The sequence below is a fragment of the Steroidobacteraceae bacterium genome (assembly GCA_041395505.1).
Lineage (GTDB): Bacteria > Pseudomonadota > Gammaproteobacteria > Steroidobacterales > Steroidobacteraceae > JAWLAG01.
Map to the genome: position 1 here is coordinate 2,589,880 of JAWLAG010000001.1, position 57,671 is coordinate 2,647,550.

At 62.1% G+C, this 57,671-nt stretch carries 45 protein-coding genes (2 of these 45 only partly in view); 22 read left to right on the top strand and 23 right to left on the bottom strand.

Annotated elements, in window-relative coordinates; translation table 11 throughout:
• On the top strand, positions 1-724 hold the 3' portion of the coding sequence (locus tag R3E77_12080; protein MEZ5500151.1) for a lipid-binding SYLF domain-containing protein. 83 nt of this gene lie to the left of the window's left edge; only the last 724 of its 807 coding nucleotides appear in the window; its start codon lies off the left edge, out of view; its stop codon occupies positions 722-724.
• Positions 725-727: 3 nt separating this feature from the next.
• On the opposite strand, the gene msrA is transcribed toward R3E77_12080, so the two are convergent.
• Positions 728-1,381: a peptide-methionine (S)-S-oxide reductase MsrA gene (msrA, locus tag R3E77_12085; protein ID MEZ5500152.1), complete on the bottom strand. Its 654-nt coding sequence runs from the start codon at positions 1,379-1,381 to the stop codon at positions 728-730.
• A gap of 103 nt (positions 1,382-1,484) precedes the next feature.
• On the opposite strand from msrA, the gene R3E77_12090 reads away from it, so the two are divergent.
• The 9 genes from R3E77_12090 (at position 1,485) to R3E77_12130 (ending at position 11,354) form a co-directional block, all read left to right on the top strand.
• Entirely contained in the window at positions 1,485-2,087 is a 603-nt protein-coding gene (locus R3E77_12090) for an isoprenylcysteine carboxylmethyltransferase family protein (protein ID MEZ5500153.1), read from the top strand.
• A 2-nt stretch (positions 2,088-2,089) separates the two neighbouring features.
• Entirely contained in the window at positions 2,090-3,991 is a 1,902-nt protein-coding gene (locus R3E77_12095) for an MFS transporter (GenBank protein MEZ5500154.1), read from the top strand.
• Complete coding sequence (locus R3E77_12100) at positions 3,988-4,623, top strand: RIO1 family regulatory kinase/ATPase (GenBank protein MEZ5500155.1); 636 nt, start codon at positions 3,988-3,990, stop codon at positions 4,621-4,623. Before R3E77_12095 ends, R3E77_12100 begins: the two co-directional genes overlap by 4 nt.
• 42 nt (positions 4,624-4,665) lie before the next feature.
• Positions 4,666-4,932 (top strand): hypothetical protein, encoded by a 267-nt coding sequence (locus R3E77_12105; GenBank protein ID MEZ5500156.1) that lies wholly within the window; start codon positions 4,666-4,668, stop codon positions 4,930-4,932.
• 33 nt (positions 4,933-4,965) lie between these two features.
• A complete protein-coding gene (locus tag R3E77_12110; protein MEZ5500157.1) occupies positions 4,966-7,008 on the top strand; it encodes an amidohydrolase family protein in 2,043 nt (680 codons plus the stop codon).
• 12 nt (positions 7,009-7,020) lie between these two features.
• Positions 7,021-7,782, top strand: coding sequence for an SDR family oxidoreductase (locus tag R3E77_12115; protein ID MEZ5500158.1), 762 nt, complete (start codon positions 7,021-7,023; stop codon positions 7,780-7,782).
• Positions 7,783-9,420: a hypothetical protein gene (locus R3E77_12120; protein ID MEZ5500159.1), complete on the top strand. Its 1,638-nt coding sequence runs from the start codon at positions 7,783-7,785 to the stop codon at positions 9,418-9,420.
• A gap of 94 nt (positions 9,421-9,514) precedes the next feature.
• Complete coding sequence (locus tag R3E77_12125; GenBank protein ID MEZ5500160.1) at positions 9,515-10,822, top strand: sialidase family protein; 1,308 nt, start codon at positions 9,515-9,517, stop codon at positions 10,820-10,822.
• Positions 10,823-10,829: 7 nt separating this feature from the next.
• Complete coding sequence (locus R3E77_12130) at positions 10,830-11,354, top strand: redoxin domain-containing protein (protein ID MEZ5500161.1); 525 nt, start codon at positions 10,830-10,832, stop codon at positions 11,352-11,354.
• A gap of 385 nt (positions 11,355-11,739) precedes the next feature.
• Here R3E77_12130 and R3E77_12135 read toward each other — a convergent pair whose 3' ends face one another.
• Positions 11,740-12,444: a c-type cytochrome gene (locus R3E77_12135; protein MEZ5500162.1), complete on the bottom strand. Its 705-nt coding sequence runs from the start codon at positions 12,442-12,444 to the stop codon at positions 11,740-11,742.
• 138 nt (positions 12,445-12,582) lie between these two features.
• On the opposite strand from R3E77_12135, the gene R3E77_12140 reads away from it, so the two are divergent.
• Entirely contained in the window at positions 12,583-13,692 is a 1,110-nt protein-coding gene (locus R3E77_12140; protein ID MEZ5500163.1) for a histidinol-phosphate transaminase, read from the top strand.
• Between the two features lie 12 nt (positions 13,693-13,704).
• On the opposite strand, the gene R3E77_12145 is transcribed toward R3E77_12140, so the two are convergent.
• The 3 genes from R3E77_12145 to R3E77_12155 form a co-directional block, all read right to left on the bottom strand.
• Positions 13,705-14,730: a CpcT/CpeT family chromophore lyase gene (locus R3E77_12145; GenBank protein ID MEZ5500164.1), complete on the bottom strand. Its 1,026-nt coding sequence runs from the start codon at positions 14,728-14,730 to the stop codon at positions 13,705-13,707.
• Between the two features lie 89 nt (positions 14,731-14,819).
• Positions 14,820-16,640, bottom strand: a complete 1,821-nt coding sequence (locus R3E77_12150; GenBank protein MEZ5500165.1) for an ATP-binding protein — start codon at positions 16,638-16,640, stop codon at positions 14,820-14,822.
• Positions 16,641-16,834: 194 nt separating this feature from the next.
• Positions 16,835-19,129 (bottom strand): M20/M25/M40 family metallo-hydrolase, encoded by a 2,295-nt coding sequence (locus tag R3E77_12155; GenBank protein ID MEZ5500166.1) that lies wholly within the window; start codon positions 19,127-19,129, stop codon positions 16,835-16,837.
• A gap of 43 nt (positions 19,130-19,172) precedes the next feature.
• On the opposite strand from R3E77_12155, the gene R3E77_12160 reads away from it, so the two are divergent.
• The 3 genes from R3E77_12160 to R3E77_12170 are packed head-to-tail and all read left to right on the top strand — an operon-like array spanning position 19,173 to position 24,259.
• Entirely contained in the window at positions 19,173-19,304 is a 132-nt protein-coding gene (locus tag R3E77_12160; protein ID MEZ5500167.1) for a hypothetical protein, read from the top strand.
• Between the two features lie 51 nt (positions 19,305-19,355).
• The gene (locus tag R3E77_12165) at positions 19,356-22,619 is read left to right on the top strand and encodes a two-component regulator propeller domain-containing protein (GenBank protein ID MEZ5500168.1); all 3,264 of its coding nucleotides are present in this window, start codon (positions 19,356-19,358) and stop codon (positions 22,617-22,619) included.
• On the top strand, positions 22,616-24,259 hold the full coding sequence (locus R3E77_12170) for a GGDEF domain-containing phosphodiesterase (GenBank protein MEZ5500169.1): 1,644 nt from the start codon (positions 22,616-22,618) through the stop codon (positions 24,257-24,259). Before R3E77_12165 ends, R3E77_12170 begins: the two co-directional genes overlap by 4 nt.
• On the opposite strand, the gene R3E77_12175 is transcribed toward R3E77_12170, so the two are convergent.
• Positions 24,260-26,506 carry a patatin-like phospholipase family protein gene (locus R3E77_12175; GenBank protein MEZ5500170.1) on the bottom strand — a complete coding sequence of 749 codons (2,247 nt, stop codon included), beginning with the start codon at positions 26,504-26,506 and terminating at the stop codon, positions 24,260-24,262.
• Positions 26,507-26,555: 49 nt separating this feature from the next.
• On the opposite strand from R3E77_12175, the gene R3E77_12180 reads away from it, so the two are divergent.
• From R3E77_12180 to R3E77_12190, 3 genes are read left to right on the top strand one after another with little or no spacing between them, the layout of a single operon-like run.
• Positions 26,556-28,544 (top strand): pyrroloquinoline quinone-dependent dehydrogenase, encoded by a 1,989-nt coding sequence (locus tag R3E77_12180; GenBank protein ID MEZ5500171.1) that lies wholly within the window; start codon positions 26,556-26,558, stop codon positions 28,542-28,544.
• The gene (locus R3E77_12185) at positions 28,544-30,604 is read left to right on the top strand and encodes a TonB-dependent receptor (protein ID MEZ5500172.1); all 2,061 of its coding nucleotides are present in this window, start codon (positions 28,544-28,546) and stop codon (positions 30,602-30,604) included. Before R3E77_12180 ends, R3E77_12185 begins: the two co-directional genes overlap by 1 nt.
• A gap of 14 nt (positions 30,605-30,618) precedes the next feature.
• On the top strand, positions 30,619-31,356 hold the full coding sequence (locus R3E77_12190; GenBank protein MEZ5500173.1) for a tetratricopeptide repeat protein: 738 nt from the start codon (positions 30,619-30,621) through the stop codon (positions 31,354-31,356).
• 5 nt (positions 31,357-31,361) lie between these two features.
• Here the strand turns inward: R3E77_12190 and R3E77_12195 are convergent, their stop codons facing one another.
• Both R3E77_12195 and aguA read right to left on the bottom strand, forming a co-directional pair.
• On the bottom strand, positions 31,362-32,207 hold the full coding sequence (locus R3E77_12195; protein MEZ5500174.1) for a polyphosphate kinase 2 family protein: 846 nt from the start codon (positions 32,205-32,207) through the stop codon (positions 31,362-31,364).
• The gene (gene aguA, locus R3E77_12200) at positions 32,182-33,321 is read right to left on the bottom strand and encodes an agmatine deiminase (protein MEZ5500175.1); all 1,140 of its coding nucleotides are present in this window, start codon (positions 33,319-33,321) and stop codon (positions 32,182-32,184) included. Before aguA ends, R3E77_12195 begins: the two co-directional genes overlap by 26 nt.
• Before the next feature lie 92 nt (positions 33,322-33,413).
• On the opposite strand from aguA, the gene icd reads away from it, so the two are divergent.
• Both icd and aceK read left to right on the top strand, forming a co-directional pair.
• Entirely contained in the window at positions 33,414-34,721 is a 1,308-nt protein-coding gene (gene icd / locus R3E77_12205; protein MEZ5500176.1) for an NADP-dependent isocitrate dehydrogenase, read from the top strand.
• Between the two features lie 4 nt (positions 34,722-34,725).
• Positions 34,726-36,468 carry a bifunctional isocitrate dehydrogenase kinase/phosphatase gene (gene aceK, locus R3E77_12210; GenBank protein ID MEZ5500177.1) on the top strand — a complete coding sequence of 581 codons (1,743 nt, stop codon included), beginning with the start codon at positions 34,726-34,728 and terminating at the stop codon, positions 36,466-36,468.
• Here the strand turns inward: aceK and R3E77_12215 are convergent.
• From R3E77_12215 to R3E77_12270, 12 genes are all read right to left on the bottom strand, one after another.
• Complete coding sequence (locus R3E77_12215; protein ID MEZ5500178.1) at positions 36,465-38,366, bottom strand: S9 family peptidase; 1,902 nt, start codon at positions 38,364-38,366, stop codon at positions 36,465-36,467. The genes aceK and R3E77_12215 overlap by 4 nt on opposite strands.
• A gap of 20 nt (positions 38,367-38,386) precedes the next feature.
• On the bottom strand, positions 38,387-39,088 hold the full coding sequence (locus tag R3E77_12220; GenBank protein MEZ5500179.1) for an HDOD domain-containing protein: 702 nt from the start codon (positions 39,086-39,088) through the stop codon (positions 38,387-38,389).
• A gap of 84 nt (positions 39,089-39,172) precedes the next feature.
• Entirely contained in the window at positions 39,173-40,336 is a 1,164-nt protein-coding gene (locus tag R3E77_12225; protein ID MEZ5500180.1) for a PLP-dependent aspartate aminotransferase family protein, read from the bottom strand.
• Positions 40,333-41,106 (bottom strand): amidohydrolase, encoded by a 774-nt coding sequence (locus tag R3E77_12230; protein ID MEZ5500181.1) that lies wholly within the window; start codon positions 41,104-41,106, stop codon positions 40,333-40,335. The genes R3E77_12225 and R3E77_12230 overlap by 4 nt, the downstream gene beginning before the upstream one ends.
• Before the next feature lie 4 nt (positions 41,107-41,110).
• Positions 41,111-42,286, bottom strand: coding sequence for a methionine aminotransferase (locus R3E77_12235; protein ID MEZ5500182.1), 1,176 nt, complete (start codon positions 42,284-42,286; stop codon positions 41,111-41,113).
• Complete coding sequence (locus R3E77_12240; protein MEZ5500183.1) at positions 42,273-43,109, bottom strand: ABC transporter permease subunit; 837 nt, start codon at positions 43,107-43,109, stop codon at positions 42,273-42,275. Before R3E77_12240 ends, R3E77_12235 begins: the two co-directional genes overlap by 14 nt.
• Positions 43,109-44,110 carry an ABC transporter permease subunit gene (locus R3E77_12245; protein MEZ5500184.1) on the bottom strand — a complete coding sequence of 334 codons (1,002 nt, stop codon included), beginning with the start codon at positions 44,108-44,110 and terminating at the stop codon, positions 43,109-43,111. Before R3E77_12245 ends, R3E77_12240 begins: the two co-directional genes overlap by 1 nt.
• 10 nt (positions 44,111-44,120) lie before the next feature.
• Entirely contained in the window at positions 44,121-45,275 is a 1,155-nt protein-coding gene (gene potA, locus R3E77_12250) for a polyamine ABC transporter ATP-binding protein (GenBank protein MEZ5500185.1), read from the bottom strand.
• Positions 45,276-45,318: 43 nt separating this feature from the next.
• Positions 45,319-46,473, bottom strand: a complete 1,155-nt coding sequence (locus R3E77_12255; GenBank protein ID MEZ5500186.1) for a polyamine ABC transporter substrate-binding protein — start codon at positions 46,471-46,473, stop codon at positions 45,319-45,321.
• Positions 46,474-46,558: 85 nt separating this feature from the next.
• Positions 46,559-47,923 carry an aspartate aminotransferase family protein gene (locus R3E77_12260; GenBank protein ID MEZ5500187.1) on the bottom strand — a complete coding sequence of 455 codons (1,365 nt, stop codon included), beginning with the start codon at positions 47,921-47,923 and terminating at the stop codon, positions 46,559-46,561.
• Positions 47,924-47,934: 11 nt separating this feature from the next.
• Positions 47,935-49,275: a glutamine synthetase family protein gene (locus tag R3E77_12265; GenBank protein ID MEZ5500188.1), complete on the bottom strand. Its 1,341-nt coding sequence runs from the start codon at positions 49,273-49,275 to the stop codon at positions 47,935-47,937.
• 3 nt (positions 49,276-49,278) lie between these two features.
• Positions 49,279-50,034, bottom strand: a complete 756-nt coding sequence (locus tag R3E77_12270; GenBank protein MEZ5500189.1) for a gamma-glutamyl-gamma-aminobutyrate hydrolase family protein — start codon at positions 50,032-50,034, stop codon at positions 49,279-49,281.
• A 309-nt stretch (positions 50,035-50,343) separates the two neighbouring features.
• Here R3E77_12270 and R3E77_12275 point away from each other — a divergent pair, with 309 nt between their 5' ends.
• Positions 50,344-51,708, top strand: a complete 1,365-nt coding sequence (locus R3E77_12275) for a glutamine synthetase family protein (GenBank protein ID MEZ5500190.1) — start codon at positions 50,344-50,346, stop codon at positions 51,706-51,708.
• On the top strand, positions 51,708-52,994 hold the full coding sequence (locus tag R3E77_12280) for an FAD-binding oxidoreductase (protein ID MEZ5500191.1): 1,287 nt from the start codon (positions 51,708-51,710) through the stop codon (positions 52,992-52,994). Before R3E77_12275 ends, R3E77_12280 begins: the two co-directional genes overlap by 1 nt.
• A 28-nt stretch (positions 52,995-53,022) precedes the next feature.
• Here R3E77_12280 and R3E77_12285 read toward each other — a convergent pair whose 3' ends face one another.
• A complete protein-coding gene (locus R3E77_12285) occupies positions 53,023-53,595 on the bottom strand; it encodes an NnrU family protein (GenBank protein MEZ5500192.1) in 573 nt (190 codons plus the stop codon).
• Between the two features lie 33 nt (positions 53,596-53,628).
• Positions 53,629-55,872, bottom strand: coding sequence for a bifunctional 23S rRNA (guanine(2069)-N(7))-methyltransferase RlmK/23S rRNA (guanine(2445)-N(2))-methyltransferase RlmL (rlmKL, locus tag R3E77_12290; GenBank protein MEZ5500193.1), 2,244 nt, complete (start codon positions 55,870-55,872; stop codon positions 53,629-53,631).
• Positions 55,873-55,876: 4 nt separating this feature from the next.
• Between rlmKL and R3E77_12295 the strand changes: the two genes are divergently transcribed.
• Complete coding sequence (locus R3E77_12295) at positions 55,877-56,293, top strand: DUF6491 family protein (GenBank protein MEZ5500194.1); 417 nt, start codon at positions 55,877-55,879, stop codon at positions 56,291-56,293.
• Here the strand turns inward: R3E77_12295 and R3E77_12300 are convergent.
• Positions 56,290-57,671, bottom strand: partial view of an exonuclease domain-containing protein gene (locus tag R3E77_12300; protein MEZ5500195.1) — the 3' portion only. The gene runs 97 nt beyond the window's last position; only the last 1,382 of its 1,479 coding nucleotides appear in the window; the start codon falls outside the window, past its right edge — the gene reads right to left on this strand; it ends in the stop codon at positions 56,290-56,292. The genes R3E77_12295 and R3E77_12300 overlap by 4 nt on opposite strands.

Below are 57,671 nucleotides of genomic sequence, written 5' to 3' on the forward strand. Positions count from 1 at the left end.
GGATGCGCGTTTGATCACGGCCACCAAGGTACTCGAGGAACTGCGCGGCTTGCGCGACCAGCAGATTCCCGACCGGCTGCTCGAACGCGCCTATGCGGTCGCAGTCATCCCGGATGTCATCAAGGTTGGGTTCGGCATCGGCGGGCGTCGCGGCAAGGGCGTACTCGTGGTGCGCGACGGCAACGGTCACTTCGGACAGCCCATCTTTGTCGCACTGACGGGCGGCAGCATCGGCTGGCAAATCGGCGCACAGGCGACCGATGTCGTATTGGTCTTCACGACACGGCGTGGGGTTGAAGGTATCACGGGGGGCAAGCTGACACTCGGCGCCGACGCCTCGGTCGCCGCAGGTCCGGTCGGCCGGCAGGCCGAGGCCGCCACCGACGTGAACCTGGCGGAGGTGTATTCCTACTCGCGCTCACGCGGCTTGTTCGCCGGCGTTGCGCTCGACGGCACGGCGATCACCATCGACCGGCGCGCCAATGGAAAATTCTATGGGCAACGCAAGGTCGAAGCTGCCGATATATTGAATGGCAGCGTGCACAAGAACAGCGAGACGGCTCAGCGGTTTCTGCACGCCGTTTCGTCGAGCACGGGCGCAGCGGCACGACCTGTGGCGCGCGACTCGTCCTCCAGCCAGAAGAGCAACGACGATGCGGGCGAGTCGGGCGCCAAGTCCTATCCCATGGAGGACAAGTCGCCCGGCAGCGATCCGCCGCAGTAGCCGTCAGGTCGCAATGGCCTTGGGCGCCGGACAGCTGACGCCGGTACCGGCGAGGCCACAGTAGCCGTCCGGGTTCTTGGCGAGGTACTGCTGGTGGTAGTCCTCGGCATAGTAGAACGGCGGTGCTTCGCGAATTTCCGTGGTGATGCGTCCAAGTCCCGCTGCGGACAGGCCCTGCTGGTAGTCGCTCGCGCTGTCGCGGGCTTGCGCGAGCTGCACTGCGCTCGTCGTATAGATCGCCGAGCGGTACTGCGTACCGACGTCGTTGCCCTGGCGCATGCCCTGGGTCGGGTCGTGGTTCTCCCAGAACACGGCTAGGAGCTGCGCATAGCTAATCCGCCGCGGATCGAATATCACGCGCACGACTTCGCTATGACCCGTGCGCCCCGAACACACCTCGCGGTAGGTGGGATTAGCCGTCTCGCCACCTGCATAGCCGACCGCCGTCGTGAACACGCCTGGCAGTTTCCAGAACAGGCGTTCCGCGCCCCAGAAACAGCCCATCGCAAATACCGCCTCCTCCAGGTGATCGGGGAATGGCGGCAGGAGCGGATTGCCATTGACGAAATGCCGCTCCGGGACCGCCATGGCCTCGCTGCGCCCGGGCAATGCTGCCCCCGGACCAGGCAATACGGACGGCTTGGAAAAAAGACCCATGCTCCACCTCGTTTGAGCGCGCGCGTGCTCGCCCCGTACGCAGTGTGGTGCCAGGGACCGGCAAACTCAAGATCAGGGCGAGCGCTGCTAAGATGGTGTGGCGATGAGTGTCAAAGCGACGACGGTACGACTGCGCGCCACCTATGTCCTGTACCTGCTGGCCATCGCGCTCACCGCGTTGAACAGCCGGCCAGCCGGTAACGCCGTGGGCGATTGGTCACTCGCTGGGCTGGCCATCCTGCTGGTTGCAGCGGCAAGCCTCGGCCGTATCTGGTGTTCGGTATTCATCGCCGGGCGAAAAGACGATGAGCTCGTCTCGATGGGCCCCTACGCATGCTGCCGGCATCCCCTGTATGCGTTGTCCATGGCTGCCGGCGCCGGATTTGCGATCGCGACACACTCCGTGGCGATTGGTATGGGGCTCTTTGTCGCACTGCTTGCGATGTACCGCCGCGCGGCGGTGCAAGAAGAGGCGTTCCTTGCCGAACGCCATGGCGCGCAATACCTGCGCTATTGTGCGCACACGCCGCGCTGGTGGCCCAGGTGGCGGAACTATCAACTTCCCTCGCGCCTCGAGGTGACACCGCCATTGCTATGGAAGTCTTTTCTCGACGCCGGCGCGAATCTGTTGCTGGTTTTAGCGCTGATCAGCGCGCACCGGATTGCGGGCGCGACATCAATTCCTGGCTTGTTCAGACTGCCGTGACGATGACTCAGGATCGACCCCCCGCAACCCGATCGCAGTGGCAATTACTGGCAAGCCGGCGATTCGCGCCGCTGTTCCTGACCCAGGTCGCGGGTGCCTTCAACGACAACATTTTCCGCAATGCCCTGATCATTCTCGTGAGCTTCCAGTTTGCGAACACCGATCCGGCCCGGGCATCGCTGCTGGCCAATCTGGCCCAGGGACTTTTCATCCTGCCTTTCTTCTTGTTCTCGGCACTTGCCGGGCAGCTGGCCGACAAGTACGACAAAGCCATGCTCATTCGACGCATCAAGCTCATCGAGATCGTCATCATGACCCTGGCGGGCTGGTTTTTCGTTCGCGGCAACTACGTCGGTCTGCTCGTACTCATCTTCTGCAACGGCCTGCAGTCGACGCTGTTCGGACCGCTGAAATATGCGATTCTGCCGACGCAGCTGGCCGAGACCGAATTGGTCGGCGCCAACGCCTTGATCGACGCAGGCACTTTCCTCGCCATTCTTCTGGGCACACTGGCGGGAGGCATCCTGGTCGGTACGCTGGCAGGATCGGCATACTGGATGATGGCAACCCTGGTCGTACTTGCCCTCCTCGGCTACCTCGCAAGTCGCGCGATCCTGCCCGGCGTCGCGGCCGACCCGTCCCTCGAATTGCGTTTCAACCCGTTCACGGAAACCTGGCGCGTCATCGGCTACGCGCGCGGCAACCGCAGCGTGTTCCTGTCGATCCTGGGCATCTCCTGGTTCTGGTTCTTCGGATCATTGCTCCTTGCGCAGTTGCCCGCCTATACCGGCGGCACGTTGCGTGGCAGTGAATCGGTCGCGACCTTGTTGCTCGCATCGTTTGCGATTGGCACGGGCCTCGGGTCGCTCCTGTGCGAGCGTATGTCCGGGCACAAGATCGAGATCGGCCTGGTGCCGCTTGGATCGATCGGACTGACGGCATTCGGAATGGATCTGTATTTCGCGCAGCCGTTTGCCGCCGGCGGCGAAGTACTCAGCTGGCGGGAATTCCTGGGCGCGAGCCGGGGACAGAGGGTTATCGCCGATTGCGCACTGATTGGACTGTTCGGCGGGCTTTTCATCGTGCCGCTCTACGCCCTGATCCTGCAACGCAGTGCAGAACGGCTGCGGGCACGAATAATTGCCGCCAACAACGTACTCAACGCTGCCTTCATGGTGGCCGCCGCCGTACTGGCCGTCATCTGGCTCGGTCTCGGCCTGTCGATTCCGCAGTTGTTCCTGTACGCCGCAATCCTGAATGCCGGCGTCGCGATTTACATCTACACCCTGGTGCCGGAATTCCTCATGCGATTCCTCACCTGGATTCTGGTCAACACGCTTTATCGCATCAGGCTGCGCGGACTCGAATCCATTCCGGACAACGGCCCGGCGCTGCTGGTGTGCAATCACGTGAGCTTCATGGATGCATTGATCATCGCCGGCAGCGTTCGCCGGCCCGTTCGTTTCGTAATGGACCACAGCATTTTCAGCATTCCCGTCCTGAGTTTCATATTTCGCACAGCGAAGGCAATACCCATTGCCTCCGCTCGTGAGAACGCCGATCTCCTGCGCGATGCCTACGACCGAATCGACGCCGAGCTGGCCGACGGCGAACTGGTGTGCATCTTCCCCGAGGGAAAACTCACGCGCGATGGCAGCATCGACGAATTCCGGGGCGGCGTGGAACGAATCCTCGAGCGCCGGCCGGTCCCGGTCGTGCCCCTGGCGCTGCGCGGGCTGTGGGGAAGTTTCTTCAGCCGTCGCGGCGGGCGCGCCATGGCCCGTTGGCCACGTCGCTTCTGGTCGCGCATCGAGCTGGTCGCGGGCGAGGTGGTTGCGGCCGCGGACGTGAGCGCCGCGCACCTGCAGCAGATCGTGACGCAACTGCGCGGCGACTGGGCGTGATCCTTCTCAAGGAGGACCTTTTCGGGCGTGTAACCCGTGACGGCGATGTCGTAATCCGCGACGCCGGCGCCGCGCGCTGGTGGCTGCGACCCCTTGCGAGGCAACTGGCGCACCGCGAGTCACGGGCGCTCGCAAGATTGCAGGCGCAAGCCGGGATACCCAGGCTTCGCGCGGCGGCGGACAACGGTGTCTTGCGGCGCAGCTGGATCGACGGCAGCCCGATGCAGCAAGCCCGCCCCCAGAGCGCGCTTTACTTCCGGCACGCCATGCAGCTTACCCGCGCACTGCACCGGGTCGGTGTCGTGCACAACGATCTCGCCAAGGAACCCAACTGGCTGGTCACCGACGCGGGTGAGCCGGCGCTGGTCGACTTCCAGCTGAGCTTGATCCGCGACAGACCCCGCGGGAGGATCTGGCGAGCGCTTGCCTACGATGACATTCGTCACCTGCTAAAGCACAAGCGCAGCTATTGCCCGTCCAGTCTCAGCGCGCGCGAGCACCGCATCCTGGCCAGACCCTCCTGGCCGGCAAGACTGTGGAAATCCACGGGCAAACCTCTATACCGTTTCGTGACGCGAAGACTCCTCGGTTGGTCCGACAGGGAGGGCGCAGGCGATCGCAACCACAGCTGAGCAGGTGCGCCCCTGCGCGCGGTTACCCGCTAGAATAGTGGCATGAGCATTTGTCATACCCACAACCTGAGAGCGCCAGCCGTCGAGCGGCCGCGCCCCTATGGCGTACGCGTCAAGCTGCGACCAGGCGACCCATTCGCGAAACTCCTCGGCGCCGAATGGAGCCGCACGCACTGGTTCGAATCGGCGGCCGAGCGTGACGCCGCAATGCGAGAAATGAGTCGGAAACACGAATACTCGCGCCTCGGCGACAATCCGGCGCTGCTGTTCGAGAAAGTCGAGAACCTGGCGAGCAGCCGCGGACTCTAAACATCGCGATTTCATCAACTGAGGCAGATCAATATGAGACAGATCTTCGGTGGCTGCGTATTGATGGCACTCGCGGTATGCGCGGACGCCGCCCAGTCCTACCGTTATGACGTCTATTTCAGCGGCCAGCTGTCGGGCTCCGAAGTTGCACGACTGCGCACCGCCGGGGATATCGAAGTCAAGCTGAGCTATCGGGACAACGGGCGTGGTCCGGATCTGCGCGAGCGCCTCATGCTTGGCAGCGAGAGCCTGCCGGTCGGTTACAGCGCGTCGGGCACGTCAACCTACGGTGCGCCGATCAAGGAGACGTTCACCCTGGTTGGCGGTAAGGCGAGCTGGAAATCCCTTGCGGATGCGGGCGGCAAACAGGTGACGGCGGCAGCAGTTTACGCCCCGGTCGAGTATTCATTCACCATGGGGGGGCTGATCGCGCGAGCCGCGGTACGCGCCGGCACTGATGGAATCGATATCCTCCCGGCCGGTCATGTGACGGCGGCAACGTTGAGCGAAACCACGTTGACCCAGGATGGTCACTCGATTGTTGTCAGGCTGCATGCACTGGTTGGCCTCGACAGCCGCCCGCAATTGATCTGGTTGACTGCCGATCAGGATCAGCGCTTCTTCGCCTACGTCTATCCCGGCTACATGCAGGTGATCGACTCGCAGTGGAACGGGCAGGCTGGCCAGCTGGAGACCTTGCAGGTGCAGCAGGAGGCCACCTGGCTCCAGGATCGTTCGCGCCGGCAGATCCACACGCTCGACCGACCCCTGGTGCTGCGCAATACCCGGATTTTCGATTCTGAAACTGCGCAGCTTCGAGCGCCGGCCGATGTCTATGTGAGCGGCAACAAGATCGCCGCCATCTATCCTGTCGGATCGGTTCCTGCCGAGGATGTTTACGAAATCGACGCGACCGGAAAAGTTCTCGCGCCGGGCCTGTTCGACATGCACGCCCATCAGGACGCATTCGGCGCCCCGCTGCAGATCGCCGGAGGCGTCACGACCATTCGCGACATGGGCAATGACAACGCGGCACTTGCAAGAATCGCCCAGGACATCAAACGCGGCGTTCTCGCAGGCCCGGACATCGTCGCCTGCGGCTTCCTGGAAGGCAGCAGTCCGTTCGCCTCGTCCGGCGGCCTGCAGGCGAGCACCCTGGAACAGGCGCTCGAGGCGGTCGACTGGTACGCACAGCACGGCTTTCGTCAGATAAAGATCTACAACTCCTTTCGCCCGGAGTGGGTGAAACCCGTTGCCGCCCATGCGCATTCGCTTGGCATGCGCGTGAGCGGACACATTCCCGCCTTCATGCACGCGGCTGAAGCCGTGCGCGATGGATACGACGAGATCCAGCACATCAACCAGGTGCTGTTGAATTTCCTTGCCGGACCGAAGGACGACACCCGCACCCTGGCGCGTTTCTATCTCATCGGTGAGAAGATGCACACCCTCGATCTCGACTCGAAGGAAGTCGCACAATTCATCGACCTGTTGCGAGATCATCAGATCGTCATCGATCCAACGCTGGCGACCTTCGAGGCGAGCTTCCGCCAGTTGCAGGGCGAACCCGATCCGATGTTGGCGCGCGTGCTCGATCACCTGCCGGCAGCAACCCAAAGGGCAAGGCATACCAATTCGACGAACGTGACACCCGGAAACATCGGGAAATACCGGGCGGCGTACGCGGCCATGCTGAAATTCACTGCCCAGATGTGGCGCGCCGGCATCGAATTGGTTGCCGGTACCGATGAAATCGAGGGATTCACGTTGCATCGTGAACTCGAACTGTACGTGGAGGCCGGCATTGCGCCCGCACAGGCATTGCGCATCGCGACCTGGAATGGCGCCAAGGTCACGGGCCTGCTGGCGGATCGAGGCAGCATCGCGGCTGGCAAACGCGCCGATTTGATCCTGATCGACGGCGATCCGACGACAGACATCAGCGCAATTCGCAAGATCAGCGCCGTGCTGAAGGACGGTGCCTTGTACTATCCATCGGAGATCTACGAATCCATGGGAATCCGCCCGTTCACGGCTCCGCCGGCACTCGTGCCGATCGACAAACAGGTGCACTAGGCCGACCACGCCATGAATCTCGGGGGCAAGACCGTGGTTGTGACCGGCGCGGCGCAGGGAATCGGTCGCGCGATCGCGATTGCCTTCGCCGAGCGCGGCGCGAATATCGCCATGCTGGACATGCATGCGGAGACGTTGGCTGCCGGACTGGCCCAGGTTGCGGCCCTTGGCGTGACGGCGCGCAGCTACGTTGCCAATGTTGCGCACGAAGCGGAGGTCGTCGAGGCGATGCGCAAGGTGCGCGCGGACTTTGGCAGCTTCGACGTCCTCGTCAACAATGCCGGTATCGTGCGCGATGCATTGTTGGTACGTCACAAGGAAGGCGAACCGTTGCGCAAGATGACCCTCGCGCAATGGCAGGCTGTTGTTGATGTCAACCTGACTGGCACTTTCCTTTGCGGCCGCGAGGCGGCGACGCACATGGTCGAACTCGGCCAAGGTGGCGTGATCGTCAACATCTCGAGCGTCTCCCGTCATGGGAATGCCGGCCAGAGCAATTATTCCGCGACCAAAGCAGGCGTTGCGGCACTCGCTGTCGTCTGGGCGCGCGAGCTCGGCCGCTACGGCATTCGTGCGGCTGCCATTGCGCCAGGTTACACACGCACCGAAATTCTCGCTGCCATGCGCCCGGAGATTCTCGCCAAAGTTATTGCGCCGGTGCCTGTCGGTCGGCTGGGCGAACCGGAGGAAATCGCCGCCGCGGCCGTCTTCATTGCCGAAAACGATTTCGTGAGTGGTCGATGCATTGATATCGATGGCGGACTGCCGGCCTGAATGATGACTACCCGATTCCAGCTGCTGATCGGGCGCTGCGGAAGCATCTTTCTTCTGGGGCTGTGCGCACCGGCCTGCAATCATGTACCAACCGTCGCGACGGGGTTGTCGGACATCGCGACAATAGAGCAGCAGTACGCCGACTGGCTCGACGCCACGAGCGCCATCTCGACCATCGACTCCGGACTGCAGGCTCAATTCGACGGGCTCGACCGCAATGCCTGGCTCGCGCGTCAGCGACAGGCCGCTGCGGCATTCTCGTCGCAGAGCAAAAGCGTTGCGGAGCGTGCATCGCGCCTGTCCGGCGAGGATGGGCGAGCACTAGAACGCATGACCAACACGTTTGCCGACTATGGCTCGACGGCGCCAGTCGGCGACTGCACTCGCGCCGGCACGGATGAAGACGCCGCGACGCTTCGCGCCGATCTGTACGCATGCTTCGACAGCCTGGCGAGGGAAATTCCCTTCGAAGGAAAGTCCTACACACGGGTCGCGGTGCTGCAGATGCTGGGAGAAATCGCCGAACCCGCAAGACGTGAGGCACTTTTTCGCGCGATGCTGCCGTTGTGGCGGGCAATCAATGGCGACGACGAAGCCAACAGTCCCTATCGCAGGATGCTGCGCGCCACGGTTGCGGACGCAGGCTTTCATTCGCCGATTGCACAGGCAGCCGCGAGTATCGGCGTCGGGATCGATCAGGTCGAGGCCTGGCTCATCGCAATACTCGAAGCGTGGCGCGACGCGACCGCAGGTGCCTACGTCGAACCCTGGGATTACCGTTACGTGCATGCCGGCTCGACTCGTGAGCTCTCACGCTGCCTGACACGGGAGCAGTTACTGCCAGTTGTGCAACAGTGGTTCGCCGATCTCGGTGCCGATCCGCGACAACTGGGCATTCTCTACGACCTGGAGCCGCGCGCCGGCAAGGCACCGCTTGCCTATAGCGACATTGCGCGGCTCGGACGAGAGGTCGATGGCGCCTGGCGCAGTGCAATCTCGAGAATCTCGGGAAATTACCAACAAGGCGGATTTGGCGAAGCCGACGAACTCGCACACGAACACGGTCATGCGATCACCTATGTCGCGGTGCGCACGAGGCCCGCGTTCTTCTTTGCGGACATTCTGTTCGACGAAGCATTTGCAGACGTCGCGGCCTGGAGCCTGAGTACTGCGGCCTGGCAGCAACGCTATCTCGGCTGCTCTGCCAATGAGCGTGACTCCTGGCGCGCGCGGATGTCGATCGTCATGCTGGACGTCGCCTGGGGACTTTTCGAACTGCGCATGTTGCGCGATCCGGACCGCGATCCAAATGCCTTGTGGAGCGACATCGCCGCGCAGTACCTGCATGTGGTGCCGCATCCGGAGCTATCCTGGTGGGCAGTGAGGGCACAGCTCGTGGACGAGCCGGGCTATATGATCAACTACGGACTCGGCGCCGTGATCACTGCCGAAGTACGCGAACGGGCCCGCGCCGCGCTCGGCGCCTGGGATGCCGGCAATCCGGGCTGGTACCGATGGGCGGGTGAGCAATACCTGCGGCATGGTTCGTCCACACCGCTGCCCAGTCGCTTGCGCGACAGCCTGGGGCATGCCCTGTCCCCACAGCCCTTGCTGCGCCAGATCGCGGCTGTACGCTGAGATACCACTGGTCGGGTGCCGCTCGCGCAATTTGTCGACCTGGGCGACCGCGAATGCTAGGTTACAACGATCAATCTCGAGGAGTACCGGCTCCATGAAACGACAGCGACTTGTGATTCTGGCGGCACTGTTTTTGCCCCTGGCTTCGATCGGCGGCGAGTCCGTGCTGGTCAGCGATTCCGCGCACAAGGCACAAAGCCCGGAAATCGCGGTGGGTGCGGATGGCTCCATAAATATCGTGTGGATCGACCAGGATCCGGCACCGCAGCGTCATGACACCGGCGGCCACGAGCATTCGCACATGTCCACGACCAACCTGTATTTTGCGCGCTCGACCGATGGCGGCGGCAGTTTCAGTGCCCCGACGCGTGTCAATGCCAACGAAGGTGATGTCTGGGGATTCAGCGTCAGCAAACCGCGGGTTGTCGTCGGCAACAATGGCACGATACATGTGTTCTACCCTGCCAATGACGTCAACCCCGTCAACGGCAAACCGGAGGCCGTAGCGCTTTACACCCGCTCGATCGACAAGGGCAAGAGCTTTGCCGCACCGCAACGCCTCAACACCATGGCAAGAACCGATGCCTCGCACCTCGTACACGGCGGCCTGACGCATGCGCACGTTTTCGGGACGCTCGCCGTGGGAGCCGACGAGTCTGTCTACGCGCTGTGGATCGATACACGCGACATGAGCCAGGAGGGCGACTCGGGCAAGGCTTTCATGGCCATTTCGCGGGATGACGGCAAGACCTGGGACAAGGACTTCGAATTGTTTCCGGCCGACGTCTGCCCTTGCTGCCAGATTACGGCGTATGTTGCCGACGATGGCGCGCTTTACGTCGGTTCGCGCCAGGTCGATGGCAAATTCCGCGACAGCACCGTCGCAATTTCCCGTGATGGCGGCAGGTCGTTCGCGCCACGCAAGCGCATTGTCGGCAGCCGCTGGGAAATTGCCGGTTGCCCGTTGAAGCCGACCTCCGTGGTAGCCCATGGAAAACACGTCTATGCCGCCTACTACACAGGCGGCGAAAATCCGCAAGGTGCATATTTTGTTTCATCAACGGATGGCGGCGATCACTGGTCGCAACCGAAACTACTGCACGAGGGCGCAATGCTCTCCGACGCGCCGGTGCTCAGCCTCTCGGATGGCAAACTGTTCGCGTTCTGGCACGCCAAGGTGACGGACGGCCCGCGTCGGGTGTTCGCGAGCATGTCCGACGACGAGGGCCTGAGTTTCTCAGCTCCCGTTGAGTTGCCATTGCCCGATGGCGCAGCGCAATTGCCGGTTGTCGCAGCGCGCGGCGATGGCGGCGTGCAGCTCGCCTGGCAGCAGGATGCGACAGTCCGGACAATGCGTTGGCCCGCGACGCCGGCTGCGCCTCAAGTCGCTGATGCGAAGTAACCGGATTTTGTCAGGGCTGGCCGCGGCGCTGATCGTCGCAGCGATCGCCACGAGCGTCGCAGCCGGGAAAAATCAAGGCGGTGCCGCCACCGGCGCTGCAGTGCCTGCACGCCCTGCGACAGCTGCGCAGTTGCGCGAAATCCTGCAGGCCGAGCGCGGCAACGTCGTCGTACTCAACCTGTGGGGAACCTGGTGCGCGCCCTGCCTGCGCGAGATTCCGGAGTTGATTCGGCTGCAGCGGGAACTCGCCAGCAACAAGGTCGTATTGATCGGCATCGCCATGGATGACGCGTCGGCCATAACGTCGAGCGTCGAACCGTTTCGCCGCAAGTTCTTCCCCGCATTCCTGACCTATGTACGGGACAGTCCGGACATGGACAGCCTGGTAAGCGTGATCGACCCGGCGTGGAACGAAATCCTGCCGACAACCTACGTCCTTGGCCGGGACGGACTGGTCGCGCGGAAGATCCAGGGAGTCAAGACCTACGAGGAGTTTCGCGATATCGTCACCCAAGTGAGTACCGCGCGCTAGCGCTGCATTGATCCGGCAGGCGCCGCGACCAATCGCGGCGCCGTAACCTACTCAGCTTCGACAGGCTTGGACGGTCCCTCAGGAAATAAGGGCCAGAAAGCCGATCGATACGATTGCCACCGCTGCGAACATCAGGATGTGGGCAATTCGGGCGACCAGAACGTTCACTGTTTTCTCCTCAAATCAGACAATGCGACCTACGACATTCAGACGCTGCATTGCCAGCCTCTGAATGGTGGCGCACTGTACGGATTCAAGATGACCAGGAGAAGTCAGGACACCTAAATTTTCGTTGTATTTTCATGAAGTTGGAATTGCATCACACTCGGTGGCTGAGGCGGCGCCCGGGTTTACCTGATCAGCGGCCGAATGAGTCAAATCAGCGCTACCGACCCTGCTGGCTGAGCTCTGGACTGACCGCCGCCAGGTAGGCAGCGACGCCGTCGATTTGCGCCTCGCTCAGCGTTTGCAACAATCGCTGATGTTGCGGACCCATCCCGGGCCGCAGGCCCTGCGCCGATTCACGCATTTGCTTGGCGAGATAGGCCGGATGTTGCCCAGCCAGGCGCGGTCGCAGCAGATGAACGTCGCCCTGGCCCAGCGGACCATGGCAGCGCTCGCACTGACGGAAGTAGCTGCGCGCACCTTCCTGCAACACGCCGACTTTCGGCGGCTGCATGGGCGGCGGCCGGTAGCGAGGCAGACTGGCGACGTAGGCGGCAACGTCCGTCAACTCCTGAGGGCCTGCCAGATGATGGTCATCGGCAAAATGCTGCATGCGCAGATCGTTGCGCTGCCGATGGCGAAAATCGGTTAATTGCTTGAGGAGCACGGAACCATGCTGACCGGCAATCGCCGGCACGCTGCCGTCCCTGACGCCCTGGCCGTCACTGCCGTGACAAGCTGCGCACGTGGTATACAACGCCTGGCCGTTTGGCAGTGATGGCCTGCGGATGGCGGCCGCATTGAATTCGCTGTTCGCGCTCCGCTGCGGCGACTGCGCGGCCAGCGCGCCGCCAAGCCACAGTAATCCTGCCGCCGCACATAGACAGGGCCAGGTCGCACCAGCATGTGGAGTCTTGAAAGGCACCGTCAAATTGTGGCGTCTTTCTCGTGCTCTCGGCCATAGGGATTAGTACCTGCCTCGCAAGTCCCGAGCTGCCCGCCATTTACAGCGTCGCCGCGCGGGTGCACTCTCGGAATGACGTTACGAATTCCGGGAGCCAAGATGAACCCAAACTCACTCAGCCGGCGCGAATTGATTGGCGCGGGCGCAGGTCTCTTGTTGGCGAATCGGGCGACTGCCCAGCGCGCCACAGTCGCTCCCGACACGACGGGTACCGCCCCGATTCTGTTGGGCGCGAACGAAAATCCTTATGGCCCATCGTCCAAAGTCCGCCATGCCATTGCCGCAGCGATGGAGCGCTGCAACCGCTATCCCATGCGGGAGCTAGCGGAACTGACCTCGGCAATCGCGGCGGCGGAGTCCGTACCGGATGATCACGTACTGGTAGGGCTCGGATCCATGGAGCTGCTGAAGATATGCGGCGCAGTGTGCGCTCTCGAAAAGCAGACCGTCATGGCCGCCAGCCCGACCTATGAGGACCTGCCAAGAGCAACCCGGCGCTTCGGCGGCAACCTGGTCGAAGTTCCGCTCGACCCCGAGCAGCGACATGATCTCGATGCCATGCGCAACGCGCTCACCCAAGACACTGGACTCGTTTATGTGTGCAATCCCAACAACCCGACAGGAACCGTGGTTGGACGACCTGCCCTTGCGGCGTTCATCAAGTCGCTGCCGGCGGCAGTAACCACGCTGGTCGATGAAGCCTATATGGATTTTGTCACCGACGGAGCCACGTCGTCGGTCAAAGACCTGGCCATATCCGACGCCAATGTGATCGTGCTCAAGACTTTCTCGAAACTGCATGGACTTGCAGGCCAGCGCATTGGTTACGCCATTGCCAGACCTGCCCGACTTGCCTCCCTGCGCAGCGCACGCGTCTCGTTGCTGCCGCAACTCTCGATCGCCGCTGCGAAGGCGAGCCTCGAGGATCAGAGCTATCTCGACACATGTCGCTCACGAATTCTTGCCGAGCGGCGCAGGCTCGAACGCTACTGTGACCAGGCTGGCCTGCCTTACACGGTGTCGCATGGTAATTTTCTGTTCGTGCAATTTGGCGCCCGCGAGACCGCGTTGCGCCAACACCTCAAGCGGCAGGGCATTATGGTCGGACGGCCTTTTGCCGCCCTACCCGGCTGGTGCCGAATAAGTATCGGGACCGCCGCTCAGATGGACAGGCTCTACAGCGCGCTCAATCGGGTTCCGGTCGCATAGGGCGCCCGGCTTTCATAGTTCCGGGACTGCCAGCGAACGGGGCGTCATCGCGCAGTTGGCCAGGAGCCATTTGAGATTGATGCCGATGCGCCCGGCCGTGGGTTCCGTAAACGCATAACCATGTTCTTTGGTCACGCCTTCGCCCAGCCGCTCGGAGACGTAGAGAACCAGCGAATTGCGGTTGAAATTGCCGTTGCGCTCATTCAGCACCTGCCAGGTGACGGCCTGCAGCGAGATTCCAAGCTCTCTCGGTTCAGGCTCATCGGTCTTGAACCAGTAACTGCCGCCTTTGTCGTGCAGTTGGATGTCGTCGTAGCGGCGAAACGGTATGTCACGACCACCACCGACGCCGGGAATGTCGACATAGCAGTGGAAGAGGCGCGCCCGTTCGAGCCAATAGGGCTCTGCAGACGTCACCCCAGTCAACCGTTTGTCGTCGCCGACCCGGAATTTGTGATCGACGAAAAGATAACTATTGGCGGAGAGCGTGATTTCATTGTCGGTGTAGACGGGCTTGCCCTGCCAGGTGAATCGACATGCGCGCTGCCGTTGTCGGCCGACAAACTGTTCGCCGCGGCGCCGAAAAACATATTCACAGCCAGGACTGCGCTGGGTTACACGCGGCGATAACGTGGCCAATTGCGCCGGGGTCAGCTCAGCGTTGACTCCGAACCATTGATACATGGTGACATCTTCGTCGTCTGGACCGGCACTCAGACTGATGAGCCTCGCCTCCCGGGGTCGGCTCCCGGTGGAACCCTGCTCAGTGCTCCAGAGAAAGGTGTAGGGACCGAATTGCGATGCTGCGACGCGCGTGATCACCACATGCAGGCGCTCGTGTCGATTGTCCTGCGAAAGTTTACGGCGGCCGTCGAAATACGCCTGGTTGGCATTGTCATACTCCCCGGGCAACAGCTGCGCCATGACCAGCAGATTTCTCTCGCCGGGCGTCGAATCCTGGCCCTGCGCAAAGCAATTGGCGCAGCCCAGGAGAACCGCTATCGCCGAAGGTAGTAGCAAATGGACAGGCCGCAACATGAGGATCTCCGCAGGGTTCACCTGCGAACATCTTCAGGCGATATTGGCATCGCTTGCAACCGTCGCGCAGCGTCGATTCCGCCTGGCGCTCAGGCCACCGAGCCTGCGGCAGTCGTTTCGGAACTGGTCGCAGTGACACAAGCCTGCAGCGCCTGCGCGAGTTGCAGGGTCGTCATGGGTTTGCTCAGGAAACCCTGCATGCCGGCACTGGCCGCCGCCTCTTTGTCCGTCGCGAATGCGTTGGCTGTCACTGCGATGATGGGAACGGGCAGTCCGTCGCGAGCGCAGATCGCACGCCGTCGGATCTCTCGCGCCGCACTCAGTCCATCGACACGGGGCATTTGCAGGTCCATCAGGATTACGTCCCAGCATCTGTCAACCGCTGCTTCAATGGCCGCGGCGCCGTCGCAGACCACGGAAAACTGCGTGCCGAGCTGGCGTAGCATCGCCGAGATCACCGCAACATTGACCGGATTGTCCTCGACGAGCAGAACATGGCAGGGTTGCTGAATGACGATTGACCCCTGCGCCGACCGAGCGGCCGCCGACCCTCCCGGTGTCGCGCTTGCGGCCCGCGCCAACGGCAGATCGAGCCAGAAGCGGCTGCCGCGCCCTGGTGCAGTCTCGAATGCGATGCTGCCACCCATGAGCTGGGCAAGTCGTTGGCAGATCGCAAGACCAAGACCGGTGCCGCCGCGTTCGCGTGACATCGAATCGTCGCCCAGAGAAAACGCGCTGAACAGGCGCTGCTGCTGTGCGTCTGAAATGCCAGGCCCGCTGTCTGTTACGGTGAAACGATACACCTCGCCCGAGTCAGTCCCTTCGACGCCAACGGCATCCACGCTTAGCGTGATTGCGCCGTTTGTCGTGAATTTGACCGAATTCGACAGGAGATTACCCAGTATCTGTCGCAAACGCACCCGGTCTCCATTCACGCAATCCGGGAGCGACTGTGCCATCGTCAACTCGACCCTCACCGAGTTGCGTGCCGCCACCCGGCCCCACATGTCGACGAGTTCAGCGCACAGTGGCCGAAGTTCGAATGGCTCGCAGTGGATCTTGAGCTTGCCTGCCTCAATTGTCGAAAAATCCAGTACGTCGTTGACGATTTCCAGCAGGCTCTCACCGGAGCGGCGCAGCAGTTCGAGTTTTTCACTTTGCATCGCATCGAGCGGCGACATCTGCAGCAGCTCGCTCATTCCCATGATGCCATTCAATGGCGTTCTGATTTCATGACTCATCATTGCAAGGAACCGCGACTTGGCGACGCTGGCGGCCGCCGCGTCGTCGCGCGCAGCGGCAAGAGCATCCACGGCCCGTGCCAACTGGTACTCTGATCGAAATTGCTCGTTGATCACTGTATAGGACTGTCGCGCCGCGACCGCGAGCAATGCGATGCCGGAAACCAGTATCAGGGCGGTCAATTGCTCGATGCCGCCTTGCGATCGCAGCAATGCGACCACCATCGGCAGGATCGCAGCGCAGATAAATGCGAGAACCGACGGCAGATGCGCTGACATCGAGGTCACGGCGACCGACGATACAAGCAGGATCGTCGTCAACAACAGAATCGACTCGACACCGCCCGTCTCCGGCAGCAGGCATACCGCGCCGAGGGACCAGGACAGGCCGGCGAATAGCGCGCCAATGAAATGCAGGTGCTCCCAGTAGCGCGGACTTCGTCCACTATCGTCCGCTGACCTTCGCCAATACCACCACAGCCCCAGGCGCAGCCCGGCCACGACGATGAGCGCAAGAAACCAGGTCAGCATGATCTGACGGTCGAAATGCAGGCGCCAGATCCAGTAGAAGCAGGAGATGATCGCGAGAGTCATCACTATCGAAATGCGCATACGGCTATAGAGCGTCGCGACTCGCGCTGCGGCCAGATGTTCATCCTGAGACTGCATCCGCCCATTATCGCCAGCTGCGGCCGGATACCACGGAACCGGCCCACAGCCCGCGTCGGCGCGCAGGTGCCGGGCTGCGGTCACGGGCGGGCCTGTGACGCAGCTCGCATCGCCTCCATGTCCGTCGGCGTGTAAACACCCACCGCGGCCAAGTGAAAAAATCGGCAGCCGGCCAAGATCCGCCTCAGTTTGGTTTACTCGCAGACCGCATTCGATGCGCTCGAATTCGCTGGATCCAGGCGCAGATGGCACCAACTGATCGACCGATCGCCCTCGCCGTAGGCAACGGCCACACGATCGCGTGCCGATGACAACTCCAGGGACTTCGTCTGGAGTTCACCACTGGTGTCAAACAGATAGAGGTCGAGCGGTTCGGCGTTGCCGAGCGTCAATTCGAATTTCGCTGACTCGCCGACCGCGACATCGACCATGAAGCTGCGCCATCGTGAAACTTGCGCGCGGGGTCGCAACGGCGCGGCGGCCGCAGTTCCATTGACTGCAACGGCAAGCACCGCGGCCTGCGGGGGAACGGCGATACCGAGTGCGCGGGCGTCGCGCGCACTGGCAACGCGAATAGCTACCTGCCGCGAGCGACTTTCCGCAGGACTCTCGAGGTCTAGCACGCGCAACGGCGCCAGCGCATCGACCGGCCGCCCGGCCAACGCCGGTCGACGCTGCCAAGGCAAGACCGATTGCGGGCTCCATTGAGCAAGCCCCGGTGGAGCGCCCAGCACGGTGCGCATCCGCGGGTCGCCCTCGAGCACCGCTACCGCCCTGCCGCCACCGGAAGCTTCGACGACGTTGAGCTGCGCGGGAACATCGCGAGAGAACGCCGGCATGAGCATGCCAAGCGCAAGTGCCGCGAGGATCGCCAGGGCAATCGTTACCGACAACACGGCGCGGGATCGAATCGACCAGGTCGTGAGTATGGGCATCAGGAAGAAACCGGTCAGCAGGGCAGACAATGCCGCTGGGACCAACCCGCGCTCGCCGAGTACGTCGTAAGTTGACCACGCAAACGGCAGCCACAACATGACGCAGGCGGCGGACGCCAAAGCGGCAGACAAGATCGGTCGCGCCGGGAAGATGAATAGCGCCATCGCTGCAATCGCAGCGGGCAGCAAGGCCAGGTACGCGGCGCCAGGGAGCAGGACGACCAGCGCGACGGCCAGTATCGTCATGAGAACCAATGCCGAGAGCAATGCGGCATGCGGCTGCTGGCAGGGCCCACGTAGTCCGACAACCCCGATGAGGCACAACGGCAGCAGCAAGAACGCCGCGCGCAAGGCCGAACCCTGCGCGGTCCAATCGGCCGGCAAGGCACCGGCCCCACCGAGCGCAAGCTTGAACAGCCAACCAAACAATAACGTCGCCGCCATCACCAGCAACATCCGCGTGAGCTCCGTCACGACGGCCCCACCCCCGGCCTTTGCACCAGCCAACACCCGCTGGACCGCCAGCCCGACAAGGATCAGCGTCGCGGCCAGGATCGCAGGCAGCCAGCTAACGGGCCAATGGATGACGACGAAGCCCAGTAGCGAAAAGTACACTGCATCGGCACCTCCCGGCTGCGGCAGCGAGGGGCTCGAAGCGAGCGAGCGCGCGAGAGCCAGCACATTGTCGCCGTGATGCTGCAACGAACCCCGATCAAGCGAGTCGAGATCGTCGCGCGGCGTGTGGTATCGCGCCGCGCCGCCCAGAAAGGCAAATCCTGCGCCGGCGCGACCCTCGCGCCTGAACACGGACAGATCCGTATCGTTCGGCAGCAGCTTGTAGATTTCGTAGTAGACCGAAGAAGTGTTTGGCCGCCGCAGGGCCGCAGCCGCGACATCGACCAGGGTTGCATTACCTTCGTGGGTTTCGAAAAGATAACTCGCGCCGCTCGTACCACGTGCCTCGAGGTTGATCACCAGGCCGACCGATGGGAACTCCGGTTCGAGAACGAAGGCTTCGGCGCCCAACAGCCCCGCCTCTTCGCCATCGGTAAACAGCGCGATGACCGGTCCGGCGAGCGGTGGTCCGGCGCGCAAGGCGCGCATGACCTCGAGTATCGCGGCGACGCCGGCGAGATCGTCGCTAGCACCAGGGCCCGCCGCGACCGAATCGTAATGTGCTGCCAATACCACCGACCGGCGCGCCCGCGACACCGCGCTTCCGGCCTGGATCGCAACGACATTGTGTGTCATGGCGCAGCGGCCGTAGTCACTACAGACAAATCGACTGCGCTCCTCGTTCGGCAGACCGAGCGAATCGAGCGCCCGACGTAGCCGCTTGCGAATCCGCGCATTGGCCTCGCTGCCGAGCGGGTGCGGTTCGGGCTCCGCGAGCAGGTCCTGAAGTTGCTGCCGCGCGCGCTCGGCCGAAAAAACCCCCACCGGTGCATCTTCACCGAGCGGCGTGGGCGGCCCATGACGTGCAATCACGATCGCGGCGAGCAGGCCCAGTGCCCCCGGCACCGCCACGGTTTTCAGCCGATCAATGGTTGACATAACGCTGAAGTCCCACCGGTCCACGGCACATCAAGGCAAGCATATGACAGTCCTCAAAGTCGACATTCGCTACCCGCGGCGCGCCGCCCTTGGTAGCGGGATTTCACCCACGCTGTTCCGTGAACCAAGCGGCTTTTCCGGCGGCGTTTTCTGTCGGCGTCGCCTGCGTTGGTGACCCATGCACGGTCTCAATTTTTGCGTCCGCATATGCTGCGCAAATGTACCGGTGTCCAGAATAGCCATGCTGGCCGGATTGCGCGCGGATGCGGCCCGGAAGCGGCGGTTTGCCCTCGTGCTGCCGCTCTTGTGCCTGCTGGTCGTTCCCGCTGTGAGCCGCGCTGCGGCGCAGATGCTTTTCACCGCCGTTGGCTCCGACAACGGGCTTTCCCAGGGCAGTATCAAGGCGCTGCTGCAGGACAATCTCGGCTTCATGTGGATCGGTACCGAGGACGGGCTCAACCGCTATGACGGTAATGAATTCCTCCGCATTGTCCATGATCGAGCCGACCCTGCGAGCCTTCCGAACAACTGGATCGCCGCAATGTCGCTCGCCACCGACGGACGGCTGTTCATCGCAACCGACGGCAGCGGCGTGGTTTGGCGGGATCCAAATGATGGGCGATTCCACCCGCTGGAACTGCTCAAGGATGACCCAAGTGCCGAAAATCTGCACGTACGTACGCTGCTGATCCACGATGATCTCGCCTGGATAGGCACGCGCAAGGCGGGATTGTTTCGCGTCGATCTGACGACCCACAGTACCCTGCGATTTTCGACCGATACCTCCGGACTCACTAGACTGAGCAGCGATTCGATCTACCAGATCGTCGCCGACGCCCGCGGCACCATCTGGATCGCAACGGATCGGGGCGTCGACAGCATCGATCCGCAAACCGGCAAAGTCACACAATTTGGACCGATGCTCGCCGCATTGCGGGGCAGCGAGTCCGCGCCGCGCGTCATTGCCCTGTATGCCGATCGGAATTCGATCATCTGGGCAGGCAGCAAGGATGGTCTGTATCGGATCGGACCGGAAGCGGATCACGCCTCGCTCGCCGGTGGAGACCTTGCCGTCAATACGATCCTCGAGGATCGTGAGCAGCGCCTGTGGCTCGGCACCGCGACGGGATTGGTACTGCACGATCGACGGACCGGCGAATTCACCAGCTTCCGTCATGACCCCGCCGATCCAGCGAGCCTGCCGGACGACAACGTCGTTAGTCTGTTCGAGGATCGCAGTGGTCTGCTGTGGGTCGGTACCAAGTCCGGCCGGCTCGCGCACTGGAATCCGCGGTCATGGTCGTTCGGCCACACCCGCCTGGGCGCGCCGAATGGCAATGTGACGTCGTTTGTGGAAGATCGATCCGGACAGCTGTGGATCGGCAGCTACGGCAGCGGTCTGACGCGGGTCGACCGCAAAACCGGCGCCACCCGCAACTACCTGCGTGATGGCGCGGGCAAATTGCTTTTTGGTGACAGCAACGTGATGGCACTTGCTGTCGACCAGGACAACAATGTCTGGGTCGGCACCATGAATGCCGGTGTCAGCCGCATCGACACCGAGAGTGGGGTCATCTCCCATCTTGCCGCCAGTGACCGCGGTGGCGCTGGCGCTCTGCCCGCCAATGGCGTGATGTCGCTGTTCGCGGGATCACAGAACCGGATCTGGGTCGGCACCTACGGCGGCGGTCTTGCATGGATCAACAGCAGATCACTCGAAGTCACGCGGTTGCCAGTCGTTCCGGACTCAACCGAGGGCCTGTCGAGCGATCGCGCCACTGCGATTACCGAAGACCGCAGTGGTATCGTCTGGGTGGGAACCGATGGTGGCGGCATTACGGTCGTCGATCCGCAGGCTGATACCTATCGTCAATATCGCCACAATAGCGACGACCCGCGCAGTCTCAGTGCCGACACGGTGTATGCGCTGCTGGCTGACGAGCGCGGCAACGTCTGGATCGGCACCCGAGGTGGTGGACTCGATCGCGTCATCGGCGCGCCATTCGCCGCCCACCCGCCGACCTTCCAGAACTATTCAGAGGCGCAGGGGCTGGCCAACAATACGGTTTATGGCATCGAGCACGACGATCGCGGACGGATCTGGATCAGCACCAATGCGGGTCTCGCGGTCATCGATGCAAGCGATGGCAGCGTGCGCAATTTTCGTCGCAGCCACGGTCTGCAGGGCGATGAGTTCAACTTTGGCGCGCACTATCGAAGTCCGGCGGGCGAAATGTTCTTCGGCGGTGCCAACGGCTACAACGCATTCTTTCCGGAGCGTCTGCGCTTCAACGAAACGCCACCCAAAGTCGTACTCACGGAATTCCTGAAATTCAATTCACCGGCCCAGATCGGTGGCACCTATGAGGCACTGAAGGACGTCGCCCTTGATTACACGGATGATGTAATTACCCTGCGCTTTGCTGCTCTCGACTACACCGCGCCGGCACAGAACCAATTCCAATACATGCTCGATGGATTCGATACCGGCTGGATCAATCCCGGCGCTGCGCGTCAGGTGACCTACACCAATCTTGGCGGAGGCAACTACAATTTCCGCCTGCGTGCTGCCAATAGCGATGGTATCTGGTCGACCGATGAATTGACGCTGCCGATCGTGGTTCGCTCACCGCCGTGGGCGCGCTGGTGGGCATGGGTGCTGTATGCGCTGTTCGCGGTAGGCGTCATGTATGCCATCTGGGCCGCGCAGCAAAAGCGCGTATTGCGCGAAACGGCCTACGCAAAGGAGCTCGAGGACAAAGTCGCGCAACGAACCGCGGAGTTGGCGCTGCGAAATGCCCAGTTGGAAGCCGCCAACCAGCGCCTGGAAGGCGCCAGTTTGACCGACCCACTCACTGGACTTGGCAACCGGCGCTCACTAACCCAGACAATGCGCGATACCGGGACGGCGGGCGATACCTACACGATGATGGTGATCGATCTCGACCGGCTGAAACCAATCAACGATCTCAATGGCCATGAAGCGGGCGATCGCGTGCTGGTGCAGATTGCGGAAATCCTGCGTCGCACCTGCCGCGAAACAGACCAGATCGTGCGTTGGGGCGGCGATGAATTCGTAATCCTGTGCAAGGGGCTCGACCTGCACGCAGCCGCAGTGCTCGCGGAGCGGATCCGCTCGAGCGTCGCCAAGCAGATCTTCCGCATTGGCGACGGATCGGTCGCGCGCACCAGCTGCTCGATCGGCTTTGCCACGAGTCCATTCATTCCCGGCCAGAAAACTCAGCCGGGCTGGCAACAGGTCCTTACTTTGGCTGACGCCGCCCTGTATCTCGCCAAGCGCGCCCGCAATGACTGGGTCGGCTGGCGCGGCACCGTGGGTGCTTCGGTCTATGCAGACCTTGTCGAGCAGGTCGAGCAGAACGCCGTCGAGCTGGCGGCCAAAGGTGTACTCGAGACCGTACGCCGACCCGCTGTGGGCGATGATACCGTTGACAAGATCCTGGCCTTGAGCGGCCCTGGCGAGCGATGATCCAGGATTCGCTTATCCAGGCCCTGCCCGATCTGGTGGCCTTCGTTCGCCGCGACGGCTTGATACTGAAACATGTCGGCGGCAAGGCCAGTGGCCTCATCCAGTCCGACCAACCGATCGAAGGACGGCATCTTCAGGAGATCTGGCCCGACCCCGCGGGCAAACTATTGACCCGCATGGTGCGTCGCGCATTGACCGATCGCCAGTCCGTGACAGCGCGCTTCGAGATCGATTCGGCCGACTTCGAAGCGAAAGTGAGCGCGCACGGGCGCGAGCGCGCGCTATGCGTGATCCGCAAGAATGGCGACGGTGCGGCCCCGGGCCGGACCGATGATCAGGGCAGTAGCGGCCGCGTCGAGCGGCGCGGTTTCCTGGAGCGGCTGCGCCAGTCCGTAACCGACGCAACTTTGCGCGAGCGGCGACTTGCGATCTGCATGGTACACATCGAAGGAATCGATGATATCTCACGGATCATCGATTTCTCGATCGGCGATCAGGTCATGAGCGCAATCATGGCGCGGTTGCCGGAATCAGTCACCGCGAGCGCGCACTCGGCTTGCTATATCGGCCAGTTGTCAGATCAATTGCTGGTCGCCGTGTTCGAAGACTATGCGACACGCGAGTACCTGCGCGATAGCGCGCAGTCACTGTGCCGGGCCATCGCCGAACCGGTTGGTATCGGCGACGCGCGCTTCGAACTCTCGGCTGCGGCCGGGATCGCAGTGCTCGGTGAGGATACGACTCAGGCGCGGGCATTGCTCGACCATGCGCGTGCCGCAATGCTCGAGGCGCGTCGCGAAGGCGATCGGCAGGTCCGATTCTACTCCGACACGTTGCGGATGCTGCCGGTGGCGAGACTCGATTTCGAGCGTGAACTGCGCGAGGCCATTGCGGCGGAGCAGCTGGCACTTCGTTATTGCGGTCGCTATGACATGGCGAGCGGCGATCTCGTTGCCATCCAGGCCTACCTGCGCTGGCCGCATCCATTGCGTGGTGAAGTCAGGCCGGCACAATTCCTGCCGATCGCCGAGAATACAGGCCTCGCGACGCGCATGTCGCAGTGGGCCCTTGCGAGACTGCGCCTCGACCTGCCCGCCATTCGTGCTATTGCCGGCGATGATTTCTGCATATCCTTCGGCGCACTGCGCCAGCATCTGGCCGGCGACCAATTGGCGAGCGACGTCAAGGACTGGTTGCGCGAAACCAGGCTCGCTCCCGAACGATTGGAATTGCGCATTGCCGAACGCGCACTGGCGAGTCTTTCGGACCCGGCGCGAATCCTTGCGCGACTGTCCGGGGAAGGCAACCGACTCGTCGTCGACGAGCTGGGCTCCGCACACTCCTCGATTGCGCAACTCGCTGCACTGCCACTGCACGGCCTGCAGGTGGATCGGGCGATCTCCGTACGATGCGCAAGCGACCCGGTGGCACGCAGGGCCGCGACCGCGATCGCCGCCCTGGCGAAGTCCTTCGGCTGTGTTCCCATCTCGAACGGCATCGATCATGCAACGGCCGCAACCCTTGCCCGCGAGCTCGGATTCGAGCAGGGGATGGGCGATTACTACGAGGCCTTGCCAGACCTTCACGACCCGTCGGTGCAACGCTCGGTGCTTGGTGCGAACGCGCGTGCCAGCTGTTGATCAGAACGTCCGGCCCAGAAACAGGTAGAAAGCGTTCTCGCCCTTGTCGTCGAATCCCGTGCCCAGGTAGATCGGGCCGAGCAGCGTATCGAGTCCGAAGAAGAAGCTGCCGTTCTTGCGAGCCGACGCGAAACTGATGTCGCTGCGATTGTCCCACACGTTGCCGAGCTCCAGCGATATCCCCGCGTAGGCAGGAAGATCGAGGAAACCCGACCCGCCGCGGCCAATCTGTCGGTAATAGAGAGCCCGCGCGATCCCGAAATGCTTGCCAGTGATCGAGCCGGGCGCAAGGCCAGAGAGATTGAGAAATCCGCCTAGCGGAAATGCCGTACGTACATTGGCGTTCGCGTCGTCGATATTGGTGCCGCCGCTGACCCAGAGAATCGCCGTGTTGCGGCCGAATTCGTGCGCCAGGAGCCAGTTGAATTCCACCAGGCTCGCGGTCTCGTTCGAACCGAGGTCTGCCGTGTCGCCGCGCCACTCGAGCGAGAAGCTCTGGCCGCGGCGCGGGAAATTGACATCGTTCAATCGGTCGTAGCTGAAGCGGAAGAAATAAGACCCGGCATTGAACGATTCCTCCGGCAACAATGGATCGCCGAGCCGCACCCTGGAGCGAACATTTTCACGTCGCAGGCCTGCCCGCAATTCTCCCCAGTTACCCAGTTCGTAACCAATGTCGACGCCGTACTGCAACGTGCGTACCCGGAATTCCGCGAGTCGCTGCTGGTTCTGGATCAGGGCAGCATTACGTACATCGAAACTCACATGCGGTGACAGGAAGAACCCTGGGCCGTAGTCGAGGGGCAGGTACACTTCGGTCGCGATGCGCGGACGTTCGCCAAGCTGAAAGTCCCAGGTCCACTCGCCGCCCCGGTCCGTGATTTCCGACAACACGAAACGTGCGGCGGCATTGAAACTGGAATTCCCCTCGAAATCGTCCTCGAGATTGAGCCCGAAACGCACGTAATTGGGACCCCAGCTATTGCGCCGGGCAAGGAGTTGCAACCTGCGCTCCTCGCCCGCGCCCAGCAGACGCCAATCGAGTTGTTCGAGGTTACCCCGACCATAGATATCGCTGACGCGTCGCTCCAGCGCATCCGGGTCGATCGGATGCCCCACGAATTCACCGAACGCATGCTGCAGCAATGTGTCGTAACGACGCGCCGAGGCGTTCAACTGCAGGTCGCTGATCACCGGCGACCCAGCCGCCTGCCTTGCGAGCCGCGCCTCGAGATGCGCGGCGAATTGTGTCGCATTCATCCCGAGAGCGTCGAGGCGGGTCTGCGCGGCAGCGGCTTCCGCGCCGACCGCGACGTGCTGGGGCAATGTCGAGAAGTCGAACGAGGAGGCATTGCCCAGCTCCGGCTCGATCAGGATATCGCCATCACGCAACGTGCTGCGCTCGAGATCACTATTGCGGCGAATGAGGATTGCCAGCATCTGGTTGGATATGACTGGCGCGGAATCGAGCAGCTCCTCTGGCTGCAGCGGGAATCCGGCATCGACAACGATAAGCACGTCCGGCTTCATCCGTCTTGCGACCGAAACGGGCAAATTCGCCACCAAACCGCCGTCGACCAGCATGCGCCCATCGATCTCCACGGGCGCGAAAACGCCTGGCGCAGATAGACTCGCGCGCATGGCCGCCGCGAGATCGCCCGAATCGAGCACGACCTCCTCGCCGGTCACCAGATCGGTGGCAACGGCGCGGAACGGAATCGGCAGATGATCGAAGTCGGCGATGGCCACGACCGGCAGTGTCTGGCGGCGAAGAATCTGCGCCAGCTTTTGCCCCTGGATGAGGCCCTTCGGCAAACGAAAACGGCGGGCATTCAGTCCGAGCGGGAACTTGACCAGGAAATTGAAGTCTTCGGTCTTGCGACGAAAACTCCGTTGTTCGCGGGGTGGCTGGTCGCGAAAAGCATCCTGCCAGTCAACCGATGTCATCAACTGTTCGATTTGCGCCGCTGTCATGCCACTCGCGTACAAACCGCCAACAACCGCTCCCATGCTGGTGCCAGCAATGCAATCGATGGGAATATGGCGTTGTTCGAGTATCTTGAGGACACCGATATGGGCCGCGCCGCGCGCACCACCCCCCGAGAGCACCAGGCATACGCGCGGGCGCGAACCTGCCTGCGGCGCGGCATCCTCGGCAACCGCAACGATCGCGCAGAGCGGCGCAACAACCAGCAGCATATGCAGCGCTCGGACGGCGCAGCTCAGGATGAAATTTCTGCCGATCACCTTGCCTTTAGAATAGCAGCAAGCATGCCGCTTAGCCGATAATCCCGAGATGAATTTCGCCGCAAGACGCTGCAGCATTGCCCGTACAGCGATCGTCCTGCTCGCATTGCCGCTCTTCGCCAACGCGCAGAGCCCGGCGACCAGCGACTGGGGCTACTATGGCGGCGACATCTACGGACAGCGATACTCGAAGCACAGCGAGATCACGCCCGAGAACGTCGCAGACCTTGAAGTAGCCTGGGAGTATCGCAGCGGCGAACTTGGCAAGGGGCTGCGCGCCGCTGCCAAGATGACCTTCGAGGCCACACCCATCCTGGCGTTCGGCCGTTTGTATTTCTCGACAGCAACCGACATCGTCATCGCACTGGATCCGACCTCCGGTCGCGAGCTCTGGCGCTTCGATCCGCAGATCAAACGCGATGCATGGTACGCGGAAGTGACTTCACGTGGGGTCAGCGCCTGGGTTGACCGCAATGCCGCGCGCGAAAGCGCGTGTCAAAGACGCATATTCATCGCGACCCTCGATGCGCGATTGCTCGCGCTCGATGCGGAAACGGGCAAACCGTGCATGGATTTTGCCGATCATGGCGTACGCCGCCTGGATGCCGGAATCCGCATCCGCGACGCCTCTGACTACCTGGTCACCTCGCCACCCGCAGTCATCGACAACCTCGTCGTGGTTGGATCAGCGATTGGTGACAATCGCGCCGCATTCAGTGAGCGCGGGGTGATACGCGCATTCGATGCCGTCAGCGGCGAACTGCGCTGGAGTTTCGATCCATTGCCGGACAATCCGGAACATGCCGCAGCCGCGGAATGGGACATGGAACAGGCCTTGCGTACCGGCGGCGGCAATGCCTGGGGCGTCATGACCGTGGATCCGGTGCGCAAGACCGTATTCGTCCCCACCGGCGCTCCGAGCCCGGATTTTTTCGGAGGCGAACGCAAGGGCAGCAACCGCTTCGCGAATTCACTGCTGGCGCTCGATGGCGCAACCGGGAAATTGCGCTGGCACCGCCAGCTCGTACACCACGACTTGTGGGATTTCGATCTCGCGGCGCAGCCGACCCTGGCCGATCTGGATCGCGCCCGCAGCTCCGTGCCGACCGTCATCCAGGCAACCAAGCAGGGCCTGATTTTCGTATTCGACCGCGACTCGGGCGAACCGGTATTCAATGTCGCCGAGCGTGCCGTGCCGCAATCGACGGTTGCCGGCGAATCGAGCTGGCCGACTCAGCCCTTCCCTGCGACGCCCGCGCTGGTCTCGCCCCGACCGGTCCGGCCGGAAGATGCATGGGGCCTGACATTCTACGATCGAGGCCGCTGTCGCAAACGCATCGAGGCACTGCGCAACGACGGCATTTTCACGCCGCCCGATACGCGCGGAACCTTGCTGCGGCCGAGCTATGTCGGCGGAGTCAACTGGGGTGGCGTCGCATTCGACGTCGGGCGGCAGCGCCTGGTCACGGCGGTGAACCACATGCCCATGGTGGTGACACTGATTCCACCCGAGGAGGTCGAGCAACAGCGCCGGTCAGGAGACTATCCGCATGCCGAATTCGCCTTGCAACTCGGCACTCGATGGGCGATGCGACGTGAACCGCTGCTATCACCCTTTGGCCTGCCTTGCACTGCGCCGCCATGGGGCACACTGGCTGCGATCGACATGCTCGAGAACCGGGTGCTGTGGGAAGTGCCCCTTGGCAGCACCGAGGACGTAGCACCGCCTTTCCTGCCGGTACGCGAGTTCGGTTTGCCGCACATGGGTGGTCCTGTGGTGACCGCGAGCGGACTGATTTTCATTGCCGCCGCCATGGACGGCTATATCCGCGCATTTCACAGCGAGACCGGCAAGGTTTTGTGGAAACACAAACTGCCTGCCGGCGGCCAGGCAACGCCGATGATCTACCGTGCCGGTCGGCAGCAACGCGAGTATGTGGTCATCGCGGCGGGTGGTCACGGCGGACTCGGCACGCGCCGGGGCGACTACGTCATTGCTTTCGCCCTGCCCGCAGCGCCGGGCAAGAGCCCGCCATAGTGGGTCTGCGGATTCTTTGCTGGCTTGCGCTTTCCTGCCTGGTTGCGGCGGTCGAGGCCGAATCACTGGAAGAAATCACTGTCACAGCCACCCGGCGCGGAATTGCAGCGCTGCAGGTACCGACCAACCTTGCGCGCCTCGATGCCGAACAAATCGATCTGGCCGGCGCGGACCACGCCGCACAGCTGCTCAATCGCCTCCCGGGGGTCAATATGCAGCGCGGCAGTGGCCAGGAATCGCTTCTTGCGATTCGCTCGCCAGTACTGACAGGCAGTGGCTCATGCGGTGCTTTCCTGATCCTCGAGGATGGCCTGCCAATCAGGCCGACGGGACTTTGCAACGTAAACGGACTTTTCGAGGTCAATACCGAACAGGCCGCTGCAATCGAACTGATCCGCGGACCAGGGCCGGCGCTTTACGGTGCCAATGCCATTCACGGTACCGTCAACGTTCTTTCGCCCGCCGCAAGTGAGGTCCCTGCGACTTTCGGCGTGGAGTACGGTGTCGATGCTTTCCGTCGGCTTGCTGCTTCCGGTCATGGCGAGTTGCACGGCGCGCAGTTTGCCGCTTACGGCAACTGGCTGGATGATCCCGGGTTTCGCCAGGACGCCGGCTTCAAGCAATGGAAGGCCAATCTGCTGTCGGATCGGGCGCTTGCGCGCGGAAGGCTGCGCATGCGCATTGCATCGACGGATCTCGCGCAGCAAACCGCTGGATTCATCATCGGCCAGGACGCCTATCGCGACCTGCGGATAAGACTGACCAATGCCAATCCGGAGGCCTATCGCAATGCGCGCAGCCTGCGAATGGGGGCGCAATGGTCGCGCGAGGTATGCGATCGATGCAGCGACGACCTCCGGTTGGTCCTGCGTGATTCGTCCATGGACTTCCTGCAGCACTTCCTGCCGGGGCAGCCGCGCGAGGCGAACGCACAACGCAGCATGACCGTTGCGCTACTGCGCAGCCGGCCTGCGGGCGCCAGGCTCGACTGGCAGCTTGGCCTCGACGTTGGGGCGGGCAGGTCCGAATTGCTGGAGATCCAGGACAATCCGGTGACCACCGGCACCCCTGCCGCTCGTGCCATTCGCCCGGTGGGGCGCCACTACGATTATGGCACCCGCAACCTCATGGCGGCGGCACATGCGGGTGGCGCATTCAATTTCGCGACTCGCTGGCAGGCGCAGGCCGGACTTCGCGCCGAGTGGAGCGAATACAACTACGACAATCGCATGCTGGACGGCAATACCGATGAGGCAGGTAATCCCTGCCCTTTCGGCGGCTGCCTGTTCAACCGCCCGGCCGATCGCAGCGACCATTTCGTGCAATGGATACCGCAGTTCTCACTCAGCTTTCGCCCCGACGCATCGAGCCATTGGTACCTCGCATGGGCCAACGGTTTTCGCCCGCCCGAATCAGGCGAGCTGTACCGGCTGCAAAGAGGCCAGCAAGTGGCCGATCTGCGCGCCGAGACGGCGAGCAGCGTCGAACTCGGTTTCAAGCGCAGCCATGGCCCTTTCGAAATTCAGCTCGCCGCCTATGACATGCGGAAAGACAATGTGATCCTGCGCGACGCTGATGGGTTCAACCTGTCCGACGGTGCAACCCGGCACCGAGGTGCCGAATATGACCTCAAATACCGCCTGAACAGCCGATGGCTGTTGTCGGCAAGCGGCAGCCGCTCGCACCACTGGTATGCTCGATCGGTGGGCGTCGATGGCGGCGAGGCAATCATTGCCGGCAACCAGGTCGATACCGCGCCGCGCGACCTGCATGACATGACGCTGACCTACGTCCCCGGTCCGGCCATGACCGTGCAGGTCGAGGCACAGTATGTCGGCCGCTACTTTGTCGATGCCAGCGACAGCCACGAATATCCCGGACATACCGTCGTCAATGCCAACATTCAATGGCGTTGGCGCAGCAACTGGCAAGCTCGGCTGCGTCTGGAAAACCTCACCGATCGTCTCTATGCCGACCGGGCCGACTATGCTTTCGGCAACTATCGCTATTTCCCGGCGCGTCGTTTCAGCGCTTTCCTGCAGGTCCGATACGGGCGCTGAGGAGTGATCCCGTCATGCCAATGATAATCTTCTCGCTCATTATCCAGGTGGCACTGATCGTGCACTGCGTGCGCAGCGGTCGGGCTCAAATGTGGATCTGGATTATTCTGTTCGTTCCGCTGGTGGGTTCGATTGCCTATGTCGCTGTGGAGCTGCTACCCGATCTGATGCACGGCCGGACCGCACGCACGGCGGCCCGGAAACTGAGGCGAACCCTCGACCCGGGACGTGACTTGCGCGAGAAAGCCGCGCTTGTCAGGCAATCCGGCAATGTCAGCAGCCGCAGCGAGTATGCGCGGGAATTGCTTCGCAGCGGCGATGCGAAGCAAGCGATCGTCGTATTGCGCGAGACGCTCACCGGGATCTACGAAAACGACCCCGATCTCATGCTTCAGCTCGCCGAGGCAGAACACACGGCGGGCGATGCGGCGGCGGCGCGCAGCACACTCGAGAATCTGATCCGCAACAATCCGGAATTCAAGTCGCCCGATGGCCATCTTCTCTATGCACGCGCACTCGAGGACTCGGGGGATACCGGCAAGGCGGTCGAAGAATATGCCGTTCTCGCCTCGTACTATCCGGGCGCCGAGGCACGAGTCCGGTATGCGCGCCTGTTGAAGTCGACCGGCAATGACATCGAAGCCCGCAAGGTACTACGCGAGTTGATGGACCATGCGGCACTCGCGCCGGCGCATTATCGCCGTGCACAGCGCGAGTGGCTCGCGCAAGCCAAGCAGGAATTGTCGGGCTGATGAAGTCAGGTGATGTGGATCCTGGACAGGTCCATGCTTGCTTTTGGCCAGCGCAGGTCCAGCGACTCCAGCTCGTGGCGCAGTATTTCTGATACCGCGAGGTTCCTGAACCATTTGCGATCCGCCGGTACGACGTACCACGGCGCGCAGGCGGTACTGCACTTGCCGAGCATGGCTTCGAAAGCCAGTCGATAGGCATTCCACTGCCGCCGTTTGTCGAGGTCTGCGGCATCGAACTTCCAATGCTTGCGAGGATCGCGCAACCGGCCGAGAAAGCGCTGCTTTTGCTCGGCCTTGCTGATCTGGAGCAGTATCTTGACAACCCGGATCCCGGACTCATGCAGCATCTGCTCAAATGCATTGATCTGCGCGTAGCGCTTCGACCAGACAGTCTTCGGCACAAGATCGTTGACACGAACGACCAGTACATCTTCGTAATGCGATCGATTGAACACGCCTATTTCGCCGCGTCCCGGCACGGCCGCGTGTATCCGCCAAAGGTAGTCATGTCGCAGCTCTTCGCTGCTGGGTGCCTTGAAAGCGGTGACCCGGCAGCCCTGTGGATTGAACGCCGTGAAGACCTTTCGAATCGTGCCATCCTTGCCGCCGCCGTCGACCGCCTGAAAGACCACCAGCATGCCGAACCGTCCATCGGCATACATGCGATACTGCAGCTCCTCGAGACGTTCGAGATTGCGCGCAAGGCACTCCTCCGCCTTGCCCTTGGACCAGCGGAAACTGCGACTCGCGTGCGCATCGAGCAACCGTACCCGTGATTGCGGCGCAATCCGTAGCTTCGCGACCAGCTGATCGCCACCTGGCTGTCTAGGCGGCTTGGCGCGCCTGGCCATGGCGTCGACTCCTGGCAACAGTGGCTTTCGGCACCTGCTGCGTAATGCAATGGATGTTTCCGCCGCCCAGCAAGATCTCGCGCGCGGCAACGCCAACAACGCGGCGCTGTGGAAACAGTCGCCGCAATTTGGCAAGCGCGGCGCTGTCCGTGCGCTTGTCGAGCAACGGCGCGATGACCGCACCATTGGCGATATAGAAATTCACATAGCTTCCGGCCAGGCGCGCTCGCGCATGACGCGGCCGTGTACCAGCGCGCGTCAGCACGCCGCGGGCCTCTTCACGTGTCATGTACAACGGGCCTGGCATATGGAGCTTGTGGACTTTGATGCGCCTGCCGCGAGCGTCGCGAGCATCCATGAGCCGTTCATAGGCAGCGAGCGATATCTCGTGCTGCGGGTCGCGCCGATTGTCCGTCCATGTCAATACGACCTCGCCTGGACGAACGAAACACGCCAGGTTGTCGATGTGGCCGTCCGTTTCGTCCTGAAACACGCCATCGCCCAGCCAGATCACCGTATGCACACCCAGGTAGGCTTTCAGCGTTGACTCGATCTGCGCGCCGGTCATGCGCGGATTGCGGTTACGGTTGAGAAGACACTGCTCCGTCACGAGCGCAGTGCCCTCGCCATCCACGTGCACGGCGCCGCCTTCGTTGACCATCGGCGCGCGGTAGCGCGGGACGCCTTCGATCTCCAGCACCTTGCGCGCGACCAGGTCATCCTGGTCCCACGGCGAGTAGATTCCGCCATTTTCGCCGCCCCAGGCATTGAAGTGCCAATCGATACCGCGCAGGCCTCCTTTGCCATCGACGACGAACGTCGGGCCGACATCGCGCATCCATGCGTCATTGTTGGATATTTCCACGAGCCTTACCTGGGGTGCCAGGATTGCGCGCGCAAATTCGAACTGCCCGGCTGAAGCCGCCACGGTGACCGGTTCGAATTGTGCGATAGCCATGGCAACTGCCGCGAACGCCTGTTGCGCCGGCTGGGCACCGAGTCGCCAGTTGTCCGCCCGCTCGGGCCAGAGCATCCAGCATCCAGCATGATCGGCGTACTCGGCGGGCATGAAATAGCCGTCGGCTGCCGGATTCGAATCAATCGTTGCGCTCATGACCCCGCATTGTAGCGAAGCCCGGGGCATCGCGCGTCGCTGTGCTAGCATTGGCGCGGAATAGTGTTTGCATCGTGGGGAGACGAGTATCCATGTCGACAGCCAGCAAGGTTGCGCTGCAGGTACCCAAAGGCGGCGCGAAGATTTCCATCAGCAACGGCAAGCTCAAGGTCCCGGACAATCCCATCATCCCTTTCATCGAAGGCGACGGGACTGGCCCGGACATATGGCGCGCCGCAGTGCGCGTCATGGATGCGGCGGTCGCCAAGGCCTATGGTGGCAAGCGCAAGATCCACTGGATGGAAGTTTATGCCGGTGGCAAGTCGAATTCGCTGTTCGGCACGTGGTTGCCCGATGAGACGGTACAGGCCTGCAGAGACTACCTGGTATCGATCAAGGGTCCGCTCACGACACCCGTTGGCGGGGGCATCCGCTCACTGAATGTCGCGTTGCGACAGATGCTCGACCTCTACGTTTGCCTGAGGCCTGTCCGCTGGTTCAAGGGGGTACCCTCGCCAGTGCGCAATCCCGAAAAGGTCGACATGGTGATCTTTCGCGAAAACACCGAGGACATCTACGCGGGTATCGAATTCGAAGCGGGGAGCGAAGAAAACAAGCGTTTCCAGGAATTGTTCAAGCAGGCCTTTCCCAAGGCCTACGCGAAGATCCGCTTCCCTGCCACCTCGGGAATAGGCATCAAGCCGGTTTCGCAGGAAGGCACCGAGCGACTGATGCGTGCGGCAATCGAATACGCCGTTGCCAACAAGCGCAAGAGCGTCACGTTGGTGCACAAAGGCAACATCATGAAATTCACCGAAGGCGCATTCCGGAACTGGGGCTATGCGCTTGCGGAACGTGAATTTGCCGGGCAAACCTATACCTGGGAGCAGTGGGAGCGTAGCAAGGCCGCCAAGGGCGAGAAAGCCGCGAACGATGAGCAGTCAGCCGCCCTTGCGGCCGGCAAGGTGCTCATCAAGGATGCGATTGCTGACATCACCCTGCAGCAGGTGCTCACGCGGCCGAGCGAATTCGACGTCGTTGCGACAATGAACCTGAATGGCGACTACCTCTCTGATGCACTGGCAGCGCAGGTCGGCGGCATCGGTATCGCGCCGGGTGGCAACATCAACTACGTCACCGGGCATGCGGTGTTCGAGGCCACCCATGGCACCGCACCGAAATACGCCGATCAGGACAAGGTCAATCCCGGGTCCGTGCTGCTCTCAGGCGAAATGATGCTGCGCTACATGGGCTGGACAGAGGCCGCGGACGCCATCATCACGGCGATGGACCGCACCATCGCCAAGAAGGTGGTCACCTACGATTTCGCGCGGCTGATGGACGGCGCCAAGGAGGTCAAATGCAGCGAATTCGGGGATGCCCTGATCGCCAGCCTTTGACCGTATGAAATCGCCCGGCTCGGCGGCGGCTGCAGCCGCCGCCGACTGCGCCTCGTTCATCAACGAGAGTTTCGAACGCTACAACGCCGAGTTTCGGGAAATCACCAGGCGCGCGCCCGCGCGTTTCGACCAGCGCGATTGGCACGGCGCGCAGCGTGACGCGGTCGAGCGCATAGAACTGTATGACCGCACGGTCGACGGCACGATCGCGACGCTGCGCCTGCGCCTTGGGTCACAGGTCCGCGATCATGGCCTTTGGGCCCGGATTCGCGAGCAGTTCAGCGCGGAAATATCCGCCATTCCGGACAACGAATTCCGCAAGACATTCTTCAGTTCGGTCACGCGGCGATTATTCGGCACCGTTGGCGTGGCGCCGGATATCGAATTCGTCGCAAAACACCTCGACCCGCTAGCAAGCATCACGACGACCGTCGTTACGTCGGTCTACCAAAACCGCGGCTCGCTCAATCTTCTGATCGAAGACCTGCTTAGTGACATCAATTTTCACTCGCCGTGGCGGGACTTCGAGCGCAGCGTAGCGCATATGTGCGAGGAGATCGCTACTCATGTCGGCGCAATCGGCGAGAGGCGAACAGTCAGCGCCATCGAGGTCATCAAGCCGGTCTTCTATCAATACACGCGCGCCTATGTAGTGGGCCGCGTCAGCGGCCGCGGCTTCGCACGCCCACTGGTACTTGCCTTGAAGAATACCGAGAGCGGAATTCTCGTCGATACCGTCATGCTCGACGAAGACGATATAAGCGTCCTGTTCAGTTTTACGCGATCTTACTTTCACGTCGATCTCGAACGCGTGGGTGAAGCCGTCGTATTCCTGAAATCCCTCCTGCCGCGCAAGGCGATTGGCGAGCTGTTCACAGTGCTTGGACGAGCCAAACAGGGCAAGACCGAAAGGTTCCGTTCGCTCCTGCATCATCTGGACATCTCGAGTGACTCATTCGTCCATGCACCGGGGGAGCGCGGACTGGTCATGGTCTGCTTCACGCTGCCTTCGTACGATGCGGTCTTCAAGATCATCCGCGACCGCTTCGCGTATCCAAAGAACGTGTTGCGCGAGGAAGTCATTGCGAAATACCAGTTCGTATTCAAGCACGATCGCGCCGGTCGGCTGGTAGACGCCCAGGAATTCAAGCGGATGCGCTTCCCGCTCAATCGCATCGATGCGCAATTACTGCAGGAACTGCTATCGGAGGCTGCAAATACCGTGCACATCGAACGAGATGACCTGGTGATCGATCATCTCTATATCGAGCGTCGCATGACGCCGCTCAATCTGTTCCTGCGACAGGCGAGCGACGACGATGCGGATCGTGCGGTGCTCGACTACGGCCAGTGTATTCGCGATCTTGCAGCCACGAACATCTTCGCTGGCGACCTGCTGTTGAAGAATTTTGGAGTAACTCGCCTGAAGCGAGTCATCTTCTACGACTACGATGAGCTGTGCCGCGTAACCGATTGCAGTTTCCGTGACATTCCGCAGGCGGCGCATCCCGAGGACGAAATGCTCGCCGAGAGCTGGTTCTACGTGGGTGACAACGATGTATTTCCGGAGACTTTCATCAATTTCCTGGCGTTCACCGACGCCCAGAAGGATCTGTTCCTGCGGGTACACGGCGAGATACTCACCGCCGCCTTCTGGCGCGGCATTCAACAACGCATCAATGCCGGCGAAGCGCTCGATGTGGTGCCCTACAACGCGCATCGCGTTCGGGTGGCAAGCAGTATCTAAGTCGGTCCCAGGTACTGGGCCAGGAATTCCGTAAGTTTGCGATACAACGCAAGTCGCCATTCGCCGCGCCGCAGCGAGTGATCGCCGTCCTTAATCACAAGCAGTTCGATGGATTTCCCCGCGCTCGCGAGAGCCTTTGCCATTTTCTCGCTGTGATCGACCACCACGCTCACATCAGCGTCGCCATGCACAAGCAGGACGGGCACGGCGACCTCGGAGACCATGTCGATAGGCGATGGATCATCGAATGCAGCGGAACCAGTCGCCGCCAGTGTCCCGGCCCGACCGCCCACGAATCGGTCATTCTGCTGCACCAAGGCGCGCAAATCGCTCACACCGGCAATACTCACCGCGCACTTGTAAAGTTTTGGTTCCTTGTAGCTCGCAACCAGCGCCGCAAAGCCGCCGTAACTCCAGCCGACGATGCAGACACGTTTTGGATCTGCGATGCCCTGGTCGATCGCCCAGCGCGCCGCCGCCGTGATGTCATCGTGCATCACGGTCGCCCAGGCCTGCTTGCCGGCGTCCTCGAAGGCGGCGCCATATCCTGTCGATCCACGAAAATTGACCTGCAGGACAGCGTAACCCCGACTCGCCATCACTTGTACAACCTGGTCGAATCCCCAGCTGTCGCGCGAATAGGGGCCGCCGTGCGGATAAACGACGAGTGGCAGGTCCTTACCTGAACTGCCGACCGGCGATGTGAGGTATCCCGGCAATGCCTGGCCATCCTCGGCAGTAATGGTCACCGGCTGCATCGGCGCCAGTTCTGCGCCATCGAGTGCCGGTCGCGCAACACCCAGCCTCTGCAGCGTCCCCTGCTTCATGTCGAGCAGATAGAAGACATCGGCCTTGACATCGCTGCTAGAGCTGAACAGCACCCAATTGCCGTCATCGGACGTATTGATAACGCGGTTGTAGGTGTCAGGGAGTGACTTGTCGATCAACTGCTGGATCGCCTTGGCCCGGGCATCAATCAATTCGATAGTGGGACGATCCGTTTCATAGGAGAAGCCAACGACGGTGCCATCGCGCGTCCACGAGATCAGTCCATCGACATCGACCACAGGATGGCTGTACACGAGCTGCATGTCCGCCTGATCCGAAAGCCCCATCTCGTAGATACCGCGACGTCCCGCATAGTCTGCGAGAACGAGCAGGTGGTCCGAATCAGCCGAGAACCCCAACGGTATGAAGTCGCGGGGATCGAACGCTTCGGGTTGTTCCAGCACCCGCCAGGGCGCACCGACTGTATCGCGCGCAATGTACTGCATTCTCGAAGACCGGCCACCGTATCCCAAGCGGACCTGGCCGCGACGATCGGCCATCCATGTAAGGATTGGCGTGCGTCTTGGCACAACGGGCTGCATCTTGCTGGTGAACACGTTGAGCATGAATACCGTCGGAAGAATTTCATGTTCTTCGGCAACCTGGATCAACACGTTCTGCGGATCATCGGGCAACCAGTGCAGAACACGGTGCTGGAATTGCGAATCACCTGACCGGCCGCGTTGCATAAGCAGTCGGGTGTTCCGGCCACTGGTATCGACACCAACAAGTCGCGTGACGGAATGAGGCCTGCCGCCGTCGAAATCCGTGCCCCAATAACCGCAGAGCAGGCGTTCCTCGGTCTTGAACGCGCAATAGGCGATATCAAAGCTCTTGATACGCGCAGTGATCAAGGGTCTGACCTCGCGCGTCGCGAAGTTGTATACGACTACGCCTGGTTCGTTCCTTTCATTTGCGCCGACATAAACAAGCTGCTTGCCACTTGGCGACAGGACAGGTGCGCGCATCAGAGGTTCGCGGGCAAACGCCTGCAACGGAATCGGCTCCGCCGCACCCGCATTCAAAGAGCAGGCAAGTCCGAATAGAAAAAGCACTCCAACACGGCGCATGGCAACTCCTTGCGTGCGCGTCAGTTGTTGTGCTTCGATTCAACCTCAATTCCGCGCAAGCGGTCAAGTTGAGCGGGCGAGACGCCCATGGTCATCGCGAGTGACTGCAAGTCTGCCTCGCCGGCAGGATCCATGCGGAGTTCTTCTCGCATCAGCCAGTGGGCCAGCTTGATGCATGCAGTATCGTTGCCAGCCACTGCATAATCGCCGAGGCGCTGCCAGCCGAGTGCGGCAGTACCGACGGCCACGGGCAGGCACCAGTCTCGAAGAAGCGTGCGCAGCATCGCCTCGCACTCACGACGGTCGAACTGAAGCGGCGCGTCAGGATCGCGCGCAATTGCCACCTGCCGTGGATCGCCGTGAGATACCGCCTGCTGCAGCAGCAATGCATCGCCGGCTTCGTGCAGCAGCCCGGCGAGCGTACACAGCTCGCGACTCTGATTTTGGAGCGTGATGGCAATACGGCCTGCGTATGCAGCGCAACTCTCGGCACGTCGCCACAGTTTTTGCATACGTGGGCCCGCGGCTGCCGGAAAGAGCCGGTCGAGCACTTCCCTCGAAAGCCGGTCGAATTCCGTGTTGCCGCACCCTGGTTGCGCGGCGGCCAGCCACTTTGCCAGGCCAGGCGGCGGCGCTGGCAGCAGAACATCGCGACGATGCGCCTGGGCGGGCGCGACTGATTGCGCCTGGCGCCGCAGCGGCGTAACGGTGGCTTTCAACATAATGCACGCAGCATCGGGGAAGACCTGATGCTGCACCGGTGCCACGGCGCCGTCGAGGCCGCTGCCCCAGAACCGCGATCACGGTCACGCGGCGAGTGCCTGGCGGATATCCGCGAGCAGATCCTCGATGTTCTCGAGCCCGATGGACAGGCGCACCGTGCCATCGGCGATACCGCTGGCGGCAAGCTGCTCGGGGCTGAATTCGCGCGGTCGCATCAGCTGCGGCGCCATCACCAGGGATTCGGTCGATCCCAGGCTCGCGGTAAGGGCAAACAACTGCAGTGCTTCGGTGAATCGACGCCCCGCCTCCGCGCCCGCCGCCAGATCGAAACTTACTACGCCGCCAAACTCCTGCATCTGCTTGCGCGCTAGTTCGCTTCGGCGATGACTCGCGAGGCCGGGGTAATGCACACGCGCGACCTGCGGCTGACTCTCGAGAAATTCCGCGACCGCCTGCGCGCTTGCGCTCTGCGCGCGATAGCGGTGCAGGTAGGTCGCGAGGCCTCGCTGAATCAGAAACGCGGCGTGCGGATCGAGCACGCCGCCGATCAGCGAATAGTCGCGACGCAGAGGCGCGAGGAGTTCGCGGTTGGCAATCGTGGCTCCACCCATGACATCGCCAGCACCGGAGGCGTACTTGGTCAGGCTATGCAGGAAGAAATCGACATCGTACTGGCCGTGTTGATGTATTCCCGCGAAAGTATTGTCCATCACGGTAAGCGCATCGAATCGCCGCGCGGTAGCCGTAAGAAATTCGATGTCGGCGATCTTGTTGATCGGGTTCGTCGGACTCTCGAACAGCATGAGACGCGTCCGCTGCGAGGCAAGCACCCGCTCGATCGCCGCATGGTCCTCGATCGACACCATGGTGTGAGTGACGCCGAATCGCGCGAGCAGGCCCCGGATGATCTGTCGGGTCGGTCCATAGGTTTCGACAAAGCAAAGAATATGATCGCCAGCACGCGTCAACGCCAGCAGGCACTGCGCAACCGCACTGACACCAGAGGCGCTGACCAGACAATCCTCCCTGCCCTGCATCTCGGCGAGCAACAACTCCAGGCTGCGCAGTGTCGGGTTGGAAGTACGCTGATAAAAGAACCCGGGACGCTCACCTCGCAGTGCACCAAGCGTATCCTCGACCGTTGGCAATTCGAACTTGACGCTCTGGTAAATCGGCGCAACAACCGACCGATTGTCCGCTGGCACATCCGCGCGGGGCGGATGGTTCAAGAGTGTTTCTCGCTTCATAGGGTAATGTTAAAGCCATCGGCGTCGAGATGAACTGGAAACTTCTCCCGGAACTCGTGCAAGCGCTCGAGCGACAACTCGACGGTCTCGACAGTGGCACGATCCTGCAGTTCGACCAGGGGTTCGCCGAGATAGTCGAAAGCGGCACTGCAGCCCGTGTGAACAATGCCATTGCCATCGACACCGAGGCGATTGACGCCCGCGCAATAGGCAAGGTTCTCTATGGCTCGTGCGGCCAGCAGGCGGCTCCAGGCGCCGATACGTCGCGCCGGCCAGTTGGCCACGAACAGCTGCAAGTCATAGTCGAACTGCGCGGTACGCCGACACCATACCGGGAAACGCAGGTCGTAACAGACCATGGGCGCAATCTTCCAACCGCGCCATTCCAGCAACAATTGACCCGAGCCACTGCGGTAATGGCGATGCTCGCCCGCCATGCGAAACAGATGGCGCTTGTCATAGTGCCGCGGCGGCGCGTCCGGGACAACGAAGTAGAGCCGGTTGTAGACATGACCACCGTCGCGCACCATCAAGCTGCCGGTCACTGCCGCGTTGAGGCGTTGTGCCATGCCCTGCATCCAACGCAGAGATTCGCCCCCGCGGTCTTCCGCCAGCTGCTCCGTCGCCATCGAGTACGCCGTCGCAAACGTCTCCGGCAGGATGACGAGGTCGGTCGACCCAGCCAGGGGTTCGAGCAACGTCGAGAAAAGCTGCAGGTTGGCCGCGCGGTCCTCCCAGCGCAATTCCTGTTGCACCAGAGTCAACCGCATGACCCTAGACTCCTGATCCACGACGAGCCGCGCCCGCAAGGAATGATCGTATGCGATCGGCCGCAAGATGCAGGGTTTCGTCGCGCTTGGCGCAGCAGATACGCAGCAAGGCGGTGCGACGACCATCGGCATAGAATGCGGACAGTGGAATCAGCGCCACTTTGGCCTCGATCAGCAGCCTTTCGGTCCACAGGAGATCATCGCCCTCTCCAAAGGGCGAAAAGTCCAGCAACTGGAAATACGTCCCTGCGGCCGGCTCGATTGCGAGGCCACAACCGCCGAGGCCTGCAAGCAGAATGTCGCGCTTGCGTTGAAAGAAACCGGCGAGCTGATCGATGTAGTCCGGTCTCTCCTCGAGAAAGTCCGCGATCGCCTCCTGGATCGGCGCCGCGATGCTGAATGTATTGAATTGATGAACTTTGCGAAATTCCTTCATCAGGGCGGATGGCGCAACGCAATAGCCCGTGCGCCAACCGGTCGCATGCAGGCTTTTGCCGAAGGAAAAAACGACAAAGGCACGCTCTCGCACTTCGCGTATGCCGAGCGCCGAGCAATGTTGCCGGGCGTCGAATACGACCGGCTCGTAGACTTCGTCGGACAACAGCAGCAAATCATGCCGTTGCAACAGACTGGCGAGCTCGAGCATGTCCGCCCTGTCGATCATGGTGCATGACGGATTGTGGGGGCTGTTGAGGATGACAAGGCGCGTACGGGGCGTGATGGCCTCGCGCACACGCTGCCAGTCGATTCGAAAATGCGGTGGCTCGAGCGGTAAGTGGATTGCGCGGCCGCCCGCCAGCCGCACCGCCGGATCATAGGAATCGTATGCCGGATCGAATACGATCACTTCGTCGCGCGGACCTACCACCGCCTGGATAGCACAGTACAGTGCTTCGGTGGCCCCACAGGTGATGGTTACGTCGCTATCCGCGTCGATGCTGCAGTCGTAGCGACTGTTCAGGCGGGCCGTGATCAGCCGGCGCAGCCTCGAAATACCATCGGTCGGTGCATATTGGTTGTGCCCGGCCACCATCGCGGCATGCGCAAGCTCCGCAAGTCGCGGATCGATCGCGTAGTCCGGAAATCCCTGGCCAACGTTCAGCGCGCCGAGGTCCGCGGCGCGGCGCGAGACGACGCTGAAGATCGTGGTTGCGACATCGGGCAGTTTACTGACGGGCAGCCTCGATCTCCCGTTTCAGGCGCCGCTCCTGCGCGCGCATGTAAAAGGTCGCGGCCACCACACCAGTGGCAACGATCAGCACCATGATCGTCGCGAGCGCATTGATGTCCGGACTCACTCCGAGGCGCACCTTGGAGAAAATAACCATCGGGAGAGTCGACGAACCGGGCCCGGCAACGAACTGCGAGATGACGACATCATCCCAGGATAGCGTGAAGGCAAGCAGCCAGCCCGATGCGATTGCCGGCATGATGAGCGGCAGGGTCACGCGCACGAACACCGTGGCCGGGCGCGCACCGAGGTCAAGCGCGGCTTCCTCCAGCGAATCGTCAAAGCCCGCGAGCCGCGACTGCACAATGACGGTCACGTAGGCCATCGCGAACGTGATGTGCGCTATGGTGATCGTCAGCACGCCCCGCCCTGCAGGCCAGCCAATGATCTGCTCCATGGCCACGAACAGCAGCAGCATGGAAAGGCCCGTGATGACTTCGGGCATGACCAGGGGCGCCGTCGTCATTCCGGAGAGAAATGCGCGGCCGCGAAATGGTCCAAAACGAGCCAACACCAGTCCTGCCAAGGTACCGAGGACGACGGCACCACTGGCCGTCATGGCCGCGATCTTGATCGACAGCCAGGCGGCACCCAGGATGGCGTCGTTCTGGAACAGCGCCGAGTACCACTTCAGGGTCGGCGAGTTTGCGGCGTCCCATACCGTGACCAGCCGCGAATTATTGAACGAAAAGAATATCATCGACAGGATCGGGATATACAGGAACGCAAGTCCTGCGAACAATGCGCTCTTTCGCAGCAGGCCGCGTGCCATCACTTGCGCGCTCCCGCCATTTCCCTGTTCTGGAATCGCTGAAACAGCATGATGGGCACCAGCAACAACAGCAACATGAGTATCGCCACGCCGCTCGCCACCGGCCAGTCTCGGTTTGCGAAGAACTCGTCCGACAACACCCGGCCTATCATCAGTTGGTCGCTGCGACCGAGCAGCGACGGAATGACGTACTCGCCGACCGCTGGGATGAACACCAGTAGCGAACCGGCGATTATTCCCGGCATCGACAATGGCAATGTCACGCGAAGAAAAGCCGTGGTCGGGCTCGCGCCGAGGTCCTCGGCCGCCTCGAGCAGCGTCAGATCGTGCTTCTCCAGATTCGAGTACAAAGGCAGGATCATGAACGGCAAGTACGAATAAACGATGCCGATGTACACGGCAAAATCCGTATAGAGCATCGTCAGGGGCTCGATTCCAAGCGGCGCGAGCAGATAGTTGTTGATTACGCCGTCGGTCTTGAGTAATCCAACCCAGGCATAAACCCGCAGCAGGAACGAAGTCCAGAATGGCAGGATGATGAGCATCAGGTAGAAATTGCGCATCGTCGGAGTCGAGCGCGCAATCGCATACGACATTGGATAGCCCACGAGAAGGCAGAAAATCGTCGAAATCGCTGCGACCTTGACCGAATAAAGATAAGTTGATGCGTACAGTTCGTCGGTGAAGAGAAACTTGTAATTGGCGAAATTCAGAAGCAGCGACATCTTGGTTTCGCTGATCCACTCCCATAGCGGCGCATAGGGTGGTATGGCGAGGCGCACCTCTGAGAAGGAAATCTTGAGCACGATCAGGAAAGGAATCGCGAAGAACAACAGCAGCCACAGGTAGGGAGCGGCTATGACCAGGCGCTTGCCCGACCAGTGTTTGAGAATGTACTGCGACCAGCGAGGCGGACCGTAGCGGCGGAACAGGAGGATCAGCGGGCTGACGCGCGCCGATGTTACGCCGCCTGTCAATTTGCCTGCCGTCCGCATCGTCATATCCCGGCGCTCAGGCCGTCAGCACCACCGGGCTGGATGGATGCCAGCTGAGGTGCACCGTCTCGTCCCAGCTGATGCGTTCATCGGTGTGGCGCTCGGTGTTGGGCAATGTCACCCGCAACAACCGACCCGACGCGATGCGAACGAGATAGACCGACATATCGCCCATATAGGCCACTTCCTGTACGACTCCCTGGACGGTGTTCTCCGCCTTGTTGGCCGGCGATTTTCGCGAAATGTCGATTTTCTCGGGACGGATTGCCGCCCAGACCGTGGCGCCCGGCGCAGCACTGATGCCATGGTCGACGAAGATCGTCGATTCGAGCTCGCCGCAGCGTATCCGCACATGATCGGGCTCGTCCTCGATCAGCTGGCCGTCGAACATGTTGACCGAGCCAATGAAGTCCGCGACGAAACGGCTGCTCGGATATTCGTAGATCTCTGTCGGTGTGCCTACCTGCACGATCTCACCACGGTCCATGACGCCTATGCGTGACGCCAGCGTCATCGCCTCTTGCTGGTCGTGCGTCACGACGATGAATGTTACGCCAAGCTGCTCCTGCAGATTGATCAGCTCGAATTGCGTGTGCTCGCGCAGCTTCTTGTCGAGAGCGCCTAGTGGCTCGTCGAGCAGCAGCAGCTTCGGCTTCTTGATGAGGGCACGCGCGAGCGCAACGCGCTGCCGTTGGCCGCCGGAGAGCTGGTGCGGCTTGCGTGCCGCGAACTCGCCGAGCTTGACGATATCGAGCATTTCGCTCACCCGGCGCTCGATTTCGCTGCGCGCCAGCTTCTCCTGCTCGAGGCCAAAAGCGACATTCTTGGCCACCGTCATGTGCGGGAAGAGCGCGTAGGACTGGAACATCATGTTCACCGGCCGCTCGTAGGGCGGGATACCAGCCATGTCCTGGCCATCGATGAAGATGCGCCCGTTGCTTGGCGACTCGAAGCCAGCAAGCATGCGCAGCAAGGTCGTCTTGCCGCAACCCGATCCGCCCAGCAGGCAGAATATCTCGCCCTGCATGATGCTGAGCGAGACATTGTCGACTGCGACGAATTCGCCAAATTTCTTGGTTACATTTTCGATGCGAACGTATTCGCGGGCCCGGTCGACGTGGCGCTGCGCGCCGCCTCGTCCCCGGGCCAATTCAGCTGCACTCTCCGACACCCGCTACCCCTCCTAATCGCGGACTGCCCTGGTTTTTCGCCGGCTATCTGCCGGTCTTGAACTTGGTCCAGGCTCGCGTGAGCAGCCGCGTGAATTCCGGCGACTCCGCAAGGTCCGGCACCAGTTTGCTCTTGGTTTCAGGCTTTGGGAATACGCCAGGATTGTCCAGCACGTCTTTCGAGATCAGCGGCCAGGATGCGGCATTGCTGTTCGCGTAGCTGACGAAATCGGAATTCTTGGCGGCAACATCCGGCCGCAGCAGGTAGTTGATGAACAAGTGCGCGTTCTTCACGTGCTTGGCATCCTTGGGTATTGCCAGCATGTCGAAGAACGCAACCGCACCTTCGACCGGAATGTTGTACTTGATGACCACGCCATTGCCGGCCTCTTCCGCCCGGTCGCGCGCCTGGAACACATCGCCCGACCAGCCGAGCGCGAGGCAGATCTCGCCATTGGCGAGGTCATCGATGTATTTCGAAGAATGCACGTAGCGGATGTAGGGACGAACCTTGGCAAGCACCGCCTCGGCGGCCTTGAGGTCCTCAGGTGCTTCGCTGTTGGCGTCTTTGCCAAGATAGATGAGGACCGTACCCACGATCTCGGACGGCGCATCGAGAACGGCGACGCCGCAGTCCTTGAACTTGGACACAACGGCCGGATCATAGAACATGCGGAAACTGTCAACCGGCGCATCCTTCATGCGCTCGAGAATCTTGGCCTCGTTGTAGCCGACACCCGACGTACCCCACAGGTAGTTGACGGAATGCTCGTTGCCGGGATCGTGAAGCGCGACCCGCTGCGTGATTTCCGGATCGAGGTTTTTCAGGTTCGGCAGCAAGGATCTGTCGAGCGTCTGGAAAACACCCGCCTTGATCTGCCGCTCCATGAACGATGCCGACGGCACCACGATGTCATAGCCGGTATTGCCGGCAAGGAGCTTCGTTTCGAGCACCTCGTTCGAATCGAATACGTCGTAGTTGACCTTGATGCCGTATTCGGCCTCGAAGGCCTGGATTACGGACTCATCGATATAGTCCGACCAGTTGTAGACATTGACGACCTTCTCGTCGTCCATCGGCACGGCCGGCGCCGCTGCCGTATCAGTGGCAGGCTCCGCCGGCGGTTCTGTCTTGCCGCAGGCGCCCAGCAGGATTGCGATTGCCAGCCCGCTCAACTGGATGCGATGAAATGCACTCATGCCACGAACTCCCGGTGTATGCACAGTCTACAGTCACTTATATAACACCATCCCGCCGCTGAGAAGGCCGGTTGCGGTCGCGGCGTCAAATTTCGCTCGCGAGCTGATCAAGCGTGCGGCGCGCCCGCTCGACGAGTTCGTCGATCTGGCTCTGCGAGATGACCAGCGGCGGCGCCGCAATCATGGTGTCCTGCACGGCGCGCATGACCAGGCCATTTTTCACGCACAGGTCCCTGCAACGGGTCCCGACGCGCCCGCGGGGCTCGAACCAGCGCCGCGGCTCGCGATTCTGAACCAGCTCCAACGCGCCGAGCAGTCCCAGGGTGCGCGCTTCGCCGACCAGCGGATGATCGGCCAGCGTCATGAACTTCGCTCGCCAGTAAGGCGCGAGCTCCTCCCGGACCCTGCAGACGATGTTTTCCTTCTGCAGGATGTCGAGATTCGCCAAAGCCACTGCACAGGCGACTGGATGGCCCGAATAGGTAAAGCCGTGGTAGAACTCGCCGCCCTCGTCGATCATGACTTTTGCAACGCGCTCGCCCACCAGCAACCCGCCAAGCGGCATGTAGCCCGAAGTGACGGCTTTGGCGATCGTCAGGAAATCCGGCCGGGTGCCATAGTGTTGGCAGCCGAACCAGGTGCCAAGCCGCCCGAAGCCGCAGATGACTTCGTCCGACGCGAGCAGGATCCCGTACTTGTCAACGATGCGTTGAATCTGTGGCCAATAACTGTCTGGCGGGATGATCACACCGCCCGCGCCCTGTACCGGTTCGCCGATGAACGCAGCCACGCGTTCTGGCCCGATCTCGCGGATCTTCTCCTCGAGTGCCTGCGCTGCGCGCAGACCGTAATCGGCCGGCGACAGGCCGCGGCCATTTTCGAACCAGTAGGGTTGCTCGATGTGCACGATACCAGGGATCGGCAGGTCGCCCTGGGCATGCATGGGCTTCATGCCGCCGAGGGATGCGCCGCCGATTGTGCTGCCGTGATAGGCATTCCAGCGGCTGATGATGACTTTTCGCTGGGGCTCGCCGCGCAATTCCCAGTAGCGCCGCACCATCCGGATGAGCGTATCGTTCGCTTCGCTTCCGGAACTGGTGAAGAAAACGTGCTGGAAATTGTCGGGCGCAAGCGATGTAAGGCGCTCTGCGAGCGCGATGGCCGGCGGATGCGCACATTGGAAGAAACTGTTGTAGTACGGCAGCTCGAGCAACTGTCGGTAAGCGGCGTCGGCGAGTTCCCGGCGGCCATAGCCGAGCGCCACGCACCAGAGCCCCGACATGCCATCCAGGATCTTGTTGCCGTCGGAGTCGTGCAGATAGACGCCATCGGCGCGAGTGATGATGCGTGCGCCCGTTTCGGCGAGCTGCCGGTGATCCGTGAACGGGTGCAGGTAATGCGCCGCATCGCGCTGCCGCCAGTCACTCGTACTACCAGGTTGGGCTGACATAGACCGCTTCCTCAGACGTTCAACAACAGGTGCTCGCGCTCCCAGGAACTGATCACCTGCAGGAAGACCTCGTGCTCCGCCTCCTTGACGATCGTGAATGCGGAAACAAAGGACGGATCCAGGACTTTGATCAGCGGTTCGCACTCGCGTAACCGCCGCACGGCCGAATCGAGCGCCCGCGGCAGGGCAAAGGGCAGGTCGTGGGCGCTGCCGGCAATCGGGTCGGATGGAATCAGCCCTTCGGTCATGCCGAGATAGCCGCAGGCAAGCGATGCGGCGATCGCCAGATACGGGTTTGCGTCGGCACCCGAGAGACGGTTCTCGATCCGGCGCGCTTCGGGGTCCGACATCGGCACGCGCAAACCTGCGGTGCGATTGTCATAGCCCCATTGCACGTTGATCGGCGCAACCTGGAACCTCGTGATGCGCCGGTAGGAATTGACGCTCGGCGCGAGCAGCGCCATCGCCGCTGGCAGGTACTTCTGCAGACCCGCGATATGCGAGAAAAACAATTGCGACGGGCTGCCATCTGGCTTTGAAAACACGTTCGTCCCGGTCTTGGAGTCGACGATGCTCTGGTGGATATGCATCGCACTGCCGGGTTCCTTGGCATGCGGCTTGGCCATGAAAGTGGCATACATCTTGTGCCGCAGCGCCGCCTCGCGGGCCGTGCGCTTGAACATGAATGCCTGGTCGGCAAGGTCGAGCGCATTGCCGTGCAGGAGATTGATCTCCATCTGGGCGGGCCCGTCTTCGTGGATCAGCGTATCGATGCCGATATCCTGGTCTTCGCAGAACTGGTAGACATCATCGAACAACGGATCGAACTCATTGACCGCTGCAATGCTATAGCTCTGGCGCCCCGACTCGGCGCGCCCCGAACGGCCGATGGGGGGCTTCAATGGGTAGTCCGCGTCGAGATTGGGCTCGACGAGGTAGAACTCGAGCTCCGGAGCCACGACTGGCGACCATCCCTGCTCGGCATACAGGTCCATGACGTGGCGCAGGACCTCGCGCGGAGCCATCTTGACGCGCCGGCCATCGGCATAGAAGCAGTCGTGTATGACCTGGGCTGTCGGCTCCGCCGCCCAGGGCACACGTCGCACGGTCCGGCCATCGGGCTTCAAAATGACATCCATCTCGGCCGGGCTCATCGCGGCATCGGAGTTCTCCGGGTAATCACCGGTAACCGTCTGCAGGAAAATACTCTCCGGCAGACGCATGCCCTGGTCATCCGCAAATTTCTCCGCTGGCATGACTTTGCCACGCGCAATGCCGGCCATGTCGGGCACGATGCCCTCCACTTCCTGGATGCCGTGGTCACGGAAAAATTGCTTGATATCGTTCGTCATGAATCACCTGGTTTCGGCGCGTTCGCGCGCTGCGTCACCGAACGCCGCAAACAACGCCTTGGAAAAATCGTTCTGCATCACCTGCCACTCCGGGTGCCACTGCACTGCCACAGCAAATGCAGGCGCACCGATCACGCTGAAGGCTTCGATCAGGCCATCGTCCGCACGCGCCTCCACCGCAAGTCCTCCGGCGAGCTGCTTCACGCCCTGGGCATGGAGCGAATTGACCGTCACACGTTCGCGGCCCGCCAGCCGACGCAACAGACCGCCGCTCTCGAGCAGCACGTCGTGCGCGGGCCCGTACTGCACCTCGAGTGGCTGAGTCTTGTCCTCCCGATGGTCGTGATACTGCGGCTGCTCCTCGACGTGCTGCCAAAGCGTGCCGCCCCGCGCGACGTTCACTTCCTGCAGGCCCCGGCACACCGCGAGCAGCGGCACACCCGCTTCGATGGCCGCATTGATCAGGGGCAGGCTGGTCCGGTCCCGGTGCGGATCGTGCAAGGTGCCCGGCTTGCTCGGCCCATCGCCGTAGTGTTGCGGCTCGACATTGGACGGACTGCCCGGCAGGAACAAACCATCGAGCCCCGGCAGCACCTGTGCCGGAGGCAGCGGCGTTGCGAGCACGGGTATCAACAGCGGCATGCCACCCGCGGCATCTGCCACGGCGCTGATGTACTTCTCGCCGACACAATGGAACGGATGTGGTTCGAGCAGGCGACGATCGGCCGGTATGCCGATCAGGGGTCTACGACGGTTCATGGCGCAAGCAGCTTCTTTTTGGGTCCGCGGGCGGAAGATCCCAACCGACATGGAATCAGGCCATCGACTGCTGGCGGACGCGATGGCCCATTTAATCACAGTCCCGACCCGCGTGCCTTGACGGGCCGGCACAGCCCGCTAATGGTCGTCAAAATTCGCAAAATACCAGCTAATTGCGCGTAAAATGCAGCTATTTGCAGCGATACAGCAAACCTGCCTGTCTCGCCGGCAATTTGCTGGAATTCCCGCCGGACCTTATCCTTGCGGGCCGCTGGGGCACGCCGCCCCGGCTCCGCATCAAGGCCCATTATGTCGAACGCCCTCGCAGAGCTGGGTCGCTTTCTTGCCCAGCACCCCGACGTCCAGTTCTTCGATTGCTTCCTCCATGACTTGAATGGCGTGGAGCGCGGCAAGCGCATCGATCGCGCCGGCATCGAGGCCATCTATGCCCGCGGCATGCCGCTGCCCGGATCGATGTTCGCGCTCGATATCGAAGGCGGCACGGTTGAAGCCACGGGCTATGGCTTTGACGACGGCGATGCCGACCGCCCCTGCCGCCCGATACCGGGCTGCCTGTTCACTGTGCCCTGGCATTCGGGCGAGATCGCGCAAGTCCAGCTGACCATGCACGAGCCCGATGGCCGCGCATTCTTCGCCGATCCCCGTCATGTATTGGCGCGTGTGCTCGAGCGGTTCCAGCGGCTGAACCTCACGCCTGTCGTAGCGATCGAATACGAGTTCTACCTGCTCGATCGTGAACGAGGTGACGACGGCCTGCCGCAGCCACCGCGCGGCCCGCTGACTGGTCGGCGCGAATATCGCACGCAGATCAACTCGATGGCAGATCTCAACGAGTACTCGAGGCTGCTGCTTGACATTGATGCGGCGTGCCGCGCCCAACAGGTGCCATCGACGTCGGCGCTTGCCGAATACGGACCCGGACAATATGAGGTGAACCTGCGCCATGAAGCGGACGCGCTCGCTGCCTGTGACCGCGCGGTTCGGTTTCGGCGCATCGTCAAGAGCGTTGCGCGCGCACATGGTTGCGAAGCGACGTTCATGGCCAAACCCTATCGTGACATGGCGGGCAGTGGCCTTCATGTGCACGTCAGCCTCAAGGACGCCGGCGGCGAGAATATCTTCGCTGCGGCTACGGTCGCGGAAAGCGAAGCATTGCGCCATGCGATTGCGGGTTGCCTCGATTCCCTTGCCGACGGAGTCGCAATCTGCGCCCCGGGTCCCAACTCGTTTCGTCGCTTTCGCAACGAAGCCTATGTGCCGCTCGCGGCCAATTGGTCGATCAACAATCGCGGCACCGCGGTGCGGGTGCCTGCAAGCGATGCAGCCAACCTGCGTATCGAACATCGCCTCGCTGGCGCTGACGCCAACGTCTATCTGGTCACGGCCTGGGTGCTGGCCGGAATCCATGCGGGTCTTGCGGCCAGGCGTGATCCGCCGCCGGCCCTGACCGGGAACGCCTACCGCGAATCAGCCCAACCCTTGCCGACGCACTGGGCCACGGCGCTCGAGCGCTTTGCTGCGAGCCGCATGGCGCGCGACTACTTGGGCAAGCCGTTCGTCGAACATTACCTCACCGTGAAACGCCACGAGCTCGCCGAGTTCGAGTCGCACATTACGCCGCTCGAGTGCGCGCGCTACATGGGGCCGCTATAGTGAATTCGGCCGGCCTCGATCATGTCGCGTCCTGGTACGCCGCGACCGCCACAGTGCCCGCGCTGCGTCCCGCACTCGCCGGCGATGTCGATTGCGATGTCTGCGTTATTGGTGGCGGCATCGCGGGCTGCTCCACGGCGTTGCACCTTGCCGCGAAGGGCTACAAGGTCGTCTTGCTCGAGGCGCATCGCATCGGCTGGGGTGCATCGGGCCGCTCTGGCGCCCAGGCCATCTTCGGAGTCTCCTGCGGAGAGCAGAAGATCGAGCAGCTCCTCGGCAAAGACGACGCGCGCAAGGTGTTCGACCTGACGGTCGAGGGCCTGCAGTTGTTGCGCGAGTCGATCGAACGCCATGGAATGGACTGCGACTGGGTTGCGGGCCAGATGCATGTGGCCGTCAAGCCGCGCCAGATCGACGAACTGCGGCAGTGGCGCGACAGTCTCGCCCGGGATTACGACTACCCGAATCTCGAATTCCTGGACCGAAATGCCGTGCGCGAGGTTATCGCGAGCAATCGTTATCTCGCGGGGCTCCTTGACCGCAACAGCGGTCATCTTCACCCGCTCAAATACACGCTAGGACTCGCGGGCGCAGCGGAGCGCGCCGGCGCCACGATACACGAAGGCAGCCGCGCGCTTGACTGGCGCGGCGGCACCACGGTGACGGTAACGACAGCCAAAGGCTCGGTACGGTGCCGTTTCCTGGTGTTCTGCGGCAATGCCTACCTTGGCGACCTCGCACCGCAGCTGAAACGCAAGATCATGAATGTCGGCACCTATATCGTCGCCACCGAACCTCTGCCGCAGGAGCGCGCCACGGCACTTATTCGCAATAATGCGGCGGTCACGGACATCAACTGGGTGCTCGACTATTTCCGGCGCAGTGCCGATCACCGGCTATTGTTCGGGGGTCGCGTGAGCTACTCGGGGCTCGACCCGCTCGGTACCCGCGAAGCCACGCGACGACGTATGCTGAACGTGTTCCCGCAGCTGCAGGATCTCAAAATCGACTATGCCTGGGGCGGCTACGTCGACATCTCACTAAATCGTGCGCCGCATTTCGGCCGTCTCGCACCCAATGTGCTCTTCATGCAGGGATTCTCCGGTCACGGCATCGTATTGACCGGCATGGGAGGCAAGCTGGTCGCGGAGACCATTGCGGGCACTGCCGAGCGCTTCGACGTGCTGGCGCGGATTGCGCACAAGGACTTTCCGGGTGGCATGCTGCTGCGCCGGCCGGCACTGGTATTGGCGATGCTGTACTACCGGCTACGCGACATGCTCTGAGCGTCGCGACCGGCGCGCGGGCGCGAAATCAGCCAAGCGGCGCAACGCCGATCCAACGCTGATGCAGATACAGCACGAACAGCAGATAGATTGCGACGCCTATCAGGATTGCGAGCACGTCGTTGCGAGTGGCGGCAGCGGGCAGCGGACGCGGCGACTGCGGGCGCGATTTCATGGCAATGCGATCCACCACCGCCCACGTCAGGAAACTGCCGAACAGGACAAGATCGGCCGCTGAGCCGTTGGCGAGCAGATGCGCCACCGCCCAGAGCTTTACGGCCACGAGAGTTGGGTGGCGGGTCGCCTGCGCGATGCGGCCGCGCAAGTACGTCGCGACCAGCAGTGGAAAAACAGGGAGCAGCAGCAATGCGGCCGCGTGGCGCAATCCGGTCGGTGGCAGGTAGATGACCGGCGCTGTTGCACGCGCGCTGGCATAGCCGCGCACAATCAATACGAAACCCAACAACGATACGAGCGAGTAAAGGATCTTCCAGGCCGGCTCGCCGACCCGCGCCGCAGTGCGCTCGCGCCAGCCCGGCGCGAATATCGACACACTGTGAGCGACAAGGAATATCAACAGTCCGATGATCAGTGTCTGCACGGCTGCCTCTCCACTCCGGTCCCGCGCAGTATATCAGTGCGTCGCCGGCCGGCGCCGCATTATGAAGCATTGATGAATGCGCAGATTTCGCTCGAAATCGGCAGGCACGCTCGAGCGGCTCACGTCCTGCACCTCGAATCGCTCGCGAAGTTCGCTCGCCAATGCAAAGCGTTGCGCATTGACCGAGAAGATCAAGGTGCCATCCTCCGTCAACAACCCCATGGCCATTGCAACGAGCGCCGCATGGTCGCGCAGCACGTCCAGGCTCCCTGTCATGCGCTTGCTGTTGGAGAACGTCGGCGGATCCAGGAAAACGAGTCCGTATCGGTCGGATATACGACTCGCCTGTCGCAACCAGTCGCGGCAATCGGCACGAATGAAACGATGCCGCGGTCCCTGGTAGCCATTCAACTGCATGTTGCGCTGCGCCCAGTCCAGGTAAGTCTGCGACATGTCAACGGTCGTCGTGCTGCGGGCTCCGCCACTTGCCGCGTATACGGTCGCACTGCCGGTATAGGCGAATAGATTCAGGAAATCGACATCCTTGGCGGCATTTCGGATTCGGGCGCGCGTCGCGCGATGGTCGAGGAAGAGCCCCGTGTCCAGGTATTCGCCGAGGCGCACCAGAAAATTGAGGCCGCCTTCGCGTACGGTCAACTCGACTGCGGCATTTTCCTCGCGCTGGTATTGTTCGCCGCGACGAGTGCGCCGTCGCGTGCGCAACACCAGTTGCGCAGGTTCGACCTTGCAGGCACGTGCCAGCCCTGCCAGTGCCTCATTGCGCCGACGGCGTACCGCATCCGGCGCAATGCTTGCAGGTGCAGCGTATTCCTGCACATAGAACCAGGACTGGTTCTTTTCATCGAGATAGCGATCGATGGCGAACGCGTACTCGGGCATATCGGCGTCATAGATGCGATAGCAGGTGACATCCTCACGTTGCGCCCAGGCGCGCAGGCGTTTGAGATTTTTCGTGATCCGGTTGGCAAGCATGATGGCGCCAGGCGAATCCGCCAGATCCATGTCGATACGCAATCCACCCGGCTTCGGCCGCATGTCGCGCTGCGAACCCGCATCGACTTCGAGACGCAATAGTTCGCATTCGATCGTGCCGTTCCAGAAGCGGTGACGGCGGCGTGCGCGCAGACCGAGTTCGAGCCCGGCTCCGGCGCCACCCGCAACGACCGCGGCCGACCAACCCTGGAAATGCCCGCGGAGCACTTCACCGAGTTGCCGGAAAGTCTCGCGCGCTGCCTGCTTGTCATCCAGGCGTACACCGTAAGGGGGATTGGTGACCATGAGCCCGGCGGCGGACCAGTCCCGGTCGCGGCGCAGTTGCGACAGATCCGCCGTGCCGAAATCGATCGAATCGGCAACGCCCGCGCGAGCGGCATTGCCCCTGGCCATCGCAATGGCCAGGGCGTCGCGATCGCGGCCGACAATCAACGCACCGGCAGGCCGCCGCATGGCATCCGCTTTGATGCGAAGTTGCTGCCAAAGCGCTGGCTGGTGCAAACGCCAGCCGCGACACGCAGGTTCACCTCGCAATGTGCCCGGCGCGATCGCCAATGCCATCAGTGCCGCCTCGATAACCAGCGTACCCGAGCCGCACATGGGATCGAGCAGGGTCGCACCCTGTTGCATGCGCTGCTGCCAGCCCGCACGCATCAGGATACCGGCCGCGAGATTCTCCCGCAGTGGCGCCGGCCCGCCCGCGCTGCGATAGCCGCGGCGATGCAAAGCGCCACCCAGATCGATCGCAAGCGTCACCTCGTCGGTGCTTGCGTGTGCATGCAGGCGCAGGTCCGGTGAATGCGGTGCCACATCCGGTCGCCTGCCGGTCGCCTCGCGCATCGAATCGCAAATGGCATCCTTCAACCTGAGCGCGCCGAATTGTGTGTTATCGATGCCTGCGTGGATACCACTGTAATCACAGGCGATGGTCGCGCCGTCGACAAGATGCTGGCGCCAGTGGACGGAACGCGCGCCGCGGTAGTAGCCATGCTGGTCGCGGCTTTCGAAGCGCGCGAGCGTCACGAATACCCGGCTCGCCAATCGGGAGTGAAGGTAGATCGCATAGGCGAGACCGAGATCGCCCCTGCACTCGTTGCGGCCACTACGTATCCGGGTGGGCTCGGCGCCGAGCGCTCGAAGCTCCTCCGCCAGCAGATCACCGAAACCACGCGGGCAGCTGACCTGAAGATCGAATATAGCGCCTGCAGGCGCTGCGGCGACGGAACTTCCGGCGCTCGCGACAGTCTCGATATCAGGAGGCATTCTTATGAAACCTACATTGGTGATTCTGGCTGCCGCCGTGCTCGGTGCTGGCTGCGCGAGCGGAATCGCCCGCGTCAAGAGCGGGACGACCTACGAACGCTATCAGCCCTACCTCGGCACGCCTGTCGATCAGTTTACAGCGTTTCGTGTCGATCACTGGGAGCTTGCCGGACCTTACCAGGTCGTGCTCTGGACGGGTGTCAATGATGCGCATCTGCTAACGGTATGGGACAGCTGCAACGAGCTGAATTTTGCCGAACGCATTGGCGTGACTTCGACGGGAAGCAGCATTACCAAGTTCGACAGTGTGCGTGTGCGTGGTCAACGTTGTCCGATCAAGGAAATTCGCAGGATCGACGTCAAGCAGATGAAATCGGACCAGGCGGCCATGCGCGCGAAAGCCACGGCCGAGGGCGGCTAGCTGCGGAACGACCCCCGCAGCGCGCCCGGATCGATCATCTCGGCCGTTTTGACGGCGCGACGCAGGATCCTGTACTGATCCGGATCGAACGGCGGCAGGTCGCGATGCTCGAGCCAGGGCTCGAGCATCGCCTGCAAGTCGCTCTGTGCATGGTCGGTGGAATCGACAGCGAAGCTCTGCAAGTGACGCCAGTCGTCCAGCAGATGAAAATCCGAGCGTTCGTGGCTGCGCTCGCACAATAGCATCGGGCCCGGGTACGGCCACCTCTGCAGGCGCTGCGAGGCCATGGCCAATTTTGCCCGCAGCAGATGTGGTGCCGTAGCGGCACGGCCAATGCAAGCGCCATCACATTGATCGACTTGCAAAGCGAAGCAGCCTCCCATGCCTCGCTCCAGTCCGAGCACCTTCAGACAGACGCGTTGTTGCCGCGCCAATGACTCGAGGGCGCGCCGTGCGGCGCGTTCATTCTGATAGCAGCCAAAGGCATCTTCGCCGGACTGCAACTTGAGGTCGGCAAGCGCGACCAGGCGCGGGGCATCGCTCGCGCCAGCGAACAGCCAGCTGCAGCGCAGTGGGTTCGCGCGCAAACGCCGGTTGTACACGGGCGCGGCCTCGCGGACCCAGCGCAACTCGCGCAACAACGCACCGACTTCACCTGCGCAGCGTTCGTATTCAATATGAGCAGTCTGTTGGGCCAGTCGCAGCGCTTTGCCGGCTCGTGGCAGCTTCTGGAAGTGCGCGCCAACGCGATCGCGCAGACGGCGCGCCTTGCCGACATAAAGTAACGCACCATCGCCCGCATAGAAGCGATAAACGCCGGGCACGTCGGGCAGGTCATCGATGGTATCGGCAGCCAGCTGGGGCGGCAGCGCCGGGCGCGCCAGGACCGCATCGACGGCCAGGGCGATACGTGAAGGCGCGAAATCCCTGCCCATTCGGCGCCAAAGCTGCAGCAGTGCATCGGCATCGGGCATCGCCCGATGGCGTTTTTCGCAATGCAGATCGAGTCGCTCGATCAACGTATCGAGATTGTAGCGACCGAGACCGGGATAGAGGTTGCGGGCAAGCCGTACCGTGCACAGCGGCCTTCGGACAAATCGTATTCCGACGCGCGCAAACTCCTGCCGGATGAAGCTGTAGTCGAATCGCGCGTTGTGTGCAATGAACTGCCTGTCGCCGAGGCGCTGCAGAACCTCGGTCGCGATGTCAGCGAACGGTGGTGCCGCAGCGACCATCTCGTTGGTGATTCCAGTCAGCGCCTGGATGCCCGGCGGGATCGCCCGGCCCGGATTGACGAGCGAACTCCAGCGCCACTGCAAGTGTCCGCCGCGCGCGCCGACGAGTGCGATCTCGGTTATTCGATGAAATGCGGCGTTGC

Bases quoted from the DNA above. Each gene is read 5' to 3' on its own strand.
- icd (MEZ5500176.1), top strand. From the start codon at position 33,414: ATGTCGACAGCCAGCAAGGTTGCGCTGCAGGTACCCAAAGGCGGCGCG.
- R3E77_12245 (MEZ5500184.1), bottom strand. From the start codon at position 44,110: ATGACGATGCGGACGGCAGGCAAATTGACAGGCGGCGTAACATCGGCG.
- R3E77_12225 (MEZ5500180.1), bottom strand. From the start codon at position 40,336: ATGAAGCGAGAAACACTCTTGAACCATCCGCCCCGCGCGGATGTGCCA.
- R3E77_12295 (MEZ5500194.1), top strand. From the start codon at position 55,877: ATGAAACCTACATTGGTGATTCTGGCTGCCGCCGTGCTCGGTGCTGGC.
- R3E77_12265 (MEZ5500188.1), bottom strand. From the start codon at position 49,275: ATGACGAACGATATCAAGCAATTTTTCCGTGACCACGGCATCCAGGAA.
- R3E77_12255 (MEZ5500186.1), bottom strand. From the start codon at position 46,473: ATGAGTGCATTTCATCGCATCCAGTTGAGCGGGCTGGCAATCGCAATC.
- msrA (MEZ5500152.1), bottom strand. From the start codon at position 1,381: ATGGGTCTTTTTTCCAAGCCGTCCGTATTGCCTGGTCCGGGGGCAGCA.
- R3E77_12160 (MEZ5500167.1), top strand. From the start codon at position 19,173: ATGACAGTCCTCAAAGTCGACATTCGCTACCCGCGGCGCGCCGCCCTT.
- R3E77_12125 (MEZ5500160.1), top strand. From the start codon at position 9,515: ATGAAACGACAGCGACTTGTGATTCTGGCGGCACTGTTTTTGCCCCTG.
- R3E77_12170 (MEZ5500169.1), top strand. From the start codon at position 22,616: ATGATCCAGGATTCGCTTATCCAGGCCCTGCCCGATCTGGTGGCCTTC.
- R3E77_12270 (MEZ5500189.1), bottom strand. From the start codon at position 50,034: ATGAACCGTCGTAGACCCCTGATCGGCATACCGGCCGATCGTCGCCTG.
- R3E77_12095 (MEZ5500154.1), top strand. From the start codon at position 2,090: ATGACTCAGGATCGACCCCCCGCAACCCGATCGCAGTGGCAATTACTG.
- R3E77_12275 (MEZ5500190.1), top strand. From the start codon at position 50,344: ATGTCGAACGCCCTCGCAGAGCTGGGTCGCTTTCTTGCCCAGCACCCC.
- R3E77_12145 (MEZ5500164.1), bottom strand. From the start codon at position 14,730: ATGTTGCGGCCTGTCCATTTGCTACTACCTTCGGCGATAGCGGTTCTC.
- aceK (MEZ5500177.1), top strand. From the start codon at position 34,726: ATGAAATCGCCCGGCTCGGCGGCGGCTGCAGCCGCCGCCGACTGCGCC.
- R3E77_12105 (MEZ5500156.1), top strand. From the start codon at position 4,666: ATGAGCATTTGTCATACCCACAACCTGAGAGCGCCAGCCGTCGAGCGG.
- aguA (MEZ5500175.1), bottom strand. From the start codon at position 33,321: ATGAGCGCAACGATTGATTCGAATCCGGCAGCCGACGGCTATTTCATG.
- R3E77_12150 (MEZ5500165.1), bottom strand. From the start codon at position 16,640: ATGCAGTCTCAGGATGAACATCTGGCCGCAGCGCGAGTCGCGACGCTC.
- R3E77_12195 (MEZ5500174.1), bottom strand. From the start codon at position 32,207: ATGGCCAGGCGCGCCAAGCCGCCTAGACAGCCAGGTGGCGATCAGCTG.
- R3E77_12120 (MEZ5500159.1), top strand. From the start codon at position 7,783: ATGATGACTACCCGATTCCAGCTGCTGATCGGGCGCTGCGGAAGCATC.
- R3E77_12240 (MEZ5500183.1), bottom strand. From the start codon at position 43,109: ATGGCACGCGGCCTGCTGCGAAAGAGCGCATTGTTCGCAGGACTTGCG.
- rlmKL (MEZ5500193.1), bottom strand. From the start codon at position 55,872: ATGCCTCCTGATATCGAGACTGTCGCGAGCGCCGGAAGTTCCGTCGCC.
- R3E77_12230 (MEZ5500181.1), bottom strand. From the start codon at position 41,106: ATGCGGTTGACTCTGGTGCAACAGGAATTGCGCTGGGAGGACCGCGCG.
- R3E77_12090 (MEZ5500153.1), top strand. From the start codon at position 1,485: ATGAGTGTCAAAGCGACGACGGTACGACTGCGCGCCACCTATGTCCTG.
- R3E77_12180 (MEZ5500171.1), top strand. From the start codon at position 26,556: ATGAATTTCGCCGCAAGACGCTGCAGCATTGCCCGTACAGCGATCGTC.
- R3E77_12190 (MEZ5500173.1), top strand. From the start codon at position 30,619: ATGCCAATGATAATCTTCTCGCTCATTATCCAGGTGGCACTGATCGTG.
- R3E77_12260 (MEZ5500187.1), bottom strand. From the start codon at position 47,923: ATGTCAGCCCAACCTGGTAGTACGAGTGACTGGCGGCAGCGCGATGCG.
- R3E77_12215 (MEZ5500178.1), bottom strand. From the start codon at position 38,366: ATGCGCCGTGTTGGAGTGCTTTTTCTATTCGGACTTGCCTGCTCTTTG.
- R3E77_12110 (MEZ5500157.1), top strand. From the start codon at position 4,966: ATGAGACAGATCTTCGGTGGCTGCGTATTGATGGCACTCGCGGTATGC.
- R3E77_12155 (MEZ5500166.1), bottom strand. From the start codon at position 19,129: ATGTCAACCATTGATCGGCTGAAAACCGTGGCGGTGCCGGGGGCACTG.
- R3E77_12220 (MEZ5500179.1), bottom strand. From the start codon at position 39,088: ATGTTGAAAGCCACCGTTACGCCGCTGCGGCGCCAGGCGCAATCAGTC.
- R3E77_12115 (MEZ5500158.1), top strand. From the start codon at position 7,021: ATGAATCTCGGGGGCAAGACCGTGGTTGTGACCGGCGCGGCGCAGGGA.
- R3E77_12140 (MEZ5500163.1), top strand. From the start codon at position 12,583: ATGAACCCAAACTCACTCAGCCGGCGCGAATTGATTGGCGCGGGCGCA.